This is a genomic window from Streptomyces sp. NPDC090798, assembly GCF_044768965.1.
In the GTDB taxonomy this organism is placed as follows: domain Bacteria; phylum Actinomycetota; class Actinomycetes; order Streptomycetales; family Streptomycetaceae; genus Streptomyces.
The window spans coordinates 355,986-410,881 of record NZ_JBIVXA010000006.1 but is presented as its reverse complement, the minus strand read 5'-3'; the positions used below and the strand labels follow the sequence as shown (position 1 = coordinate 410,881).

The window sequence follows — 54,896 nt, the reverse complement described above, 5'->3', positions numbered from 1 at the left end:
CGCGTACGACCCCTCGGGCGACGCGGGAAGCGGGCGCAAGTGGCCCTGGTCCAGGCCCGGCGGCAAGAGTGCGGGCGCCACGCCGAAGTCCCACGCCGACGAGTGAGGTTCTTGGGCCGAACCGGTCAGTCGGCGCGCGCTCGGGATGCGTCTCCCTGATCCTGCCGGTGCGAGGTGGAGGTACCACCTCGGCACCGGAGGTGATGACGTGTCAGGAAGGCTTGTGCGTCTGGCTTGTACGGCCGCGATGGCGTCGGGGGTGCTGCTGGCCTCCGCGCCGGCGGTGGTGGCCGCGCCGGACCCCGGGGGCGAAGCGCGTTCCGTGACTCAGCTGCTGACGGATCTTCAGCGGCTGTACCAGGACGCCGAACGCGCCACCGAGACGTACAACGCCACCGCGGAGAAGCTGAAGAAGCAGAAGGCCGAGGTCGCCCGGCTCGACCGGAACCTCGCCACGGCCCGCCTCTCGCTGCACGACAGCCGCGCGGCGGCGGGGCGGCTCGCCCGGCAGCAGTACCAGAACAGCGGCGAGATCTCGTCGTACGTACGGCTGCTGCTCGCCCGGGATCCGCAGCACGCCCTGGACGAGGGGCACGTGATCGGGCAGCTGGCGCGAGAGCGGGTCGAGACCGTCGACCGGCTGGAGGGGACGGAGCGCAGGACCGACGGTCTTGCACGGAAGGCGCGCAAGGCGCTCGACGGTCAACTCACCCTCGCCGAACGGCAGAAGAAAGAGCGCGACGAGGTACGGGGGCGGCTCAAGGAGGTCGAGGATCTGCTCGCCTCGCTCAGCTCCGGTCAGCTCGCCGAGCTCGCCCGGCTGGAGAAGTCGGGAGTCGCCGCGGCGCAGCAGAAGTTCGTGGCGTCGGGAGCGCTCAGCAGTGCGCGGCCGCCCACGCGGGAGGGCGAGAAGGCGGTGCGGTACGCCATGGAGCAGGTCGGGAAGCCGTACGTGTGGGGGGCCGAGGGCCCGGGGGCGTACGACTGCTCGGGGCTCACTTCGCAGGCCTGGGAGCACGCCGGGCGGCCCATCCCCCGCACCAGCCAGGAGCAATGGGCCCGGTTGCCCCACATTCCGCTGAGCGAGCTGCGCCCCGGGGATCTGGTGATCTACTTCCCCGAGGCCACCCATGTCGCCCTGTACCTGGGGGACGGCCTGGTCGTGCAGGCCCCGAGACCGGGGACCGACGTCAAGGTCTCCCCCATCGCCGCCAACCCGTTGCTCGGGGCCGTCCGCCCGGACCCGGACGGAAAGCCCCTGCAGCACTACACACCACTGAGGTTCGCGTCCCGTTAGGGGCGCGCCCCTGAGGGGCGCGGGGAACTGCGCGACCAGCCACGGACTCCCCGCACCCGGAGGGAGAGGCTCAGGCCCCCGTCACGGAAGCCAGGTACGCCTCCGTCTTCTCGGGCTCATAGAAGAAGTTCTCGAAGTCCGCCGGGTCGTTGAACCCATTGGCGAAACGATGCGCCACCGCCGGAAGCTGGCCGCCGGCCCCGATCAGGTTGAGGACGTGCTCCGGCGGCACGCCCAGCATGGCGTTCGTCCACTTCGTCACGTGCTGGGCCGTGTCCCAGTACCGGTCGAACGCGGACCGCATCCACGCCTCGTCGAACTCCTTGTCCTCGTGCTCGAGGATCGCGCCGAGGTACGCCGCCGCGCACTTGGAGGCGGAGTTGGAGCCCTGGCCGGTGATCGGGTCGTTGGCGACGACCACGTCGGCGACGCCCAGGACCAGGCCGCCGCCGGGGAGGCGGCCGATCGGGTTGCGGACGGTGGGCGCGTAGCGTCCGGACAGTGTTCCGTTCGCGTCGGTGAGTTCGACCTTGGTGGCGCGGGCGTACTCCCACGGCACGAACTTCTCCATGAGTTCCAGGGTCAGGGAGAGGTGTTCGGCGGGGTCCTTGATGCCGTTGAAGGCGTCGACCGGGCCGCCGGGTATGCCCTCCCAGAAGAGGATGTCCGCGCGGCCGGAGGTGGTGAGGGTCGGCATGACGAAGAGTTCGCCGACGCCGGGAACCAGGTTGCAGCGGACCGCGTCGTAGTCGGGGTGCTCGGGGCGCGGGCCCAGACCGTGGACGTAGGCGACGGCGAGGGCGCGCTGCGGCTGCGCGTACGGGGAACGGGCGGCGTCCCGGCCGAACATGGAGACCAGCTCGCCCTTGCCGGCCGACACCAGGACCAGGTCGTACGTACGGGCGAAGTAGTCCAGGTCGGAGACCGCGGCGCCGTGGATGACCAGCTGGCCGCCGCGCTGGGCGAAGGTCTCCATCCAGCCGGCCATCTTCACCCGCTGGTCGACGGACTGCGCGTAGCCGTCGAGCCGGCCCACCCAGTCGATCGCCCGCTGGGTCGGACCGGGGTCGTGCGAGCCGGGGGCGGCGACCGAGACGCCGAGTCCTTCGATCTTCGGGGCCTGGGACTCCCAGAAGTTCAGCTGGAGATCGCGCTCGTGCTGGAGTGCCGTATGGAACATGCACTGCGTCGACATGACGCGGCCGGTGCGGATCTCGTCCGCCGTCCGGTTCGACATCAGGGTGACCTCGTACCCGTGCGACTGGAGGCCGAGGGCAAGCTGGAGTCCGGACTGACCGGCTCCGACGACGAGTATCTTCCGCATGCGCGTCCTAACTCCGTGTACGTCTTATTCGGGGCTCACGTCGAGCGCGTGCCCCACCAGGGCGAGCAGGGTCTCGACGACCGAGATCCGGCGCCTGGCATCCATGATCATGACAGGTATGTGTGAAGGCACCGTGAGGGCCTCGCGCACGTCGTCGGCGTCGAACCGCTCGCTGCCGTCGAAGTGGTTGACCGCGACGACGTACGGCAGTCCGCAGCTCTCGAAGTAGTCGAGCGCCGGGAAGCAGTCCTTGAGCCGGCGGGTGTCGGCGAGGACCACGGCGCCGATCGCGCCGCGCACCAGGTCGTCCCACATGAACCAGAACCGCTGCTGGCCCGGCGTGCCGAAGAGGTACAGGACCAGGTCGTCGTCGAGTGTGATGCGGCCGAAGTCCATGGCCACGGTCGTGGTCAGTTTGTCCGGGGTGCCGGTGAGGTCGTCCGTCTCCTCGCTGGCCTGGGTCATCAGCGCCTCCGTCTGGAGGGGCGTGATCTCGGAGACCGCGGTCACCAGCGTGGTCTTGCCCACGCCGAAGCCGCCCGCCACCACGATCTTCGTCGCGATCGGGGCGCGGGTGCGGTCGGTCTGCCAGGCCTGGACGTTCTCGTCGGACTCGGGCAGCGGCACCGGGGCCAGAGGCATCGGAGCCGAGGCGGGGGAGGCCGTTCTCGGCGCGCCCTCAGAGACGACGGAGTCCATTCAGCACCCTTTCCAGCAGAGCGCGGTCCGGCTGTCCCGGGCCGTGACCTGTTCCGTACACACGGATCTTTCCCTGGTCCGCCAGGTCGCTCAGGAGGACGCGGACCACGCCCAGCGGCATCCTGAGCAGGGCGGCGATCTCGGCCACCGTACGCATCCGGCGGCAGAGTTCGACGATGGCCCGCATCTCGGGCATCACCCGGGTCGCCAGGGAGCCGTTGGTCAGCTCCTTGCGCTCTTCGGGAGCCTCGAGCGCCGCCACGAACGTCTCGACCAGCAGCACGTGCCCGAAACGGGTACGGCCGCCGGTGAGCGAGTACGGGCGCACGCGGGCCGGTTTGCGCTCCCCGCCACGTATGGGGAGCTTGGGCGCGGAGGAAGAACTCACTGGGCACTCCCCGTCGGCTTGGCTTCGAGTGACTGGCGTAGCTCGCTGCGGAGTTCGGGCGTCAGGACGTGTCCGGCGCGGCCGACGAACAGCGCCATGTGGTACGCCACCACGCTCATGTCGCAGTCCGGGGCGCCGTGCACCCCGAGCAGCGAACCGTCGCTGATCGACATGACGAACAGGCTGCCCTCGTCCATCGCGACCATCGTCTGTTTGACGCCGCCCGCGTCCATCAGCTTGGCGGCGCCGATGGTGAGGCTGCCGATGCCGGAGACGATGGTGGCGAGGTCGGCGGAGGATCCCTTGGGACCCGCGGGGCGCGCCTCCGCCCCGGTGCGGGCCTCCGCGTTCCTCCCGGGGTCGGAGGACAGCAGCAGCAGACCGTCGGAGGAGACGACCGCGACCGACTGGAGGCCTGGCACCTCCTCGACGAGGTTCGTCAGCAGCCAGTGCAGATTGCGGGCTTCGCTGCTCAGGCCGAAGGTACTGGGCGCGGTCAACTGCTTGCCTCCTCGACTGTGCCCCCCGATGCGTCTACTGCGTCCTGCTGTCGCACCGCGTCCTGCGCTCGGTCCTGCGCTTGGTCCTGCGCGGTGTTCCGTGCGGTGTGGTCCGGGGTGGGCGTCTGGGCCGTCTGTTCGGCGATCTCGGCCTCCACGTCGCGGCGGCCCTCCGTCGCGCCCCGGTGGAAGCCGCCGAGCCTGCGCCGCAGCGCCTCGGCGTCCACACTGCCGACGCGCGGCCGGGGAACCGGTGCGGGCGCCGAGATCTTCGGCGTCCGCTTGGGCAGTCCCTTGTCGGTGACCCGCTCCGGCTCCTCGTCCGACACACGTTCGTGGGAGTCGGGGCCGATGGCGTAGGGGTCGGGAGTGGTGGCATAGGGGTCGGTGGTGGCCCGCGCGGGGACGGCGACGTCCGGAGCGGGGGCCGTCCCCAACGCTGCGGGCTCGTCCGCCGGGGCCGCCGGTTCGTCCGGCGGGACCAGCGGTGCCAGCAGCTCCATGGTGGTCTCGGAGAGCGTCGGCTCGGGGGCGTACGCCGCCTCCTGCGCGGCGGCGTCCGCCCGTACGGCCTCCTGCGCGGCGGCGATCAGCGGGTCCTCGTCGCCGGCGGGAGCGGTGGGAGCGGCGGGGCTCGCCTGGCCTCGTGCCGTGAGGGCCGAACGGCCGTGCAGCACGTTCGAGTTGGCCTCCGCGTCGGCGCCCGGGAGGACGACCGAGGGGGCGGCACCGGCGACCGGGGAGGCCGAGGGGACCGTGACGGCGGGGGCGGTCGCGAACAGGGTCTTGGGGAGGACGACCACGGCCGCGGTGCCACCCTGCTTCTGCTCCCGCAGCTGTACGCGCACGCCGTGCCGGTGCGCGAGCCGGGCGACCACATACAAACCGAGTCCGAGTCCCTCGCCGCTCTCCTGGTCGTAGGCGTCCTGCGGATCGAACTCGGAGAGGCGGGCATTGAGCTGGGCCATCCGGTCGGCGGCCATGCCGATGCCCTCGTCCTGCACGGAGAGCATCACCTCGCCGTTCTCCAGCAGCCAGCCGGAGACCTCGACGGGCAGATCCGGCGGCGAGAACGAGGAGGCGTTCTCCAGGAGTTCGGCCACCAGGTGCGAGAGGTCGTCTGCGGCGAACCCGGCGAGGTGCGCGTGCGGCGGCAACACGGCGATACGGACGCGCTCGTACCGCTCGATCTCGCTGACCGCGGCCCGTACGACGTCGACCAGCGGGACGGGGCCCGCGTGGTGCTGGACGTGCTCGTGGCCGGCGAGGACGAGCAGGTTCTCGCTGTGGCGCCGCATGACGGTCGCGAAGTGGTCCAGCTTGAAGAGCGTGCCGAGGCGGTCCGGGTCCTGCTCGCGCTCCTCCAGACCCTCGATGACCCCGAGCTGCCGCTCGACCAGGCCGAGGGTGCGCAGCGCGAGGTTCACGAACGTGCCGTGGATGGTGCCGCGCACCTGCTCCAGGTGGGCCGCCGCGTCGGCGAGCTCCGCGCGCAGCCGGTCGCGCTCGTCGGCCATCAGCTGGCGCTGCCCGATGAGGTGCTTGCGGTCCGCTTCGAGGGTGGTCAGCCGTTCGTGGAGCGCGGCGGCGTGCGCGTGCAGAGCGTTGACGGAGCGGACCACCTGGGCGAACTCGTCGTCGCGGCCGGTGAACTTCACCGGCTCCTGCGCTCCCGGGTCCGCGGCGAGGCGGGCCGAGCCCAGGCGCAGCACGGCCAGCGGGCGGGTGAGCGTACGGGCCATGGCCATCGAGACGCCGACCGCGACCAGCAGCAGGGTGCCGATGAGGGCGATCCGGATTTCCAGCGCGGTGACGTCGTCGTCCCGCAGCCGCTCCAGGTCCTTGGTGCGGTGGTCGTTGAGCGAGGCCTCGGCGCCGCGCATCAGCTCGACGCGGGCGGAGAGCGCCGCGTCCACCTTGTTCGTGCTGGAGTCGAGCTCGGAGTCGGAGAGCGTCGGCTGGTCGGTGAGCTTGGTGAGGTACTTGTCCGCGGTCGTGACGTCGGGTCCGGTGACCGTGGAGTCGTACGAGTCCTTGGCGTCCTTGGGGGCCGTCTCGCGGAAGTCGGCGAGGCCCGCGTCCGAGCGGAGCCGGGCCTGCTGGGCGGCGGCGCTGAGCGCGTCGCGCTGCTTGGTGTCGGCCGGGGACGAGCTGCTGGTGGTGGACGCCAGGCCGGTGACGGGGTTGATGACCGTCCGGGTGGTGCGCGGGATGTTGAGGGCCGCGAGAAGCAGTCCGCGGGCGGCGGCGGACTGCTGGACCGCGGAGTCCAGCTCGGCGAGGGCGTGCGCGCCGGATCCCGCGCGGGGCGGCAGCTGCTCGGCCAGGTCCTCGGCGAGGGCGTGAAGTTCGGTGATGACCTCGGAGTACGCCTCGTGCGCTTCGAGAGCGGTGCTCTTGCCGGTGAGCGCCGCTCTGCGGGCGGTGCCGATGCCGTCCAGGTCCTTCAGGAGGACGGCGGGCGCGTCCTCGTCCGCCCGCACCTCGTCGACCTGCCGGTCGACCCGGGCGCTGCGCTGCTCGGAGGGCGCCTTGGACTTCGGCCGGCCCGCGGCGATGTACGAGGTGACCTCGTCGCGCTCGTCGGCCAGCGAGTGGGCGAGCGTCAGCGCCTGCTGGGTCCGCCCGGCGAGCGTCACCAGGTTCTGGGAGTCGTTCAGCTGCTCGGAGGCCGCGAGGACCGTGGGGGCTCCGGCGCCGGCGATGGCGGCCGCGACGACCGCCACGGCGACGATCAGCCGATTGCGCACGTGAGCGGAGCGACCCTTGCCCGCGGGGGGCTGCCCCGCGGCAGCCGGCGTGCGCTCCGCGCCCCCGTCGGAGGCCGACTGCTTGCCTGTGCGCCGAGACCGCATCTTCTGCACCGGTGCTCGCATTCCTGACTCGTGTACCCAAGGGCTCGGGTGACGTTCCGTCAACTGGGCGTCCGCCCTCCCCAAGCTCTCGACTTCGCTCGAGCAGGGGGTGTCCCATCGGCTCCCGACCCTCCCAGTGCCGGTGGGCAGTGGTCCCGCATCGTCCGGCCCGCCACCCGAAGGAGTGAACCCCGGACGGGAGTTGGCGGGCAAGTTCCTGTGGCGCGTGCGACCCCCTTGCGCGGCGGGCCGGTTGGACGTCTGCGGCGCGCTTTGGCAGTATTCGCCGCCACGCCTTGGCGGAGTCGATCATTCCATGCCAAACCCGGCGGCTGAGCTGCTGGTCCGCACCGGTCCTGCGACCGTTGCCAGCCTTTCGTGGACCTTGTGAAGGGCTCGTGCAGACTGGCCGAATGCGCATCGAACTCGTCTCCGAGCCGGGCGATCCGGCCCGCCCCAATGAGGACTTCGCATCGGTCGGCCTTCCGGCGTCAGGACAAGGGGGATCACTGGTCGTCCTCGACGGCGTGACTCCCCCGCCGGGCGACGACGGCTGTCTGCATTCCGTCCACTGGTTCTCCGCACGCCTCGGCGGAGCCCTGACCGAACTGTCCGTTTCCTGCCGGGATCTGACCTTGTCGGAGATCCTTTCCCGGTCCATCCGGCGCACTTCCGAGGCCCACTCCGACACCTGTGACCTTTCTCACCCGCGTACGCCCCAGGCAACCGTGGTCCTCGCCCGCTGGTCAGGCGACCTCGTCGAGTACCTGGTCCTCTCGGACTCGGCCCTCTTGCTGGAGTCCCCCGCGGGCGAGGTGACACCGGTCCTGGACGACCGCCTCACCCGCGTCCCCCGCGCCTCCCTCGCTTCGGACGCGATCGCCGACGCGACCGTGCGCAACAAGGAGGGGGGCTTCTTCACGGCCGCCGCCGATCCGTCGGTCGCGGCCCGGGCGGTGACGGGAACCGTGCCCCGGGCCGAGGTCCGTGCCCTGGGCGCCCTGACGGACGGCGCGACCCGCTGGGCGGAGAAGTTCGGGGAGGGCGACTGGGGCGGACTGTTCACCGTCGTCCGCAAGGAGGGCGCCCAGGCCCTCGTGGACCGCGTACGGACGCTGGAGCGGGCCGACGCCGAGGCGCGGACGCGGCTGGGGCGCAGCAAGACGCACGACGACGCGACGGTGGTGTTCGTGGAGTGGTGATGGTGATGGTGATGGTGAGTGGGGCGGATTGGAGTGTCACTTCTCCATGCCCCGGTTCAGCTGGTGGAGCAGCCGGGCCAGTTCGGCGACCTCGCGCGGGTCCCACCCCGCCAGTTCGCTGACGTACCGTGCCCGGCGCGCCTCCCGCACCGTACGGAACCGGTGCCGGCCCTCGTCCGTGAGGCGGACGAGCCAGGCACGCCCGTCGGCGGGGTCGGGCTCACGGGCGACCAGACCGAGCTCCTCCAGGGCGTGCAGCTGGCGGGACATGGTGGCCTTGCCGACCCCGATGTACGCGGCCAGCTCGGTGGCGCGCTGCCGGCCGCACTCGTCGAGGCGGAAGAGGAGCCCGTACGCGGAGGACTCCAGGTCGGGGTGGACCTCACGGGCCATCTCGCCGGAACTCGCCCGGGCACGCCGCAGCAGCACGGTCAGCTCCCGCTCCAGCGCGGGGAATTCCTGGTCCACGCCCGCCTCCTTCTACTTCTCCATGCCGAGGTTCAGCCGGTGCAGCAGCCGCGCCAGCTCCGCGACCTCGCGAGGATCCCAGTGGGCGAGTTCGCTCACATACCGGGCGCGCCTCGCCTCGCGCACCTGGCCGACCCGGCCGCGGCCCTCCTCGGTGAGGTGGACGAGCCAGGCACGGCCGTCGGCGGGGTCGGGCTCACGGGCGATCAGACCGAGCTCCTCCAGGGCGCGCAACTGGCGGGACATGGTGGCCTTGCCCACGCCGATGTAGCCGGCCAGTTCGGTGGCGCGCTGGCGGCCCCACTCGTCGAGGCGTACGAGAAGTCCGTACGCGGCGGACTCCAGGTCCGGATGGACCTCGCGGGCCATCTCGCCCTGGTTGGCGCGGGCACGGCGCAGGAACACGGTCAACTCGCGCTCCAGGGAGAGGAACTCCGGGTCCGCGCCGCCGTGCGCGGGAGGCTGGTCCACACCCCTGCCCGACCCGTCGGGGCCGGCCGGATGCCGCCCTCCGTTCCTGTCCTCGCGCACGTCTGCCCCTCACCCGGTTTCCCGACTCTGAAAGTTTCCGCCAAAGGTGGCCATAGCCACAGCTCCGTAAGTATTTCTCAGGCGTAGACCAACGGCAGCCCACGGCCCCTCTTCCCAGCACGTTCTCCCCGTGCGTAGCTTCGTGAACAGGCACCCAATGGCATGCCCACGCCGCCAGGTCGACGAGGACCTCACCCCCCACACACACGGCGCGCATGCCCGCACCACTCACGGCCCGCATGTCCGCACCATTCCCCCCACCTGGCTCCATCGAGCCCTTCGGAGGCACGTCATGCCCGTGCACAGATCCGGAACGCCCCACCGCCTGCGCCCGCTCGCGCTGGGAACCCTGCTCGCCGCCTTGTCCCTCCTCTGCGCCCCGCCCTCCTCCTCCGCCGCCGACACCCCCGCCCGGGGCTCCGCCCGCATGGGCATGGGCGTCCTCGCACACGACGGCCAGGCCGGCACGCCCAACACCGGTGACGCCACCCAGACCGAAGGCGTGGACGTCAGCGGCTACCAGGGCAACGTCGCCTGGTCGACCCTGTGGAGCAGCGGGGTCAAGTGGGCCTACACCAAGGCCACCGAGGGGACGTACTACACGAACCCCTATTTCGCCCAGCAGTACAACGGCTCGTACAACGTCGGCATGATCCGCGGCGCGTACCACTTCGCGACCCCCGACACGACGAGCGGTGCCACCCAGGCCAACTACTTCGTGGACCACGGCGGCGGCTGGTCCGGTGACGGCAGGACGCTGCCGGGCACGCTCGACATCGAGTGGAACCCGTACGGCGCCGCCTGCTACGGCAAGACGCAGAGCGCGATGGTCAGCTGGATCAGCAGTTTCCTCACCCAGTACAAGGCGCGCACCGGCCGGGACGCCGTGATCTACACGGCGACCAGCTGGTGGAGCGACTGCACCGGCAACTACGGCGGCTTCGCCTCCGCCAACCCCCTGTGGATCGCCCGTTACGCCGCCGACCCCGGCACGCTGCCGGCCGGCTGGGCGTACTACACGATGTGGCAGTACACCTCGTCCGGACCGACGGTCGGTGACCACGACAAGTTCAACGGCGGTCTGGACCGGGTGCAGGCACTGGCCAACGGCTGAGCGATGTCGGCTGAGCGATGTCGACTGACGGCTGAGCGATGTCGGCTGACAGCTGACGGCTGACGGCTGACGGCTGACAGATTTCAGCTGACAGATTTCAGATTTCAGACGACCGATGTCGGCCAACAGCTGACAGAACCGGCTGACGGCACGGCGAAGGCCCGGGCCTCCCTCACGGGACCCGGGCCTTCCCTTCCGGCAGCGTCCGTCACGCCGCTACCGGAACCTCCGGCGTCGCGCCGTTCATCGCCGGCGACAGCGCCAGTTCCAGGACCTGGCGGACGTCCGTGACGGCGTGGACGTCCAGCTTCTCCAGCACCTCGGCCGGAACGTCGTCCAGGTCGGCCTCGTTGCGCTTCGGGATGATGACCGTGGTGACACCCGCCCGGTGCGCGGCGAGCAGCTTCTGCTTCACCCCGCCGATGGGCAGGACACGGCCGGTCAGCGAGACCTCACCCGTCATCGCCACGTCCGTGCGGACCAGCCGGCCGGACAGGAGCGAGGCCAGCGCCGTCGTCATGGTGACGCCCGCGCTCGGACCGTCCTTGGGGACCGCGCCCGCCGGGAAGTGGATGTGCACGCCCCGGTCCTTCAGGTCGCCGACCGGCAGTTCCAGCTCGGCGCCGTGCGAGCGGAGGAAGGAGAGCGCGATCTGCGCCGACTCCTTCATCACGTCACCCAGCTGACCGGTCAGGGTCAGACCGGCCGCGCCCGTCTCCGGGTCGGCCAGCGACGCCTCCACGAAGAGGACGTCACCGCCCGCGCCCGTGACGGCCAGACCGGTGGCGACACCGGGCACCGCGGTGCGGCGCTCGGCCGGGTCCTGAGCGGACTCGGGCACGTGGTGCGGCCGTCCGATGAGCCCGCGCAGATCGGCGTCGGTCACCGTGAAGGGCAGCTCCCGCTCTCCGAGTTCGTGCTGCGCCGCGACCTTGCGGAGCAGGCGTGCGACGGCCCGCTCCAGGTTGCGTACGCCCGCTTCCCGGGTGTACTCTCCGGCGAGCCTGCGCAGCGCGCTCTCGTCGAGCGCGACCTCCTCCTTCTCCAGACCGGCCCGCTCCAGCTGACGCGGCAGCAGGTGGTCACGGGCGATGACGACCTTCTCGTCCTCGGTGTACCCGTCGAGCCGGACCAGCTCCATACGGTCGAGCAGCGCCTCCGGGATGGCTTCGAGCACGTTGGCCGTCGCCAGGAACACCACGTCGCTGAGGTCGAGCTCGACCTCCAGGTAGTGGTCCCGGAAGGTGTGGTTCTGGGCGGGGTCGAGGACTTCGAGCAGCGCCGCGGCGGGGTCGCCGCGGAAGTCGGAGCCGACCTTGTCGATCTCGTCCAGCAGGACCACCGGGTTCATGGACCCGGCCTCCTTGATGGCGCGGACGATACGGCCGGGCAGCGCGCCGACGTACGTACGCCGGTGGCCACGGATCTCGGCCTCGTCCCGTACACCGCCGAGCGCGACCCGGACGAACTTGCGGCCCATGGCGTGCGCGACGGACTCGCCGAGCGAGGTCTTGCCCACACCGGGCGGACCGACGAGCGCGAGCACGGCACCGCCGCGCCGCCCGCCGACGACGCCGAGACCACGCTCGGAACGCCGCTTGCGCACGGCCAGGTACTCGGTGATGCGCTCCTTCACGTCTTCCAGACCGGCGTGCTCGGCGTCCAGGATGCTCTTGGCGCCCTGGATGTCGTACTCGTCCTCGGTGCGCTCGTTCCACGGCAGTTCCAGGACGGTGTCGAGCCAGGTCCGGATCCAGCTGCCTTCGGGCGACTGGTCGCTGGACCGCTCCAGCTTGTCGACTTCCTTGAGCGCGGCCTCACGGACGTTCTCGGGGAGGTCGGCGGCCTCGACGCGGGTCCGGTAGTCGTCGGACTCCTCGCCCTCCTTGGCGTCGCCGTTCAGCTCGCGCAGCTCCTTGCGGACGGCCTCGAGCTGGCGCCGCAGCAGGAACTCGCGCTGCTGCTTGTCGACGCCCTCCTGGACGTCCTTCGCGATGGACTCGGCGACATCCTGCTCGGCGAGGTGTTCACGCAGGTGCTCGGTGGCGAGCTTCAGCCGGGCGACCGGGTCGGCGGTCTCCAGCAGCGTGACCTTCTGCTCGGTGCTCAGGAACGGGGAGTAACCGGAATTGTCGGCAAGGGCGGACACGTCGTCGATGGCCTGCACGCGGTCCACGACCTGCCAGGCGCCGCGCTTGCGCAGCCAGCTGGTGGCGAGGGCCTTGTACTCCTTGACCAGTTCGGCGACATGGCCGGGCAGCGGGTCGGGCACGGTCTCGTCGACCCGGGTGCCCTCGACCCACAGTGCGGCACCAGGACCGGTCGTCCCGGCGCCGATCTTCACGCGCCCACGGCCGCGGATCAGCGCGCCCGGGTCGCCGTCGGCCAGTCGGCCGACCTGCTCGACGGTGCCGAGCACGCCCGTGCTCGGGTACGCCCCGTCGATGCGTGGCACCAGCAGCACCTTCGGCTTGCCGGGCTCCGACCGCGCGGCGGCCTGGGCGGCCTCCACCGCGGCGCGTACATCGGCGTCGTTCAGGTCCAGCGGAACCACCATCCCGGGCAGCACGACCTCGTCGTCGAGCGGCAACACGGGCAGGGTGAGCGGTGTGGACGTCGAAGCCATTATCTCTCCCTAGGCAGTCAAGTTGAGCTATGCCGACTCAATGCACATGAGCCCCGGATTGTTCCCCGAGGTCTGTTCGCTGTGAGCGATCGCTCTCTCGACTCCGCGCCACGGAGACATCCGCGCAGGTCAATGACGTACGCGCCACGCTTCCACCGCAGCCGCGGCACACGGTTGTGGATCAAGCCACGGAACCGCGGCGCACGCCTGTGGTGCGCTCAACGCCGTCGGGCCGCCACACCTTCCCGTGCGGACGCACCCGTCGGTTCATGTCGGGTCGATACACGAGTGGCCACGGCCCGCTCCTGGCCGAGCACGGCCGGCTGCGCAAGCCGGTGCCGTACCGGCCGAGACTGGAGGTGCCGTTCCACCTGTCGTGGCCGGGCAGGGACGGCTCGTGGTCGGCAGGGACGGCCGGCCTGCGGGGTGAACCGCGGCGAGGTCCTCTTCCCCGAGCACTACGACCTGCGCGCCGCCACCCGCCCCGGACGACCTGCCCCGGTGTCGGGCGTCTGAGCGGTGGGTACGGCGGTGGGGGCGCCGGGGCTGGAGGCCGCCGCCGTACGGGCGCGGCGCCAGCGCCGGACCAGCGGCCAGGTCGACACCCCGATCGCCAGGGACATCAGATGCCCCCAGTCCGTCATCGGGTCGGCGAATTCGAGCAGGTCCCCGACGACCATCGAGCCGAAGGCGACCAGCAACGGCCAGCGCAGCCAGGGCCTCAGCAGCCCGGCGAGCGCGCCGACGCTCGTGGCGACGCCGAAGCTGATCCCGTAGTCGAGGCGGTGCAAGGAGGTGTCGGGAAGGTCTCCCGCCAGCACGGAAAGGCCGACGGGCACCTCGGTGGCCAGGGTGGCCACGACATGCCCGAGCAGGAAGACTCCGGCGGCCCGCAGGCCGCCTATCCGCCGCTCCAGCGCGGTCAGCACCAGCACGAACCCGATGGCGTACGGCGAGGCGATCCCGCCCGCCATCCACAGCGCGCTGGCCAGCAGCACCAGCACCGGTTCGCGTATGAGGTGCGCGACGTCGGTGCTGGACCCCTGCTGCAAGGCGTGCACGAGGGAGGGGTCCGCGTAGTCGGTGACCATCGCGGTGACGGTGAGCACGGCCGCGTACCCGAAGGTGAACGGCGTTCCGGTGGGGGTGGGCAGCAGCCGCCAGGGACGGAGCGTCCGGAGCCGGGCGAGGGCGCGGGAGACGGGGGGAGCGGACGGGGCGGGAGGGGCGAGTACAGAAGGTGTCGTCGCCGGGCGGGGGGCGGGCGGCACGGCCGTGGCGCCGCGTTGTCGCGGCACCCCGACCAGCAGAACCGTGCCCGTCTGTGGGTCCTTGCGCGCGGCATCGGCCGAGGGGGCCGTCGGGGCCGTGGTCGTCGCCACTGCCGTCGCCGTCGCGGTCGTGCTCCGGTTCAAGGTGAGGGGCTCCTTCCGTCCCGCCCCACCCTTGGGGGCTCGCGGCGCCGCTGTCTATGACCGACGCCACGTGGGAGGCGATTCATAGCAACCTGATAAGCGCATACGGCGTCCTCGGTCGCCGTGTCCGCACGCGCGTCCGTAGTCAGTCCGTATGCGCGTCCGACGGCAGCCCCGTGCCCGAGACGGTGATCGAGCGCAGCAGCCGGTCGAGGTAGGCCCGCATCCGGGCGGCCATGTCGACGCCCGTGGGGTCGAGGGCCCACTGCAACTGGATGCCGTCCATGACGGCGGCGAATTCCTCGGCGAGCGCCTCGCAGTCGGTGTCGGGCTTCAGTTCGCCGCTCGCGACCGCCTCGCGCAGCGCGCCCGCGCTGACCTCGACGAGATCGGCGTAGCGCTTCACGAAGAACGCGTGGGCGGGGTGGCCGGGATCGCCCGCCTCGGCGAGCAGGACGTTGAACATCTTGGTGCGTCCCGGGCGCCGGCTGTTGTAGTCGGCGAGTCCCACCAGCGCGGCGAAGAACTCGGCGGCCGAGTGCGCCTCGACGGCGAAGAACCGTTCGACGTCGTGCTCCTCGCTGCGCCGCAGTACGCAGACGAGCAGGTCCTCCTTGCTGCGGAAGTGGTGCAGCAGGCCGCCCTGGGTGATGCCGACGTCCTTGGCGATCCGGGCGAGCGAGGAGGCGTGGAAGCCCCACTGGGCGAAGTGTTCGACGGCGACGTCGAGGATGCGCAGCCGGCGTTCGTCCCCGACGGCGTATGTGCCCCGGACGGCCCCCGGAACCTTCCGCTCCGCCCCCACGCTCTCCTCCGACCTCCGGTTTCGGACCATGCCCGTCACCATAGCCGCCGCACAGGCAGCCGCTCAGGCCGTCCCAGACCGTCGGTTACACGAGTCAACTCGCCTCGCTTTCAAGCCACGTGCAGCGTGATTCTGGCCACATGAGCAAAACCTAGTAGCCACTCGGTTTTGATGTTTCCCTGTGGTCGCCGGCGTGGCAAGGAAGCCGCGCCTCGTCCCCATGGAGAGCAGCCATGGCCGTCACTCCCGACGCCTCGCTCGGTGCCCGCTCGCCCGAGCCACCGCACGACGCGCCTTCCGCCCAGGCCCCCGCGAACGCCCCCGCCAAGCTCGTCCTCGGACTCGCCCTCGCCCAGTTCGGCGCCTATCTCGCCGTCCTCACCCCGGTCATGGTCACCCTCGCCCTGCGGGTCAGCCAGATCGTCCCGGAGGGCGACCGCGGCGCCGCCCTCGGCCAGGTGCTCTCCGTCGGCGCCCTGCTCGCGATGGTCGGCAACCCGGTCTTCGGCGCCCTGTCCGACCGCACCACCAGCCGCTTCGGCCGCCGCCGCCCCTGGCTGGTCGGCGGCATGACCGCGGGCCTCGCCGGGCTCATGGTCGTCGCCCTCGGCGGCGACGTGCTGACGCTGATGCTCGGCTGGGCCCTCGCACAGCTCGGCATCAACGCCGCCCTGTCCGCGCTGACCTCCTGCGTCCCCGACCTGGTCCCGCCGCACCAGCAGGCCCGGGTCTCCGGCATCGTCGGCATGACGACGTCGCTCTCGATGATCGCGGGCTCGGTCCTGGCCAATGTCTTCAGCGGTTCGATGGCGCTGGCGTTCCTCGTCCCCGGTGTCATCGGGCTCGCCGCGATCGGCTATCTGGTCGCGGTGATGAAGGACCGCCCTGCCCGCGCCGGCGCCTTCGAGCCGTACAGTCTCCGCGAGTTCCTGCGCAGCTTCTGGGTCGACCCGCGCAGGCACCCCGACTTCGCCTGGAACTTCGCGGGCCGCTTCCTGGTCTTCACCGGCGCCTCCTGCGTCACCAGCTACCAGGTCTACTTCCTGATGGACCGCCTCGGCTACAGCGACGACACCGTCTCCGGCAAGGTCCTCGTCGGCACCCTCGCCTTGGTCGTCGCGACCGTGACCGGCTCGCTGCTCGGCGGCCAGCTCTCCGACCGTTCGGGCCGCCGCAAGCCGTACGTCCTCGGCTCCTCGCTCGTCATGGCCCTCAGCCTGGCGCTGCTCGCCGCCGCGCAGTCCTTCGGGATGTACGTCGTCGCCGTGATCGTCTTCGGCCTCGGCGAGGGCCTCTATCTCTCCGTCGACATGGCGCTCGCCGCCGCGGTGCTGCCCAACCCCGACGAGTCCGCCAAGGACATGGGCGTCCTCAACATCGGCAACGCCCTGCCCCAGTCCCTCGTCCCGATCGTCGCCCCCGCGCTCCTCGCGATCGGCGGCGGCGGCAACTACGGGGCGCTGTTCCTCTTCGGCGCCGTCGCCGCCGTACTGGGCGCCCTCGCCGTCCAGTTCATCCGCTCCGTCAAGTGACCTCCTTCAAAGAGCCCCCTTCTTGAAGAAGCCCTTGAAGAAGCCCGTCAAACAGCCGCCTTAAGTAAGAAGGAAGCAGGGAAACCGGGATGCCCCCAGGGAAGACCACCCCCACCTACCGCGATCCGCACCGCCCCGTCGACGAGCGCGTCGAGGACCTGCTCTCCCGCATGACGCTGGAGGAGAAGGCGGGTCAGCTGTTCCACTCCATGCTCTCCATGAACGCGGACGGCACCTTCGCCACCGAAGGACCCTTCGTGCACGCCCCCGCCCCCGAGCTGATCGAGGGCAGGGGACTGACCCACTTCAACCTCATCGGCCAGTACGGCGTGCGCGAGACGGCCCAGTGGGTCAACCGGGTCCAGGAGCTGGCCGCGGGCACCCGTCTGGGCATCCCGGTCACCCTCTCCACCGACCCGCGCCACGCGTTCACCGACAACCCGGGCGCCTCCTTCAACGCCGGCGCCTTCTCGGCCTGGCCCGAACCCCTGGGGCTGGCCGCGATCGGCGACCCGGCGCTGGTGGAGCGCTTCGGGGACACCGTCCGCCGCGAGTACCTGGCGGTGGGCTTCCGCGTCGCGCTGCACCCGCAGATCGACCTGGCCACCGAGCCGCGCTGGTCGCGCCAGAGCGGCACGTTCGGTTCCAGCGCGGAGCTGACGAGCGAGCTCGTACGGGCGTATGTCCGCGGTCTTCAGGGGACGAGGCTCGGACCGGACTCCGTCGCCGCCATGGTCAAGCACTTCCCCGGCGGCGGACCGCAGAAGGACGGCGAGGACCCGCACTTCGCGCACGGCAAGGAGCAGATCTACCCGGGCGGCATGCGTGAGTACCACCTCCAGCCCTTCAAGGCGGCCGTGGAGGCGGGCTGTTCCCAGGTGATGCCGTACTACGGACAGCCGATCGGCACCGACTGGGAGGAGGTCGGCTTCGGCTTCAACCGCGATGTCCTCACCGGCCTCCTGCGCGAACGCCTCGGCTTCGACGGCATCGTCTGCACCGACTGGGGCCTGCTCAGCGACGCGCCCGTGCTCGGCGAACTGTTCCCCGCGCGGGCCTGGGGCGCCGAGCACCTGACCGTCGCCGAACGCGCGGCGAAGGCGCTGGACGCGGGCAGCGACCAGTTCGGCGGCGAGCAGTGCCCCGAGGTGATCGTGGAACTGGTCCGCTCGGGCCGCGTCACGGAGGAACGCGTCGACGAATCCGTACGTCGACTCCTGCGCGAGAAATTCACACTCGGCCTCTTCGAGCATCCCTACGTGGACCCCGACCGGGCGGAGGAGACCGTCGGGGCGGGCGAGTTCACCGCGCTCGGCGAGGCCGCCCAGCGCCGCTCGCTGACCGTCCTGACCAATCAGGGGCTGCTGCCCCTCGAGGGCCGCCCGAACCTGTACGTGCGGGGGATCGCCGAGCAAGTGGCCGCCGCGTACGGCAACGTCGTCCCCGATACCGTCGACGCGGACCTCGCGGTGCTGCGACTGCGCACGCCCCACGAGAAGCGCCCCGGTCTCTTCGAGTCCTTCTTCCACTCGGGGTCGCTGGCCTTTCCGGAGGACGAGCTCAAGGAGATCCTTCGGCTGCTGGACGCGGTGCCCACGCTGGTGTGCGTCAACCTCGAACGGCCCGCCGTCCTCCCCGAGATCGCCGCGAGGGCGGCCGCGCTGGTCGCCGACTACGGCGCGAGCGACGCGGCACTCCTGGACGTCGCCTTCGGACGGGCGCGGGCCCAGGGGCGACTGCCGTTCGAACTGCCGCGCTCCATGGCGGCGGTGGAGGCGTCACGGCCGGACGTCCCCGACGACACCGAAGACCCCGTGTTCCCCTACGGGCACGGACTGAACCTCCGACCTGCGGAGGGTTAATTCGGCTGCCCATCCTGGTGAAAGTGCCAGGATGGGAGCCATGACTGCCTCGTACGACGTCCCTGTAGTCATCGATCGCCGGGAAGGCCCCTACGGCGAGGTCGTGTTGCGGCGCCACGGCGCGCTGCTGCAGATCATCGCCAACGGGTGCTTCCTGATGGACACCTCCGACGGCCGCTCGGAACGGCTGCTCGTCGACGCCGCGCTGGACGCCCTGGACGGGCGGGCGGAGCCGAAGGTGCTGATCGGGGGGCTCGGTGTCGGGTTCTCTCTGGCACACGCCGCCGCCGACCCGCGCTGGGGGCGCATCACCGTCGTCGAGCGCGAAGGGGCCATCATCGACTGGCACCGTCACGGACCGCTGGCCGAACTCTCCGCGACGGCGCTCGCCGACCCCCGGACCGAGATCGTGAGAGCCGACCTGCTCGCTCACGTCAATGAGACTTCCGACACGTACGACGCGCTGTGCCTCGACATCGACAACGGGCCCGACTGGACCGTCACCGAGGACAACGACGGGCTGTACGGACCGGGTGGACTGGCAAGCTGCGCAAGGGCGTTGAAGCCGGGCGGGGTACTCGCCGTGTGGTCGGCCCAGCCCTCTCCGGAATTTGAAGGAACGCTGCGGAATGCCGGATTCCGCCAGGTGCGTACCGAAGAGATCCCGGTTGCCCGGGGCGTTCCGGACGTCGTCCACCTCGCGGTCGGGCCTGGATAGCCGAGCGAAGGTGACTGCCCGTACCCTGCTTGCCTGGCGCAGATCATTCAAGCGTCAAGCGCAGTCATGGGATCACCCCACGGATTCCGGAAAGCACACCTCAGGGGCGGGCGATGGAGCAGACACACACCTCGCACAACGGCACGGCGGCCACGCCGGGCGCTCAGCGCCGGGTGCTGGTGGTCGAGGACGACCCGACGATCGTCGACGCCATCGCGGCCCGCCTGCGAGCCGAGGGATTCCTCGTGCAAACCGCGGGCGACGGACCGGCCGCCGTCGACACAGCAGAGGCCTGGCAGCCCGACCTGCTGATCCTCGACATCATGCTGCCCGGCTTCGACGGCCTGGAGGTCTGCCGGCGCGTGCAGGCCCAGCGCCCGGTGCCGGTGCTGATGCTCACCGCGCGCGACGACGAGACCGACATGCTGGTCGGGCTCGGCGTCGGCGCCGACGACTACATGACCAAGCCGTTCTCGATGCGCGAGCTGGCCGCGCGCGTGCACGTCCTGCTGCGCCGGGTCGAGCGGGCCGTGGTGGCCGCCTCGACACCGCGCAGCGGGATCCTGCGCCTCGGCGAGCTGGAGATCGACCACGCACAGCGCCGGGTACGGGTGCGCTCGGAGGACGTGCACCTCACGCCCACCGAATTCGACCTCCTGGTGTGCCTCGCCAACACTCCGCGCGCGGTACTCTCCCGCGAGCAGTTGCTGGCCGAGGTCTGGGACTGGGCGGACGCCTCGGGCACACGGACCGTGGACAGCCACATCAAGGCGCTGCGCCGGAAGATCGGTGCCGAGCGGATCCGTACCGTCCACGGTGTGGGTTACGCGCTGGAGACCCCGACTCCCTGAGCCGGGTCTCCGCAGGGACCAGGAACCTCATGTAGGGGGCTGATGTCATGAGCGGGCTCGGTGAATCGGGCAGAACCACGGGCGTCGTGAGCGGTCCCGGCGAGCCGGGCCGCGGCGAGGGGTCCTGGGGCTCCGTACGCCCCTTCTCGATCAAGACCAAGCTGGGCGCGCTGGTCGTCATCTCCGTGCTCATCACCACGGGTCTGTCGATGATCGCGGTGCACACCAAGACGGAGCTCCGCTTCATCACGGTCTTCTCGATGATCGCCACACTGCTGATAACGCAGTTCGTGGCCCATTCGCTCACCGCGCCGCTGGACGAGATGAACACGGTCGCCCGCTCCATCTCGCACGGCGACTACACCCGCCGGGTGCGTGACGACCGGCGGGACGAGCTGGGCGACCTGGCCCAGACGATCAACCTCATGGCCGACGAGCTGGAGGCCCAGGACCGCCAGCGCAAGGAACTCGTGGCGAATGTCTCGCACGAGCTGCGCACCCCCATCGCGGGCCTGCGCGCGGTCCTGGAGAACGTCGTGGACGGCGTCTCCGCCGCCGACCCCGAAACGATGCGCACGGCCCTGAAGCAGACGGAGCGGCTGGGCAGGCTGGTCGAGACGCTGCTGGACCTCTCCAGGCTGGACAACGGCGTCGTACCCCTGCGCAGGCGCCGTTTCGAGGTGTGGCCGTACCTGTCCGGCGTGCTCAAGGAGGCCAACATGGTCGCCTCCGCGCGCGCGGGCATCGCCTCGGGCTCCGGCAGTCACACCCGCACCGACGTCCATCTGCACCTCGACGTGTCCCCGCCGGAGCTGACCGCGCACGCGGACCCGGAGCGGATCCACCAGGTCGTGGCGAACCTCATCGACAACGCGGTCAAGCACAGCCCGCCGCACGGCCGGGTGACGGTCAGGGCGCGGCGCGGCGACTACCCGGAGTCACTCGCCCTGGAGGTCCTGGACGAGGGCCCCGGCATTCCGCAGTCGGAGTGGCACCGGGTCTTCGAGCGCTTCAACCGTGGTGGGGTCCCCTCGCCGCACGGCCCGGGCAGCGACGGCGGTACGGGCCTCGGGCTCGCCATCGCCCGCTGGGCGGTCGATCTGCACGGCGGCCGGATCGGCGTGGCCGAATCCCAGCGGGGCTGCCGGATCCAGGTCACCCTTCCAGGGCTTCCTTCTCTGCCAAGTTGACGTAAAGTTCGAACCGGAGCCACAAGATCCATCGTCGTCCCGTGCTCGTGGACACGTGTGATCAGGCACAGGGCCGTGTGAGTCGTACCGCGACCCCGAATCGACGTACCCATTCCGGACCGAAACCCCGCTTGTTTCCCGCCATTTCCCTCCCCGAAACACGCTTTCCGATGTGACTTACACGACGTTGGACCGGCCCGGCCTGACCTTCTCGGCCAGGGGGGCGTAGCCTTGATTCCCGCTGTCCATCACCTTGTGAAGCGGAAGAGGGCGGTTGCCGCCGTGTCGCCACAGTCCCCCAGTAACTCGAGCATCTCGACCGATGACCAAGCCGCCGGGAAGAACCCCGCGGCCGCCTTCGGTGCGAACGAGTGGCTCGTCGACGAGATCTATCAGCAGTACCTCCAGGACCCGAATTCGGTAGACCGAGCCTGGTGGGACTTCTTCGCCGACTACAAGCCGGGGGCCCCTGCCGCCTCGGCTTCGGCGGGTACTGCGGCCGCGGGGGCCGCAGGGACCACCACGCCGTCAGCAACGCCTCAGGCCGCGCCTGCCGCTCCGGCAGCCCCTGCCGCGCCCTCGGCGCCCGCGGCCCCGGCCCAGGCCGCTCCCGCGGCTCCTGCGCCCGTCCAGGCCGCCGCTCCGGTGGCGCCGAAGCCCGCTGCCGCCGCCCCGGCCCCCGTGAAGGCCGCTCCGGCCGCCGCGAAGCCGAAGGCCGAGCCCGCGACCGAGGGCCCCGAAGGTCCCGAGTACGTGACGCTGCGTGGTCCCGCCGGTGCCGTCGCGAAGAACATGAACGCCTCCCTGGAGCTGCCCACGGCCACGTCCGTGCGCGCGGTCCCGGTGAAGCTGCTCTTCGACAACCGCATCGTCATCAACAACCACCTGAAGCGCGCCCGGGGCGGGAAGATCTCCTTCACCCACCTCATCGGCTACGCGATGGTGCAGGCCATCAAGGCCATGCCGTCGATGAACTGGCACTACGCGGAGAAGGACGGGAAGCCGACCCTCGTCAAGCCCCCGCACGTCAACTTCGGCCTCGCCATCGACCTGGTGAAGCCGAACGGCGACCGCCAGCTCGTCGTCGCCGGCATCAAGAAGGCCGAGACGCTGAACTTCTTCGAGTTCTGGCAGGCCTACGAGGACATCGTCCGCCGCGCCCGCGACGGCAAGCTGACGATGGACGACTTCACCGGTGTCACGGTCTCCCTGACCAACCCCGGCGGCCTCGGCACCGTCCACTCCGTCCCGCGTCTGATGCCCGGCCAGTCGGTCATCATGGGCGTCGGCTCCATGGACTACCCGGCGGAGTTCCAGGGCACCTCCCAGGACACCCTGAACAAGCTCGGCATCTCGAAGGTCATGACGCTCACGTCGACCTACGACCACCGGGTGATCCAGGGCGCCGCCTCCGGCGAGTTCCTCCGCATCGTCGCCAACCTCCTCCTCGGCGAGAACGGCTTCTTCGACGAGATCTTCGAGGCGCTGCGCATCCCCTACGAGCCGGTCCGCTGGCTCAAGGACATCGACGCCAGCCACGACGACGACGTCACGAAGGCCGCCCGCGTCTTCGAGCTGATCCACTCCTACCGGGTCCGCGGCCACGTCATGGCCGACACCGACCCGCTGGAGTACCGCCAGCGCAAGCACCCCGACCTCGACATCACCGAGCACGGCCTCACCCTGTGGGACCTGGAGCGCGAGTTCGCGGTCGGCGGCTTCTCCGGCAAGTCGATGATGAAGCTGCGCGACATCCTGGGCGTGCTGCGCGACTCGTACTGCCGCACCACCGGCATCGAGTTCATGCACATCCAGGACCCGAAGCAGCGCAAGTGGATCCAGGACCGCGTCGAGCGCCCGCACTCCAAGCCGGAGCGCGAGGAGCAGCTGCGCATCCTGCGCCGCCTGAACGCGGCGGAGGCCTTCGAGACCTTCCTGCAGACGAAGTACGTCGGCCAGAAGCGCTTCTCCCTGGAGGGCGGCGAGTCCGTCATCCCGCTCCTCGACGCCGTCATCGACAGCGCCGCGGAGTCCCGCCTGGACGAGGTCGTCATCGGCATGGCCCACCGTGGCCGCCTGAACGTCCTCGCCAACATCGTCGGCAAGTCGTACGCGCAGATCTTCCGCGAGTTCGAGGGCAACCTCGACCCGAAGTCGATGCACGGCTCCGGCGACGTGAAGTACCACCTGGGCGCCGAGGGCACCTTCACGGGCCTGGACGGCGAGCAGATCAAGGTCTCGCTGGCCGCGAACCCCTCCCACCTGGAGACGGTCGACCCGGTCATCGAGGGCATCGCCCGCGCCAAGCAGGACATCATCAACAAGGGCGGCACGGACTTCACGGTCCTGCCGGTCGCCCTGCACGGTGACGCGGCCTTCGCGGGCCAGGGTGTGGTCGCCGAGACGCTGAACATGTCGCAGCTGCGCGGCTACCGCACCGGCGGCACGGTCCACATCGTCATCAACAACCAGGTCGGTTTCACCGCCGCCCCGGAGTCGTCGCGCTCCTCCATGTACGCCACCGACGTGGCCCGCATGATCGAGGCGCCGATCTTCCACGTGAACGGCGACGACCCCGAGGCCGTCGTCCGCGTCGCTCGTCTGGCCTTCGAGTTCCGCCAGGCGTTCAACAAGGACGTCGTGATCGACCTCATCTGCTACCGCCGTCGCGGTCACAACGAGTCGGACAACCCGGCGTTCACGCAGCCGCTGATGTACGACCTGATCGACAAGAAGCGCTCGGTGCGCAAGCTCTACACCGAGTCCCTGATCGGCCGCGGCGACATCACCCTCGAAGAGGCCGAGCAGGCGCTGCAGGACTTCCAGGGCCAGCTGGAGAAGGTCTTCACCGAGGTCCGCGAGGCCGTCTCGCAGGGGGCCGAGGTGCAGATCTCGGACCCGCAGGCGCAGTTCCCGGTGGCCGTGCAGACCGCGGTCTCCCAGGAGGTCGTGAAGCGGATCGCCGAGTCCCAGGTCAACATCCCCGACAACGTCACCGTCCACCCGCGTCTGCTGCCGCAGCTGCAGCGCCGGGCGGCGATGATCGAGGACGGCACGATCGACTGGGGCATGGGCGAGACCCTCGCCATCGGCTCCCTCCTCCTGGAGGGCACCCCGGTCCGGCTGTCGGGCCAGGACTCCCGCCGCGGCACCTTCGGCCAGCGCCACGCGGTCCTGATCGACCGGGTCACGGGCGAGGACTTCACCCCGCTCCAGTACCTCTCCGACGACCAGGCCCGCTACAACGTCTACGACTCCCTGCTCTCCGAGTACGCGGTCATGGGCTTCGAGTACGGCTACTCGCTGGCCCGCCCGGACGCCCTCGTGATGTGGGAGGCGCAGTTCGGCGACTTCGTCAACGGCGCGCAGACGGTCGTCGACGAGTACATCTCGGCCGCGGAGCAGAAGTGGGGCCAGACGTCCGGCGTCACCCTCCTTCTCCCCCACGGCTACGAGGGCCAGGGCCCGGACCACTCCTCGGCCCGCATCGAGCGTTTCCTCCAGCTGTGCGCGCAGAACAACATGACGGTCGCCCAGCCGACGCTCCCGTCGAACTACTTCCACCTCCTGCGGTGGCAGGTGCACAACCCGCACCACAAGCCGCTGGTGGTCTTCACCCCGAAGTCGATGCTGCGCCTCAAGGCCGCCGCGTCGAAGGTGGAGGAGTTCACCACGGGCGCCTTCCGCCCCGTCATCGGCGACGAATCGGTCGACGCCGCGGCGGTCCGCAAGGTCGTCTTCTGCGCCGGCAAGCTGTACTACGACCTCGAGGCCGAGCGGCAGAAGCGCGGCGTCACGGACACGGCGATCATCCGCATCGAGCGCCTGTACCCCCTCGCGGGTGCCGAGCTCCAGGCGGAGATCGCCAAGTACCCGAACGCCGAGAAGTACCTGTGGGCCCAGGAGGAGCCGGCGAACCAGGGCGCGTGGCCCTTCATCGCCCTCAACCTGATCGACCACCTCGACCTGGCCGTCGGCGCCGACATCCCGGGCGCCGAGCGGCTGCGCCGCATCTCCCGCCCGGCCGGCTCGTCCCCGGCCGTGGGCTCGGCGAAGCGGCACCAGGCCGAGCAGGAGCAGCTGGTGCGTGAGGTGTTCGAGGCGTAGCCCCCGACCCGCTCAAGTCCGGTGAAGGGCCCGGCCTCCGAGAACACCGGAGGCCGGGCCCTTCCCTGTGCCACCGTTCCGGCGGTGATACGGCGTCCGAGGCCCTCCGGGCGCCCCCTGGGCCCACTTATCCTTTTCTCAGCGTTCCCCTTCACTTTCAGCGACGGAGCACCATCCATGTACTTCACCGACCGTGGCATCGAGGAACTGGAGAAGCGGCGCGGCGAGGAGGAGGTCACCTTCGAGTGGCTCGCCGAGCAGCTGCGTACGTTCGTCGACCTCAATCCGGACTTCGAGGTGCCGGTGGAGCGGCTGGCGACGTGGCTGGCGCGGCTGGACGACGAGGACGACGAGGAGTAGGCCCCCGACGTCGGGGGCGGGTGGGCGTCAGTCGAAGGCGTGCAGCCGGTCGTACGCGAGGCCGAGCGCCCCGTGGAGCATCAGGAGCGTCCCCGCGACGATCCAGCCGGCACTGCGGCGCCGTACGCCCCACACGGTGAGCGGCAGCCCGGTGGCCAGTTGCCCGGCCGCGAGGACACGGGCCCGGCGCCCGCGCAGCCAGGAACCCGCACCGGCGCCTTCCACCGCCTCCAGCTCCGCCCGGGCCGCCGCCCGCCACCCGTTCCACTCGATCTGCTCGGCACCGGGCTGGATCCTGGCCACCTCGAGGAGCCGGTCGGCCGGCTCCCCGGGACCGAGCCCGGCCGGCAGCAGCACCCCCGCGCGCGTGAGGACGGCGAGCAGTCCCCGCAGGCGCGCGCGGGCGTCCGCCCCGGACACCGGCCTGGTCAGCGGGTCGAGCGCCGGCATGTCGAGGACCGGGTCGAGGCCGAGCCGCGCGGCGAAGGTGCGCATCGCCTCGTCCTCACCGACCGGGGTGCCGTTCGCCAGCCATTCGTAGCCCACACTGCGCCGGAAGCCCGCCGCGAGGGTGAGCCCGCTGCGGTCCGCGTCCCACCACAGGGCCAGTACGGGCCAGGGGGCGCTGACGGCCAGGGCGGTGGCCCATCCGGTGACCACGCGGTCGACGGGCTCGGCGCCGTGCAGCCAGGGCTCCCCCTCGGGAACGAGCACGCTCCACTCGGGGCCCGCCCCGGTGAGCAGCATCCGCTCCCGCAACAGCTGGGCGGCCAGGCCGACGGACTCGTGCCCTGCCCGGCAGAGCAGCAGCGCGCCGGCGGCCTTGGCCTGGGACGAGTCGGGCGTCGTGGACATGGGCACACCGTAGATCGACGACGACTGGAATGACCCGTTTTGCCCGTCAAGTCCCCATCACTCACCCGCAAGCCCCGATCGCGAGGGCCCCACTTCCCCCGAACGAGTGCCTTGACTTTCCGCATCCGCGATATATCGTGAATGACGGAAGACGCGATATGGCGCGTCGAGTCCAGATTACGTCGAGTCCAGACCGCGCGCGGTCTGGTCGGGTCGTTGGGAGGTCTGCACCATGTCCGAGTGGTCCGTCGCAGAGCCGGGGAAGCTCACCTTCGACGACCCCGTGACGGCACTTCATGTGCGCGTCGTCAACGGAACGGTGAACGTCGTGGGGACCGACGAGGGTTCCGCCCGCCTGGAAGTCTCCGAGCTGGAGGGCCCGCCACTGCTCGTGACCCAGCAGGACGGCACGCTCACCGTGGCGTATGAGGACCTGCCCTGGAAGGGCTTCCTCAAGTGGCTCGACCGCAAGGGCTGGCGCCGCAGCGCCGTCGTCACGCTGGCCGTCCCGGTCGGCACCCCCGTCGAGGTGGGCGTCGTCGGCGCCGCCGCCGTGGTCTCCGGAATGGAGAACCGGGTGGCGGTCAAGGGCGTCACGGGCGACACGACCCTCGTACGGATCGCCGGCCCCGTCCGCGTGGAGACCGTCTCCGGGAGCCTGGAAGCCCAGGCCGTCACCGGCGACCTCCGCTTCAACTCCGTCTCGGGCGACCTGACCGTGGTCGAGGCCTCGGGATGCTCCGTGCGCGCCGAATCGGTGAGCGGCTCGATGATCGTGGACCTCGACCCCAGGGGCACCCCCACCGACGTCCAGCTGTCGAACGTCTCGGGGGAGATCGCCATCCGCCTCCCGCACCCCGCGGACGCCGAGGTGGAGGCCAACACCGCCAGCGGTACGGTCTCCAGCGCCTTCGAGGACCTCCGGGTCAGCGGCCAGTGGGGCGCCAAGAAGATCACCGGCCGACTGGGCGCGGGCAACGGCAAGTTGAAGGCGATGACCGTCTCCGGCTCCATCGCCATGCTCCGCAGGCCGACGACGGAGGACGAGCCCCACGAGGACGGGTCGTCCACTTCCCCGGAGACCCCGACCGACAAGAAGGTGCTCTGACATGCCTCCCGTCTTCGCCCACGGCCGCCTGCGTCTCTACCTGCTGAAGCTGCTGGACGAGGCCCCCCGCCACGGGTACGAGGTGATCCGGCTCCTGGAGGAGCGCTTCCAGGGGCTGTACGCACCCTCGGCAGGCACCGTCTACCCCCGGCTGGCGAAGCTGGAGGCGGAAGGGCTGGTCACCCACACCACCGAGGGCGGCCGCAAGGTGTACGCGATCACGGACGCGGGCCGCGCCGAACTGGCCGACCGCAGCGGCGAACTGGCCGACCTCGAGCTGGAGATCCGCGAGTCGGTCGCTGAGCTCGCCGCGGAGATCCGCGCCGATGTGCGGGGCGCGGCGGGCGATCTGCGCCGAGAGATGCGCGCGGCGGCCACCGAGGCGCGGCGCGGTGGCAAGAGCGGCACCGGCGCCGGAGAACACGAAGGGCCCGCGGGCGATTTTGGAGACTTCGGGGACTCCCGCGACAAGGAGTCGTGGCAGGTCGCGAAGGAGGAGATGCGGCGGGTCAAGCAGGAGTGGAAGGAACAGAACCGGCGCGCGAAGGACGAGAGCCGCCGGGCCCGCGACGAGGCGCAGCGCGCGCGGCGCCAGGCCAAGGAGGCGCAGGACGAGATGCAGCGCATGGCCAAGCGGGTCCAGGAGCAGGTCCAGGACCGCTTCGCGCGCGGCGACTGGCCGAACGGGGTCCGTGAGGGTCTGAGCGAACTGGCCAAGGAGTTCGGCGACTTCGGGAAGACCTTCGGCAAGGACTTCGGCAAGGACTTCGGCTTCGGCCGCGCGGGTACGGCGGCCACCGGGTCGGCGAAGCCCGAGTACGCCGAGTACACGGACACTCCGGAGGACTTCCCCGCCGACTACGCACCCTCCTGGGCCCACGAGGGCTCCACCGGCGACCCCGCCCGTGACCTCGAACGCCTCCTGGACCGCTTCCGCGACGACATCCGCGACGCGGCCCGCGACCACGGCGTGACGGAGGACCAACTCCGCGCGGCCCGCCGTCACTTGTCGACGGCGGCGGCGCACATCGGGGCCGCGTTGCGCACGCCGAAGAGCTGACGCCCAGCGTCGCCCGGGGCGCTCCGAGGACCGAGCGGATCCCCTGGGCTCCGGCCGGGGGATCCCGGAGAGGCCCCCGGCTCCGACCGCTCACCCCGCCTTGGCCTCCCCGCCGCCGTACAGCACGCGCGTGACCGCCTCATAGGTGACCCCGTGGTCGGCTAGCACCTCCGCCGGCACACTGGGCCGAGCGGTCAGAGCCATCAGCAGATGCTCGTCGCCGATGCGCCGGTCATGACGGGCGAGCGCCGCACGAAGGGACCGCGTCAGCACGTCCTTGGCCCCCGGGGCGAACGGCCGGCGCCTGGACCGTCGGCCGCCGCCACCCCCGTTCCCCGACCCCAGCGCCCCGGCCCCGTGGGCTTCCTCCACCCGGGAGACGATCTCCGAGAGGTCGATCCCGAGCCCGGACAGCGCCTCCGTCTCGGCGCGGGAGAACCCGCCCCGCCGGCGCGCCTGGGCAAGCGCCCGTTCCATCGAGTCGCGACGACCGGCCGCCCCCAGCGAGGCCAGCGCGAACGAGCCACGGCTGCCCTCCCGGTCGAGGAGGGCGAGAAGCATGTGCTCCTCGTCCACCGCTTCGGCACCCGTGCGTTCGGCGTGTCCGACCGCTCCCTCGACCACGGCCCGGGCGTCCTTCGTGAACCGCTCGAACATCACTGCCTCCCGTACTTCTTGTGCACGGCCTGCCTGCTCACTCCGAGTTCCGCGGCGATCTCCTGCCACGACCAGCCCTGATTGCGGGCACTGCGCACCTGCACCGCTTCCAACTGCTCCAGCAGCCTCCGCAGCGCGGAGACCGCCCGCAGTCCGATCCGCGGATCGCGGTCACCCGCACGCTCGGCGAGATCCGTTGCTTCGGTCATACTGTCAATTTAAGTTGACAGCAGGCCTGGTTGTCAACCCCAGTTGACAACCAGGTATGCGAAACGGCGGGCCCGAAACCTTCCGAGCCCGCCGCGAGTGCCCCGCTCCTCGGCCCGAACGGCCAAGAAATCCTCAATCCCTCACCCTCATCCTCATCCCACCGTGAGAACGATCTTCCCGAACTGATCGCCCGCCTCCAGCCGCTCGAACCCTTCCCGGGCCCGGTCCAGCGGAAGCACCTCATCGATGACAGGTCGCACACCCGTGGCGGCGCAGAAGGACAGCAGATCCTCCAACTCGTCCCTGGTGCCCATCGTGGAGCCGACGATCTTGAGCTCAAGGAAGAAGACGCGGGTGAGCTCGGCGTGCGAGGGGCGGTCGCCGCTCGTCGCGCCCGAGATGACCAGCGTGCCGCCGGGCCGCAGCGACTTGATGCTGTGCGACCAGGTGGCCGCGCCGACCGTCTCGATGACCGCGTCCACGCGCTGCGGCAGCCGTGCGCCGGACTCCAGGGCCTCCACGGCCCCCAGTTCGACCGCCCGCTTGCGCTTGGCCTCGTCGCGGCTGGTGGCGAAGACTCGGAGACCGGCGGCCTTGCCGAGCACGATCGCGGCGGTCGCCACGCCGCCGCCGGCGCCCTGGACGAGCACGGAGTCACCGGGCCGTACACCGGCGTTGGTGAACAGCATGCGGTACGCCGTCAGCCATGCGGTCGGCAGACAGGCGGCCTCCTCGAAGGAGAGTTCCTTGGGCTTGGGGATGACGTTCCACGTGGGGACGGAGACCTGTTCCGCGAAGGTGCCCTGGTAGCGCTCGGTGAGGATGGAACGGGGCTCCTTCGGGCCGACCCCGTGCCCCGTCTGTCCGATGACCGAGTGCAGCACGACTTCGTTGCCGTCCTCGTCGACGCCGGCCGCGTCGCATCCGAGGATCATCGGCAGCTTGTCCTCGGAGAGGCCGACGCCGCGCAGGGACCAGAGGTCATGGTGGTTCAGGGACGCGGCCCTGACGTTCACGGTGGTCCAGCCCGGCCTCTGCTCGGGGGCCGGGCGCTCCCCCAACTCCAGGCCGGTGAGCGGCTGATCACGGTCAATGCGGGCGGCGTAGGCAGCGAACATGACCTTGACGATAGGCTCCGCCCCCGCCCGGCGGAACCACGTCCCCCTGTGACACACGTCCCGCCACCCTCACGCCCCACGTCACACCGGGCCGCCCCACCCACGACCGGAAGCGACCACCGGCCTCCCGCCCGGGACTCCGCCCCGAATCCCCGTCCATCCGAGTCCGTTCAACTGCGGGCGGCGGGGGCGGGTCGCGCAGGTCCCCGCGCCCCTAAAGACTCCAGCCCGTACGACGCTTGCGGACAAAGCCGCCCACGGCCGAACCGGGGGACCAGAGGGGCAACCCTGCGCAGGGCCCAGGGGGCGAAGCCCTCCGGGGGGCGAGAGCGGAGCCCCCCGATAGGCCCAGGGGCGAAGCCCTGCGGGGGGCGAGAGCGGAGCCCCGCGAAGGCCCAGGGGCGAAGCCCTGCGGGGGCGAGAGCGGAGCCCCACGAAGGCCCAGGGGCGCAGCACCTCGCGGGTGACGGGGCCGCAGCCTTCGCAGGGGCTGACGGGGCCGCAGCCCCGAGAGGGTGGCGAGGGCGCAGCCCCTGGCGGGCCCCAGAGGCTGCGGCCTCGGGGCGGGCCCCAGGGGCACAGCCCCACCAGGCCCTGAGGCGCAGCCCTCCTCCCCCTCCTCCCCCTCTCCTCCCCACCCCCCGCGGACCCCCGCCCGGGGTCCAGGGGCGGAGCCCCGGCGGGGTCGAAGGGGCGGAGCCCCTGGGGATGGGATGGGTAGGGGCGGCGGGGGCGAAGAAACGTACCTGTAAGGACCAACCCAGGACAGAAAACAGGGCCCCGCCGGGAGCAACCCGGCAAGGCCCTGGAATCACGCGGCCGCGTCAGCGGCGGGCAACACCCTCAGCCCGAGCAGCCGCAGCCACCGCCGCGGTAACCGCAGGAGCCACCCGCTCATCGAACGGCGACGGAATCACATAGTCCGCGGCAAGGTCGTCCCCGACGACCGCAGCCAACGCCTCCGCCGCCGCGATCTTCATCCCCTCGGTGATCCGAGACGCCCGCACCTGCAACGCCCCCGCGAAGATCCCGGGAAACGCCAGCACGTTGTTGATCTGGTTCGGGAAGTCCGACCGCCCGGTGGCGACCACGGCCGCGTACTTGTGGGCGATCTCGGGGTGCACCTCGGGATTCGGGTTGGCCATGGCGAAGACGAAGGCCCCCTCGGCCATCGACGCCACCGCCGGCTCCGGCACCGTACCCCCGGACACGCCGATGAAGACGTCCGCACCCGCGAGCGCCGACTCCAGCGACCCCGTGAGCCCCGCCTTGTTGGTGATCCCGGCGAGCTCCCGCTTGACGTCGGTCAGATCCTCCCGGTCCGCGGAGACGATGCCCTTGCGGTCCGCGACCGCGACGTCACCGATCCCCGCCTCCAGCAGGAACTTGGCGATGGCGACCCCGGCCGCCCCCGCCCCCGAGATCACCGCACGCAGATCACCCAGCGTCCGCCCGGTCAGCTTCGCGGCATTCCGCAGCGCCGCCAGCGTCACGATCGCGGTCCCGTGCTGGTCGTCGTGGAAGACGGGAATGTCCAGCCGCTCCTGGAGCTTGCGCTCGATCTCGAAGCACCGCGGCGCCGAGATGTCCTCCAGGTTGACGCCCCCGAACGAGGGAGCGAGCCGGACCACGGTCTCCACGATCTCGTCGACGCCCGTGCAGTCCAGCGCGATCGGCACGGCATCCACCCCGCCGAACTGCTTGAACAGGATGGCCTTGCCCTCCATCACGGGAAGGGAGGCCTCCGGGCCGATGTCACCGAGTCCCAGCACCGCCGTGCCGTCTGTCACCACAGCGACGACGGAGGACTTCCACGTGTAGTCATGGACGAGCTCGGGCTGCTCGGCGATGGCGCTGCACACCTTCGCCACGCCGGGCGTATACGCCAGGGACAGGTCGTCCTTGTCACGGACGGGCACGGTGGCCTGCACGGCCATCTTGCCGCCACGGTGCAGCGCAAAGGCAGGGTCGAAGTCGAGGGAGTCGACGGAACCGTCGGAACCGACGGTGTCGAGGGAACCGGCGGAATTGACCGGCTCCACGTCGCCTTCAAGACCCGTACTGCTGTCGCTGCGAGGATTGACGATCTCCGCTGCCACTTTGTTTTACCCCTTAAGTCTTCATTGTTTGAGGGTGACCACTCCTGGTTGAGGGGTGGGCGGGCACCGCGTAACCCTGCCGCCGTGGTGGTGCGTACGGGCGGATACGCGACGGGCGCGCCGCACACGCGCCCTGAGCCCCGGATGAGGGGTGTAGAGAACCTTCTTACCGGACGGACCAGGTCGGCGACGAGTCCATACCGCGAAGCTCACACGCCGGTGACATGACTCATACCTGGATATGAGGACAAGTCCAGGACATGACCTCAAGACACTACAAGTGCGGAGTCGTGGCGGCCCGCATCATGAGATGTGCCGAAGATCTTCCGGCCGGAAGGAGGGATTCCCGCACAAGGTCCGGCCCTGATGGGACCGTCCGTGGTGGTTCGGGGGTCACCCGTTATCCGATTTTGACATAGCGAGTCCCCTGAAGCGCGCAGTCCGAATGGCAAGATGCCGTCATCACACGAGGTCGCGACACCCAAAGGTGTGTGTTCTCGTCGACCCATCGGCAACTCCCTCATCCGCCGGAGGCACCCACCATGACCGCAAGCACCACCCGTCGTACGACCGCCGCGCAGTCCCGGATAGCAGCGGTCGGTGCGATCGCGGTCGCCGGGGCCCTGGTTCTCACCGGCTGCGGTGACCAGACCAAGAAGGACTCCAACAGCTCCTCCTCGAGCGCCGCCTCAGCTCCGCTGGCCTCCAAGCTGCCCGCGTCGATCCGTGACGCGGGTGTCATCAAGGTCGGCTCGGACATCGCGTACGCGCCCGTCGAGTTCAAGGACAGCTCCGGCAAGACCGTGGGTATCGACCCCGACCTGGCGGACGCGATGGGCAAGCAGCTCGGAGTGAAGTTCGAGTTCCAGAACGGCACCTTCGACACCCTGATCACGGGTCTGCGCTCCAAGCGGTACGACATAGCGATGTCCGCCATGACGGACACCAAGGACCGCCAGGAGGGCATCGACGCCGACACGGGCAAGAAGGTCGGCGAGGGCGTCGACTTCGTCGACTACTTCACCGCGGGTGTCTCGATCTACACGCCCAAGGGCAAGACCCAGAACATCAAGACCTGGTCCGACCTGTGCGGCAAGAAGATCGTGGTGCAGCGCGGCACGGTCTCGGAGGACATGGCCAAGGCCGAGTCCAAGAAGTGCACCGGCGGCAAGAAGATCGCCATCGAGTCGTACGACAACGACCAGCAGGCCCAGACCCGGCTGCGCGGCGGTGGCGCCGACGCCGGCTCCTCCGACTTCCCGGTCGCCGCGTACGCGGTGAAGACCTCGGGCGGCGGCAAGGACTTCGAGCTGGTCGGCGAGCAGGTCGAGGCGGCGCCGTACGGCATCGCGGTCGCCAAGTCCAACACCCAGCTGCGGGACGCCCTGCAGGCCGCGCTGGACGCCATCATCAAGAACGGCGAGTACGACAAGGTCATCGCGAAGTGGGGCGTCGAGGCCGGTGCCGTCAAGACGGCCGCAGTCAACGGCGGCAAGTGACCGCGGAACCGAGCGGGCACTGAAAGGCAACAACACCCGTGACTGTTGACATCGACAAGACAGCGGACCCGGAGGACACTCCCCCGGCCGGACCGGAAGCCATAAAGGCGATCCCCGTCCGGCACTACGGGCGGTACGTCTCCGCGGTCATCGCGATCGCGCTCCTGGTCTCCGTGATCTACGCGTTCTCCCAGGGCAAGATCAACTGGGGAGCGATCCCCGACTACTTCTTCGACGACCGCATCATCAACGGCGTCCTCAAGACGCTGCTGCTGACGGTCCTCTCGATGCTGATCGGCGTCGTCGGAGGCGTGCTCCTCGCCGTCATGCGGCTGTCGAAGAACCCGGTGACCTCGTCCATCGCCTGGTTCTACATCTGGTTCTTCCGCGGCACGCCCGTCCTGGTGCAACTGGTGGTCTGGTTCAACCTGGGCCTGGTCTTCACGTACATCAACCTCGGTCCGATCTACAAGGACTACTGGTCCAGCTTCATGACGCCGCTGCTGACGGCGCTGCTGGGTCTGGGCCTGAACGAGGCCGCGTACATGGCCGAGATCTGCCGGGCCGGTCTCCTCTCCGTCGACGAGGGCCAGACCGAGGCTTCGCACGCCCTGGGCATGAGCCACAGCAAGACCCTGCGCCGGATCGTGATCCCGCAGGCGATGCGCGTGATCGTGCCCCCCACGGGCAACGAGGTCATCAACATGCTGAAGACGACCTCGCTGGTCGCCGTGATTCAGTACTCCGAGCTGTTCCGCGTCGCCCAGGACATCGGCCAGACCTCCGGTGCCCCGGCCGAGATGCTGTTCCTCGCGGCCGCCTGGTACCTGCTGCTGACCTCGGTGTTCAGCGTCGGCCAGTACTACCTGGAGCGGTACTACGCCCGGGGCTCCAGCCGCACGCTCCCGGACACGCCATTCCAGAAGATCAAGGCGAACATGCTCTCCCTCTCAAGCTGGAGGCGCTGACCATGACCACCAGCACAGCAATGGTCAAGTCCGAGGGCGTCCACAAGTCCTTCGGCCCCGTCGAGGTCCTCAAGGGCATCGACCTGGAGGTGAAGTCCGGCGAGGTGTTCTGCCTCATCGGCCCCTCCGGCTCCGGCAAGTCGACCTTCCTGAGGTGCATCAACCACCTGGAGAAGATCAACGCCGGCCGGCTGTACGTCGACGGGGAGCTGGTCGGCTACCGCCAGAAGGGCGACAAGCTGTACGAGCTCAAGGACAGCGAGGTCGCGCTGAAGCGCCGGGACATCGGCATGGTCTTCCAGCGCTTCAACCTGTTCCCGCACATGACGGCTCTGGAGAACGTCATGGAGGCGCCGGTCCAGGTCAAGGGTGCCAGCAGGGCCCAGGCACGGGAGCGGGCGGGCCAGCTCCTGGAGCGCGTGGGTCTGGCCGACAAGGCGAAGAACTACCCCTCGCAGCTCTCCGGCGGTCAGCAGCAGCGTGTCGCCATCGCCCGCGCGCTGGCGATGGACCCGAAGCTGATGCTCTTCGACGAGCCGACCTCGGCGCTCGACCCGGAGCTGGTCGGTGACGTCCTCGACGTCATGCGCGACCTCGCCGAGTCGGGTATGACGATGATCGTCGTCACCCACGAGATGGGCTTCGCCCGCGAGGTGGGCGACTCGCTGGTCTTCATGGACGGCGGTGTGGTGGTCGAGTCCGGCCACCCGCGTGACGTACTGACGAACCCGCAGCACGAGCGGACGCAGTCGTTCCTGTCCAAGGTGCTCTGAGCCACGGACAGGTGCTCCGAGCCACGGATAAGAGAAGGGGCGGTACGGGATTCCCGTACCGCCCCTTCTTCGTTCACTCCGCGCCCTGATTCTTCGTTCGGACCACCGCCGCCTGCTTACTTCACTGCCAGCACCAGCGCGTCGGACGGCGACCGCCACACCGGCCGGGCCTCGGCGAAGCCCTTTTCGCGGAGCATGCGCGTGTGCCAGTCGGCGGACGGCATGTCGCCGTCGGCGTGCTCCCCGTAGATCTCGAACCGGCGGGCGGTCGGCGCGGCGAGGACGGGGTCCTGGGCCGCCAGCTCCCACCACGCGGCCCAGTCGAGTACCCCGCGCGCCCTGGCCTGGTCCATCCGGGCGTGTCGCTGGGCGCGCTCGGCCTCGTTGATCCGGGGCGTGGACTCGTCGATCATGTGGTCGGCGTTCATGAAGACGCCGCCGTCGCGGACGAGCTCCGCGACCTGACCGTAGAGGTCCGCGAGGGGTTCGCTGTGCAGCCAGTGGAGGGCGGTCGCGGTCAGGACTGCGTCGTACGAGTCGTACGGCAGCCGGGTCGCCCAGCGCGGGTCCTTGAGGTCGGCCGTGACGAAGGAGACCCTCTCGTCGCCCGCGAAGGTGCCCTCTGCGATGGTGAGCAGCGCCGGGTCGAGGTCGACGCCGGTGCTGGTGGCCTTCGGGAAGCGGTCGAGGAGCCGGGCCGTGATGGTGCCGGTGCCGCAGGCCAGGTCGAGGACGCGCGGCTCCGGGCCGACCAGGGCCTCGACCATGTCGAGCATCACCCGGAACCGCTCCTCACGGTCCGGCATGTACCACTCCTGTTGCCGGTCCCAGCTCTCCTGCCAGGCGTGCCAGTCGGTTCCGTTGCCGTGGATCTCGTCGCTGTCGATTCCGGTGGAAACGGTCATCGAAGTCTCTTCTCCGTTCGTCTTCACTCGCCCCCGTAATACCCTGGAAGCGCAATCAGCCGTTACCTGGCCGCACGCACGACGATAGAGCGCCTCCGTAAGGACTACAAGTGGAACTGGCCTATTACTCGGACTACGCGGTACGCCTCGTCAACACCGAGGAGCCGACCCGGGGCAAGGACTCGCTCACCTCGGTCGAGGCGGTCCGGGACCTCTTCGAAGGGAACTCCTCCGCGGCCCGCCGCGCCACCGACGCGGACGTCACCCGCTTCCGGTCGGTCCGCGCCCGGCTGCGCGCCGTCTTCGAGGCGGCCGACGGCGGCGACGAGACCCTGTCCGTGGACCTGCTGAACTCACTCCTCCTGGAGTTCCCCGTCAGCCCGCAGATCTCCGGGCACGACTACCGGGACGACGACGGGCGCCCGCTGTGGCACATGCACCTGGCGGACCACCCGTCGAACGCGACCGCGGGCTACGCGGCGATCGCCGCCATGGGACTCGCCTTCCACCTCACCGCGTACGGCGTGGACCGCCTCGGCCTCTGCGAGGCGGCACCCTGCCGCAACGCGTACCTGGACACGTCGACGAACCGCTCCCGGCGCTACTGCTCGGACCGCTGCGCGACCCGCGCCAACGTGGCCGCCTACCGGGCCCGCAAACGCCTGGAGGCCGACCGGTCGCAGAGCACCGGCCTGGCGGCGCCGAGCGCCCAGCGGACGAGTGCGAACGGCGAGCGCTGACCCGGCAGGTGGGGCCGGTAGCGGAAACGCACCTTTCCGAGGACGAGGTCCTCGGGCACGGTCCCGTAGTCGGTGCTGTCCCCACCCGCGTAGGCGTTGTCCCCGAGCACCCACCAACCCCCCTCGCGCCGCTCCGCGATCCGCTTCACGACCAGCAGGTCCTGCTGGAACGGATGGCGCAGCACGACCACGTCACCGGGCCCGACCCGGGCCCCGTACTGCACGACGAGCCGATCTCCGTGCTGAAGCGTGGGCACCATGGAGGGCCCCGTCACCTCGGCCGCCCCGAACGGCAGCACGGCCCTCCCACGCTCGGTCTCCTGCGACAGCTCCGGCATCACCGGCACCTCCCCGGTCCATCCTCCACCAGTCCCAGTCTCACCCTGGACTTTTGTCCTAAGCCCATGGGGGCACTCGAGAAAAGACGTCTCCCACGGAGTAATGTCCCACCTGAGAAGACGATCACGAGGAAGGACAGCTCAATGCTCTCCCGCCTGTTTGCCCCCAAGGTCAAGGTCAGCGCGCACTGCGACCTGCCCTGCGGTGTGTACGACCCGGCCCAGGCCCGCATCGAGGCGGAGTCGGTGAAGGCCGTCCAGGAAAAGATGGCCGGCAACGACGACCCGCACTTCCAGGCCCGCGCCACCGTCATCAAGGAGCAGCGCGCCGAGCTCGCGAAGCACCACGTGTCGGTGCTCTGGAGCGACTACTTCAAGCCCCCGCACTTCGAGAAGTACCCGGAGCTGCACCAGCTGGTCAACGACACCCTGAAGGCCCTCTCGGCCGCCAAGGCGTCCACGGACCCGGCCACGGGCCAGAAGGCGCTGGACTACATCGCCCAGATCGACAAGATCTTCTGGGAGACCAAGAAGGCCTGACCTCTGGTCATACGGCTCGACCCGCGACCTGTTCGGTTTCTCCGGTCGCGCGGTCACTCTGCCCGCACCCGGCCCGCGGGACGCCGAACACGGCGTCCATGACGGTCCGGGTGCGGTCTTCTTCGCCAGGCCACAGGTGGGCGTAGATCCGCGGCGTGATGACGGCGGATGCGTGGCCGAGAACCAACTGAACCTGCTTGACGCTCGCTCCGCCGGCGATGAGGGCGGAGGCGAAGAAGTGGCGCAGGTCGTGGGTCACCATGTGCGGCAGCTCGACGGGCTTGCGGTCCTCGCGCTCGGCCGCCTCGTTCTCCGCCTTCTGCGGCTCCTTACGAGCGCAGTTCCATTCGGTCTTCCAGCGGCGGTAGTTGAGGGGCTCGCCCTCCTCCATCATGAACAGCCACTCCCTGGAGGGGCGTGCGGCGAGGTGCGTGAGGAGCGCGTCAGTGACGACCTCACCGACCGGGACGGCACGCCGGGACTTGGCGGTCTTGGGCGGCCCGATCAGGCAGGACTGGAGACGCTGGCGCTCGACAGGGATCGTGCCGCTCTTGAAGTCGACGTCCGAGAGCTTGAGGCCGAGCAACTCGCCTATGTGCAAGCCTGATCCGGCGAGCGTGACGATGGCCGCGCGGATGTACGGCGGCATCGCCCAGATGCGGTGCCGGCCCAGGGCCAAGGTCTCGGCGGTCGGTCCGCCGCGCCGGGTGAGGGCGTCGGGGGTGCCGTACTGCTCCGGGAAGACACGGAGGCGTACGGGGTCGGGGGTGTCAAGGGTGCCGTGCCCGCTGGCGAGGTCGAGCAGGCCGGGGCCGGTGAAGGCGCTGGCGAAGTCCAGCAGCCGCCAGCCGTGTTGGCCGATGTGGAGGCTGGTGGGGTGGAACTCGGAGTGCACCCAGCCGAACGGAGCCACGGTCGTACCAGCCGAGCGCGCCTCGGCGGCCTGGGTCATCCGGTCGAGCGCGTCCTCGACGTCGTCCGCGTCCTGCCACCGCTCGGCCATGCGGAGCCGGGCGAGGTGCTCCAGGGCCCGGCTCGGCAACGTGCGGAGGCGGGCCTGGTCAAGGACGGGCAGGGCGGCAGCCGTACGAGTGCCGTGCAGGACCACGGCCGCGGCGACGCCGTCGAGATCGTCGGCGTCACGAACAGCGAGGCCGAGGTCCTCCACGAGCATGCCGAGCCAACCGTCCAGGACGGCGGAGGAATGGACCAGCGGGACGGGAACGCCGAACGTGTGTGCCAGACGGAGGGGCTGGACATGGACCACACGCGTGCCTCCTCCCGCGCGGCGGTGGTCCGTCCGGCCATGCTGAGCAGGTCGTCGAGGAGTCCGGCGCTGGGATTCGCGGTCACGTGGGGGCGTTCCGGGGGCGGACGGCGCTGGGCATCGCCGGATGCACGGCCTCGCCCTCACGGGGTGGCTCTCTCCCCCCATACGAGACCGGAGAGGCCCCATGGGAGGCGGCTCCCCACCTGCCGGCTCGGAGAGTGCTCAGTCGATACAGAACTCGTTGCCCTCGATGTCCAGCATCGGGATGCACGACTCGTTTTCCTCATCGGCATACAGTGTTTGCACGTGGGTCGCACCGAGCGCGACCAGTCGTGCGCACTCAGCTTCGAGTGTGGCGAGGCGCTCGTCCCCCACGAGCCCGGTGCCGGCCCGGACGTCGAGATGCACCCGATTCTTAACGATCTTGCCCTCGGGGACGCGCTGGAAGTACAGGCGCGGGCCCACGCCTGAGGGATCACTGCAGGCAAACCATGATCCTTGCTCCTCAGGAGGCAGGGTGCGGTTGAAATCGTCCCAGGTGGTGAACCCCTCCGGTGGCGGCGGTACGACGTACCCCAACACTTCACACCAGAAGCGAGCGAGGCGCTCAGGTTCTGCGCAGTCAAAGGTGACTTGGAATTTCTTGATCGCCGACATCGGCGCACCGTACCGCGGACCAGGGGGACCCTGCCGCTCATTTCCCCAAGCGGATCCGCTCGTCACCCGTCGCATCCTGGGCCGCCTTGGACACCAAGTGATCAAACCGGACAGCCCACGAGAGAGACGCGGCCGTGGCGGCGGGGCGGCAATAAATGAAGCCACAGACGTCCAAGACCGTCACGAAGACGGCACCATCTTGAAGCGGCTGGTCAGAAGCCTGGTCTCCGCTGGACGGAGACCTGTCAGCCAAACTTCATCCGGATACGGCGACCACGTGCTTGCCGACGGCGCCGCCGCGTTCGAAGGCCTGGTGCGCCGCGGCGATGTCCGCGAGGGGGTAGACGCTGTTCACCACCGGGCGCAGCGCTCCCGAGGTGACGTGGTCGGCCAGGGCGCGCAGCACGGTGGCGTCGGGGTTGGCGCTGAAGGTGCGGACGCGGCGGGCGCCGTACACGCTGGATGCCGCGATCGCGGCCAGGGCGGGGGCCGACAGTCCGACGGTGACCATCCGGCCGCCCTTGGCCAACCGGTTCCGGTAGCAGTTCAGTTCCGTGCCGACCGTGTCGACGATGACGTCGAAGGGGCCGATCCGGTCCGAGGTGGTGGAGCCGTGGTCGAGGACCTCGTCGGCGCCGAGGTCGGTGAGGGCGGAGGTGTGACGGGCGCGGGCCAGTGCGGTCACGTGGCAGCCCAGGGCGTGGGCGAGTTGGACGGCGGCCGTGCCGACGCCGCCCGCCGCGCCGCGGACCAGGACCCTCTCTCCGGGTGCGAGGCGTACGGTGTCGCGCACCGCGATCAGCGCCGTCGCACCGGCGACGACCAGGGAGGCCGCGCCGGCCGCGGAGAGCGTCGCCGGGGCGGGCGCGAGCCGGTCCGCGGGGACGACGACGTACTCGGCCGCCCCGCCGACGGTGTGCCGCTGCCGGGGGTGGACCGTGCCCCACACCCGGTCCCCGACCCGGTGGCCCGCCACGCCGGCACCGGTCGCGGCGACGGTGCCCGCGAAGTCCAGGCCCACTCCGAGCGGGAACCTGCGTCCCGACACGATCTTCAACTCCCCGGCGCGGACCATCACATCGTGGCCGTTCACGCTGGACGCCTCGACGCGGACCTGCACTTCACCCGCACCAGGGGCGGGCCGGTCGACGTCGTCGACCCGCAGCACGTCCGCCGCGTCGCCGTAACTCGTGATCTGAGCGGCCTTCATGGCGCTGTTCCCTTCCGCGGTCGGCTGTTGCGGTTCCGATCCTGGTACCGGGCCGCGGCATCACGGTCGTCCGCCTTTTCCCGGGTCCGGTCTTCCTGGGTCCGGCGGACCCACCCTCGCGGGCCGCGCCGCGGGCATACTGGGCGCCGTGACTGACGAACCCGTCGCGGTGGGCGACGATCCCCGGCGCGAACTCGGGGAGTTCCTCCGGACTCGCCGCACCCGGCTGCGGCCCCAGGACGTCGGTCTGGAACCCGGCCCGCGGCGACGCGTCGCCGGACTGCGGCGCGAGGAACTGGCCCTGCTGGCCGGGGTCAGCTCGGACTACTACCAGCGCATGGAGCAGGGCCGCGACGTACGCCCCTCCGAGCAGGTCCTCGACGCCCTCGCGCGCGCCCTCAGCTTCTCCGCCGAGGAGACCCGGCATCTGCACAGCCTCGCCGCCGCCGCGCGCACGCCCGCCAGGCCTCCGCGCCACCACGCGGCGGAGGAGGTGCCGCCCACCACTCTGCGGCTGCTGCGCACGATCACCTCACCCTCCGTGGTCGTCGGCCGTTTCCTGGACGTACTGGCGTGGAACCCGCTCGCCGGTGCCCTGCTCGGCGAGTTCACCCAGCGCCCACGGAGCGAACGCAATCTGCTGTCGCTGCTGCTGCACCCGGAGGCCGACCGGACGTGCCCGGAGCGGGCCGCCACCGTCGCCGAGCTGGTCGCGATGCTGCGGACGCAGGTCGCGGCCGAGCCGGGGCATCCGCGCGCCGTCGAGCTGGTCGGTGAACTCGCCGTCCGCAGCGACGAGTTCGCGAGCCTGTGGGCGCGTCACGACGTGGCGGAGACCACCCGCGGCCGGATGCGCGTCCAACACCCGCTGGTCGGGGAGCTGAACCTGGACTGGGACGCGTACCCGATGCCGGGCACCACCGGCCCCGTACTCATCGCCTTCACCGCCGAGGAGGGCGGGCCCGACGCCGAGCGCCTCCAGCTGCTCGCCGGCCTGCTCGTCGCCCCCGGCCCGGCGACCGCGCCCCGCCCGCGGCCCTGACCCACCAGCCCGTGTCAGTGGGCCGTGCCATCCTGAAGAAATGACTCTGGAGGATCTGGTCCGGCTGCGCCGGGCACGCGACCGGATGGACCGCGAGTACGCGGAGCCGCTGGACGTCGCGGCGCTCGCGCGCACCGCGCTGATGTCACCCGGACACTTCCAGCGGAGCTTCCGGGCGGCGTACGGGGAGACGCCGTACAGCTATCTCATGACCCGCCGAATAGAGCGGGCCAAGGCCCTGCTGCGGCGCGGCGACCTGACGGTCACAGAGGTCTGCCTCGCCGTGGGCTGTACGTCGCTCGGTTCGTTCAGCTCCCGCTTCACGGAGCTGGTCGGCGAGACCCCGAGCGCGTACCGTGCCCGGCCGCACGACCACGGCGCCCCGATCCCGCCGTGCGTGGCCCAGCGCCTGACCCGCCCGACCCGCCACCGCAACCCGGAAGCGGAACCGGGTACACGCCTCTAGGGCCGAAGGCCGGGGAGAGGGAATGTGACGACAGGGCCTAGCGTGGGGCCATGGACCTGAAACTCTCGCAGTGCTTCATCGCCGTGGACGACCATGACAAAGCGCTCGCCTTCTACCGGGACGTCCTCGGCCTGGAGGTCCGGGGTGACGTCGCCTTCGAGGGGATGCGCTGGGTGACGGTCGGCTCCCCGCTCCAGCCGGACGTCCAGATCGTGCTGGAGCCCCCCGCCGCGAGCCCGGACATCTCCCCCGCCGACAAACAGGCCATGGCCGAGCTCCTCGCCAAGGGCGTCCTGCGCGGTGTCATCTTCTCCACCGCAGACTGCGACGCCCTCTACGAACGCGTCCGCGCCTCCGGCGCCGACGTCCTCCAGGAGCCGATGGACCAGCCGTACGGCGTCCGTGACTGCGCCTTCCGCGACCCGGCGGGCAACCTCCTCCGCTTCACCGAACGCCCCGATGCCTGACCCCGGCCACCCCCGCATCGGCCGGCGGAGGGAGACTACGTCTATGTGTTCCATGGGAGCGGGTCGCCCATGGAACGGAACGTCTGAAGTCCCGTAGTCCGAGGAGTCATCGATGCCGTCCGCGCGCCCCCGCGTCCTCTACGTCAGTGACCTGGCCTACCCGGCCAAGGGGCGGCGGTACTGCGACGAGGACATCTTCCTCACCTCCCGGCTGCGCGAGGAGTTCGACCTCGCCGTGTGCCACCCCCTGGACGCGGCCGCGCTGATGACCGGCTTCGACGCCGTGGTCGTGCGCAACAGCGGGCCCGTGCTGCACTACCAGGCGGAGTACGACGCGTTCCGGAAGCAGGCGGTCACGGAAGGTGTCCGCGTGTACAACCAGCTGTCCGGCAAGGGGGACATGGCGGGAAAGGGGTACCTGCTGGACCTCACCGCGGCGGGGTTCCCGGTCATCCCGACCATCGACCGCGCGGGCGACCTCGACCGGCTGCCGGACGTCGACACCTACGTGGTGAAGCCCAAGCTGGGAGCGGACTCCATCGGCCTGGAGTTCGTACCGCGCGACCGGCTGCCCGAACTGTCGTACGACAACATCCTCGTCCAGCCACGCATCGACTTCCGCTACGAGGTGTCCTTCTACTTCGTCGACCACACCTTCCAGTACGCCCTGTACGCCCCCCGCCCGGACGAGCGCTGGGCCCTGGAACCGTATGAGCCGACCGCGCGGGACCGGGAGTTCGCGCAGCGGTTCGTCGACTGGAACGACATCGCGTACGGCATCCAGCGCGTCGACGCCTGCCGGGCCCCCGACGGCGAGCTGCTCCTCGTGGAGCTGGAGGACCTGAACCCCTATCTGTCCCTGGACGTCCTCTCCCCCGACGCACGGGACGCCTTCGTCTCACGGATGAAAACATCGTTGCGCGGGCTGATCGGGCAGGCGACGGTACGAGCCGCACACGGCGTCTGAGAGGGAGCGGGAAACGACCCATGGCCGACCCCATTCGATGGACCTACGCCTTCGTCGACCGGCCCATGAAGGACTTCGATCGCGCCTGCGGCTTCTGGACCGCGATCACGGCGACGAAGCTGTCCCAACCGCGCGGTGAGCAGGGCGAGTTCGTGACCCTGCTGCCCGACGGTACCGACGCCTGCGTCAAGGCGCAGGGCGTCGACGCGGGCGACGGCGGCGCCCATCTCGACCTCGCCGTCGAGGACGTACCGGCGCTGGCGGAGTCGGCCCGGCAGCTCGGCGCCGAGATCGTCGCCACCGAAGAGGACCTGGTCGTCCTGCGCTCCCCCGGGGGTCAGCCGTTCTGCGCGGTCCGTTGGCACGGCGAGTCGGCTCGGCCTGTGGTCGTCCCCGGACCCACCGGCGCCACCAGCCGCCTCGACCAGGTGTGCCTCGACGTGGCGCCCACCCGCTTCGAGGCCGAAGTCGCCTTCTGGAGCGCCCTGACCGGATGGGAGTCGCACCCCGGCGCGCTCCCGGAGTTCCACCTGCTCAAGCCACCCGTCGGGCTCCCCTTCCGCATCCTCCTGCAACGCCTCGACACCGCCCGCCCCGCCTCCGCCCACCTCGACATCGCCTGCTCGGACATCGAGGCGGTACGCGCCCACCACGAGCGGCTCGGTGCCCTGCTCGTCGGTCACGGCGCCCGCTGGGCCGTCATGCGGGACCCGGTCGGCGGCACGTACTGCCTGACCGGCCGGGACCCGGCGACGGGCGGCCTCCCGGCCCCGGCCTGATCCTGAGGACGGCGCTACACGGACCCCCACACCTCCACGTCCACCACGGCCGCCACCGGAATCGGCCCGTAGATGTGCGGGAACTCCTCGCCCCCGGGCTTGAGCGCCTCGTAGCGCAGCGGCACGTCCAGCCGTTCGGGATCGATGACCAGGAGTACCAGCTCGTCGGGGCCGTCGTAGCCGCCGTACAGGCAGGAGGCGACCGCGGGTACCTGGTGCCGCAGCGAGCAGTGGATGAAGCCCTCCTCCTGGAGGGTGCGGCCGCGGGTGGACATCTCGTACGCGCCGGACGCGCGGGCCGCGTCCCACAGGGAGCGCTCGGTGAGGTGCAACAAGGGTTCGGACATGCGGCCACGCTACGACCTCGGCCGGGCCGTCCTCGTTTCCAGGTGGCGCCGCGCCTCGTCGTGGACCGCGGCGATCGCGGCGCGCGAGGTCCGTACCCCGCACCCGCGCCTTAGATGTCTCCGGCGCCGTCGAGGACGGGGCGGATGACCACCGGGTAGTTCGTGGCGCCCTCGGGACCGGGGCAGCGGGTGACGCGCTCGGTGATCTCCCGGTTCGGCCGGCCCCTGGCCGTCGATGAGCTCACCGGTTTTCGAGAGGTCGTCGTTGATCGCGCCCATGTACGCGTGCGCGCGTCAGGACTTTTCCGCGACGGACTCCCCGGGATGCTCCCGGGGCTCGCCGGTGTCCCTGCCGGGTTCGGATCCGGTCCCGGGTACGGACCGGGACCCCGCGCCGCCTCCGGACGCGGCTCCGACTCGGGCCCCGGGCTCACCGACGTACGCCTCGCACGCGGGGTTGTGGCAGGGGCCGGGACCCCATACGGGAACGAACGCGCCCAGCGTCTTGTGGCGCCGCACGACGGTGGTGACCGCCTGCCGGCAGGCGGGACAGACATGCTCATCGGTGCCCATGCATTCAGGGTAGGGCGGGAGAGGCTTCGGCGCTTCCTGCTGTACATCCGCACGAAGACGCCGACGAGACCGTCGCGGTGCTCTGCCTCGCCGTGCTCGGGCTGCTCCTGGAGCACCTGACACTGCCCGGAGTACCGGACGGCGTGCTCCCCGGCGTCGCCGTACCCGACGAGCTGCTCGAACGGATCGTGGCGACGATCGTCCCGGAGAGCTCCGGCCAGGTGCGCTGGGAGGTGAGCCCCGGCCCGATCAGGCCCCTCGGCCGGGCTGCGGCTCGCGCCACATCGGCCACATCCGCGGTCCGTCCGGCAGGTCGAGGGGGCGCCCGGTGAGGCCGAAGCCGAGACGCTCGTAGAGCCGGCGGCTGTCGGCGTTGCTCGCCTCCAGATAGGCGGGCAGGCCCTCGCGGTCGCAGCGGTCGAGGACCGACCGGACGAGCGCGGTGCCGAGGCCCTCGCCCTGGCGTTCCGGTGCCACGCCGATCATCCACAGGTACTCGTGGGCGCGGCCCGCGGGGTGGATCCCGGCCGTCAGGCGGCCGATCAGTTCGACCCGCTCGTTGTCCGGGTCGACGGCCTCACGCAGCCGTACGGGACCGTCGTCCTCGTCGTCGGCGTGGCCGGCGTCGGCGGGCACGGACAGCCACAGCGCGCACGCCGAGCCGTCCTCCAAGACGTCGACGCGGCCCTCGGCGAGCACGACGTCGGTGAACATCCCCATCAGCCCGGGGTGCCTGGCGCGGCGGTGTGCCGCGTCCGGAAAGACCCAGACACTCACCGGGTCGTCCTGGAACGCCTCGTCGAGCAGCCGGGTGACCAGCTGCCGATCACCCTCGTCCGCCGTCCGGATCACCACGCCCATGTCCCACCCTCTCGCCTCAACCGCCGCTGATCGTACGGCTGTTGCAGCCTAGGGCCTGTCGTCGGGCCTGTCGGGCCTGGCCGGGTCCGAGAGGGACGGGCCCCGCGCACCGTGGGGATGCGCGGGACCCGTTCCGGCCGGAGCCCGGTGCCGTACGGAGGTCAGGTGCCGTACGGTCCCGGAGGCCCCGGGGTCTTCAACCGCCCTTCTGAAGGGTCGAACGGGTCATCTGAAGGGTCGAGCGGGTCAGTTGCTGCGCCGCGTCACGAACTCCGCGAGCGCGAGGAGGCCACCCGCCGCCTCCGGGTCGGGGATCGCCCGGGACAGCTCGTGCATCGCCCGGGACATCCGGTCGGCCGCCTGGAGCTGCGCCCAGTCACGGCCGCCCGCCCGCTCGACGGCCAGCACCGTGCGCTCCAGACCCCCTTCCTCGTAGGGAGCTCCGTACAGCTCGGCGAGTTCCGTCGCCGCCGGGGTGCCGGAGGCGAGCGCGGCGACCACGGGCAGGGACTTCTTGCGGGCGATGAGGTCCGCCCCGGCCGGCTTGCCGGTGCGGCTCGGGTCCCCCCAGATCCCGATCACGTCATCGATCAGCTGGAAGGCGAGCCCGGCCTCCCGGCCGAACGCGTCCAGCGCGTCGACGTCCTCCTCGTCCGCCCCCGCGTACAGCCCGCCGAGCGCGCACGCGCAGCCGAGCAGCGCGCCGGTCTTGGCCTCGGCCATGGCGAGCACTTCGTCGAGGGTGACCTCGGCGGGTCCGCGCTTCTCCATGGCCGTGTCCGCGTGCTGCCCCTCGCACAGCTCGACGACGCAGGACGCGAGCCGGGCGGCGGCGGCCCGGGACGCCTGGTGCGAGTCCTCGGCGAGCAGCCGCTGGGCGAGCGCCTGCATGGCGTCCCCGGCGAGGATCGCGTCGGCGTCGCCGAACACGGTCCACGCGGTGGGGCGGTGTCTGCGGGTGGTGTCCCGGTCCATGACGTCGTCGTGCAGCAGCGTGAAGTTGTGGATCAACTCCACGGCGGCCGCCGCCCGCACGGCGGCCGTGTGCTGACCGCCGAGCGCTCCCGTGGCGGTGAGCACCAGGGCCGGGCGGATCGCCTTGCCCGCGTTGCCCGCCGCCGGGGTGCCGTCCGCGTGCTCCCAGCCGAAGTGGTAGAGCGCGATCCTGCGCATCGAACCCGGCAGCGAGTCGATGGCCCTGCGCAGCTCGGGGTCGACGGACGCCCGGGCGTGCTCCAGGATGGCCGCCGCCTCCTGTCCGTCCAGCGGGCCGGGCGCGACCTGCCGTTCCATGGGCCTCCCGTCCGCGGAACCGCCGTCCGAGGGACCGCCGTCCATGGGCTTGCCGATGGGGCCCCGCCTGTCCGGGGTCGCGGCCGGACTCCGCCTCGTCCCCGGTGTTCCCGCCCGATCGGGCGGGAACACGGCGGCCGGCGTCGGGAAGGTCACCGCCAGCGGCCGATCTCGACGTTCTCCAGGATGCCGAGGGCGTCCGGCACGAGAACCGCCGCCGAGTAGTACGCCGTCACCAGGTAGGAGATGATCGCCTGTTCGTTGATGCCCATGAAGCGCACCGACAGGCTCGGCTCGATCTCGTCCGGGATGCCCGCCTGCTGGAGACCGATGACGCCCTGCTCGGCCTCGCCGGTACGCATGGCGATGATCGAGGTCGTACGGGTGTCGCTGACGGGGATCTTGTTGCACGGGAACAGCGGCACACCGCGCCAGGTCGGGATGCGGTTGCCCGCGATCTCGATGCTCTCGGGGACCAGTCCGCGCTTGTTGCACTCGCGGCCGAAAGCGGAGATCGCGCGCGGGTGGGCGAGGAACAGCTTGGTGCCACGCCGGCGGCTGAGCAGCTCGTCCAGGTCGTCGGGGCTGGGCACGCCGTCGTGCGGCTGCAGCCGCTGGTCGTACTCGCAGTTGTTGAGCAGTCCGAACTCCCGGTTGTTGATGAGCTCGTGCTCCTGGCGCTCCTTCAACGCCTCGACGGTGAGGCGGAGCTGCTGCTCCGTCTGGTTCATCGGCTGGTTGTAGAGATCGGCCACGCGCGTGTGCAGGCGCAGCACGGTCTGGGCGATGCTCAGTTCGTACTCGCGCGGCGCGGCCTCGTAGTCCACGAAGGTGCCGGGGATGTCCTGCTCCCCGGTGTGGCCGGCCGCGAGGTCGATCTCCTTCTCGCCGTACTTGTTGGTGCGCTGCTCCGGAATCGCGCGCAGCTCCGTGAGGTGCTCGCGCAGGGAGTCGGAGCGCTCGGCGACCTGCTCGAGGTCCTGGCGGGGCAGCGCGAGCACGGTGACCGCGGTGACGGCGCGGGCCGTGTACTCCCAGATGGCGTCCGGGTCGATGAGCGCCTGCTCGCCGAAGTACGCGCCGTCGGCGAGGACTCCGAGGACCGCGTCGTCGCCGTACGGGCCGGTGCCGATCTTCTCCACCTTGCCGTGCGCGAGCAGGAACACCTCGTCGGACGGACTGCCGAACGAGGCGAGCACTTCGCCCGGTGCGAACTCCCGCTGCTGGCACCGCTGGGCGAGCTCGCCGAGCACCTCCTGATCCTCGAACGAGCGGAGCACGGACAGCTCGCCGAGCTCCGCGGGGATGACCTGCACACGGTCACCGGTCTTCACGAACGTCACGCGGCCGTCGCCCACGGAGTAACTGAGCCGCCGGTTCACGCGGTACGTGCCACCCTGCACGTTCACCCACGGAAGCATGCGCAGCAGCCACCGTGAGCTGATCTCCTGCATCTGGGGTGCGGACTTGGTGGTGGTGGCCAGGTTCCGCGCGGCCGATGTGCCGAGACTCTGCTGCGGCTTGCCCTGACCCGCACGGACCTCTTCGCCTACCGACATGAAAATTGCCCTCCCGGTCGTGCACTGATCTGCGCCGACCAGCCTTCCATCACGGAGCGTGCCGGTGCTATTACACGAATGAGGGGGAATGGATCACGGAGGATTGGGCAGAGGGTCCGCTTTTGTCGATCGATCGAGCAGCCGCAGCCGTCCTCCCCGAACGGCCCGAGCCGTCGTGCTCGAACAGCGGCAGCCGTCGCCGTCGAACAGTGCGGACTCGTTGCGAGCGGGAACTCCGAGATCAGGCCAACCGTTTGACGCGGTGACGGACGACGGCAGGACGACGACAGGAGACGGCAATGGCAGGCTTCCTGGACCGCGCCAAGGAACAGGCGCAGCGAGGGCTCACGCAGGGCAAGCAGAAGCTCGACGAAGTGCAGGCGCAGCGTGCGGGCGGCGACCTCCTGAAGAGACTGGGCGCGGCGTACTACGCGGAGCGGCGCGGCAGCGGCTCCCCCGAGGCCACCCAGCAAGCCCTGCAGGCACTGGAGAGCCACATCGCTACGAACGGGGACGCGTTCCTGCGCTCCTGACGCGCCTGGCGGACGCACCGTGAACGCGCTGGTCGGACGCGCTCGCGTCCATGACCGGATCGACTCGCACGCCGTACGAACGGCTGGGCCGGAGCCCCGGGTTCCGGGTAGAAGCTGCGGTACGAGACGGCCGCGACCGGTGGCCGCCGCGCAGCGCGAAGGAGGCGGTCATGGCCCCACCCATGTCCGCGGGCGGTTTCCTGAACCAGCTCAGGGAGGAAGGCGTCACCGTCGTCGAGGTCGGCGACTGGGAGCATCACAACCGCAATCACAAGGGGCCCTGGGGTCCGGTGTACGGCGTGATGATCCACCACTCGGTGACCTCGGGCAGCGAGCACACCGTCGAAATGTGCCGTGCGGGCCGCCCGAACCTGCCCGGTCCGCTGTGCCACGGCGTCATCACCAAGGACGGTGTCCTGCACCTCGTGGGCTACGGGCGGGCCAACCACGCGGGCCTGGGCGACGACGACGTGCTGCGCGCCGTGATCGCGGAGAAGGCGCTCCCGCCGGACAACGAGGCGAACACCGACGGCAACCGCCACTTCTACGGCTTCGAGTGCGAGAACCTCGGCGACGGAAAGGATCCATGGCCCGAGGTGCAGCTGGAGGCCATCGAGAAGGTCGCGGCCGCGATCTGCCGCCACCACGGCTGGACGGAGCGTTCGCTCATCGGCCACCTGGAGTGGCAGCCGGGCAAGGTCGACCCGCGCGGCTTCACGATGGCCTCGATGAGAGAGCGCGTCCGCGACCGCCTCAAGTGACGGACGAACGCGGGGCGGCCGCCCGCATACCGGACAGGTGTCCGACAATGGTGGGGTGCCCAGCCCCGCAACCCCGGACGGCCCGAACACCCCGGCCGCTCCGGACGTCCCCGAAGCGCTCGACCCGACCGGTCTGCGGCCGCGGCTGCCCTCGCCGCTGTGCCAGGTCGCGGACGAGCGCTTCGCGCGCCATGGAGTGCGGCTGCTGCTGAAGCGGGACGATCTGATCCACCCGGAGCTGATCGGCAACAAGTGGCGCAAGCTCGCCCCGAACCTCAGCGCGGCGGCGGGCCGCACGATGGTCACCTTCGGCGGCGCGTACTCCAACCATCTGCGCGCCACCGCCGCCGCCGGCCGCCTGCTCGGGCTGACGACCGTGGGGGTGGTCCGCGGCCAGGAGCTGGCCGACCGCCCCCTCAACCCCTCACTGACCCGCTGCGCGGCCGACGGCATGCGACTGCACTTCGTCGACAGATCGACGTACCGCCGCAAGAGCGAACCGGAGACGCTGGCCGCCCTGCTGCGCTCGGTGGACGCCGAGGACGCGTACGTCGTCCCCGAGGGCGGCAGCAACTCCCTTGCCGTACGCGGCTGCCGGCAACTCGGCGCGGAGCTGCGGGGCCACGGCGGTGTCGACGTGGCCGCCCTGGCCTGCGGTACCGGCGGCACCCTCGCCGGCCTGGCCGCCGGCCTCGCCCCCGACCAGCGGGCCCTGGGGATCCCCGTCCTCAAGGGCGGCTTCCTGGGGGGCGACATAAGCGCTCTCCAGGAGTCCGCCTTCGGCGGCCGGCGCGGCACCTGGTCCCTCGACGACCGCTTCCACTTCGGCGGCTACGCCCGCACCACACCCGAACTCGACACCTTCGCCGCGGACTTCGAACAACGCCACGGCCTGCTCGTGGAACGTCTCTATGTCGCCAAGATGCTCTACGGACTTGTCACCCTGGTGGAGGAGGGGGCGTTCGCACGGGGGACGACGGTGGCGGCGGTGATCACGGGGGCACCGTTCTGAGCCCTCGTACGGCACTGAGCGCCCGTACGGCACCGAGCGTCCGTACCCGTACGGCGCCTCACGCCGCCTCCCGATAGGCCGCCGCCTCCTCCAGGTCGAGCCTGCGCAGGAGCGTGCGGAGCATCTCGTCGTCGATGTAGCGGTGGTCGCGGAGTTTCACGAACATCTCGCGTTCGGCGCTGATCATCTCGCGGGACAGGCGGCGGTAGGTGTCGTCGGCGGTCTCCCCGGTCACCGGGTTGACCGCGCCGAGCCGTTCCCAGACGGCGTTGCGGCGGCGTTCCAGGACCGAGCGGAGCCGGTCGGCGAGCGGCGGGGGCAGGGCGTTGCGTTCGTCGGCGAGAAGCGCGTCGAGGCGCTCCTCGGCGACCCGGGACGCCTGCGCCTGGGCGTTCGCCTCGGCGAGGGTCTCGGCCTGGACGTCGCGCCCTGGCAGCTTCAGCAGGCGGACGAGAGGGGGCAGCGTCAGTCCCTGGACGACCAGGGTCCCGATCACGGTGGTGAAGGTGAGGAAGAGGAGGAGGTTGCGATCGGGGAAGGAGGCACCACCGTGCACGGTGAGCGGGATGGAGAAGGCGATGGCGAGCGAGACCACCCCGCGCATTCCGGCCCAGCCGATGATGAACGGGCCCTTCCAGGTGAGGGACCCCTCGCGCTCCCGGATGCGCGCCGACAGGAACCGGGGCAGGAAGGTGGCGGGATAGACCCACACGAACCGGGTGACGACCACGACCAGGAAGACGGCCACCGCGTACCAGGCGGCCTGGGCTCCCTGGTACTGGCCGAGGCCCTTGAGGACGACCGGCAGTTGCAGTCCGATCAGGGCGAACACCGCCGACTCCAGGACGAACGCGACCATCTTCCACACCGCCTCCTCCTGGAGCCGGGTCGCGAAGTCCACCTCCCAGGCACGGTGCCCGAGGTAGAGCGCGACGACGACCACCGCGAGCACTCCGGAGGCGTGCACCTGCTCGGCGATCCCGTACGCGACGAAGGGGATCAACAAGGAGAGGGTGTTCTGGAGAAGTGCCTCCTTCAGGTGCGTGCGCAGCCAGTGGATCGGCACCATCAGGACGAGACCGACGACCACACCCCCGACCGCCGCGAGCAGGAACTCGCGGACACCGCCCGCCCAGGTCGCGCCCGCGCCGACCGCGGCGGCGAGGGCCACCTTGTAGGCGGTGATCGCGGTCGCGTCGTTCACCAGGGACTCGCCCTGAAGGATCGTGGTGATCCGCGAGGGCAGCCCCACCCGGCGCGCCACCGCCGTGGCCGCCACCGCGTCCGGCGGGGCCACCACCGCCCCGAAGACCAGCGCCGCGGGCAGCGGCAGGCTCGGCACGATCAGATAGGCGGCCCAGCCGACCGCCAGCGTCGCGAAGAGCACGTACCCCACCGACAGCAGCGCGATGGGCCGCGTATGCGCCCGCAGATCGAGGTACGAGCTGTCGCTGGCCGCCGTGTACAGCAGCGGGGGCAGCACCAGTGGGAGCACGATCGCCGGGTCGAGTTCGTATCCGGGCACTCCAGGGACGTACGAGACGGCCAGGCCCGCCGCGACGAGCAACAGCGGCGCCGGCACCGGGGTGCGACGGGCGAATCCGGCGACCGCGGCGCTCCCCGCGACCAGCAACAGCAGTGGCAATACGTGCATCGTCTTCCGCCCGCCCTCGTTTTCGCGCGACATCCCGCACGCCCGACGTAACCTGGCAATCATGAAACAGTGCACGCACGCCGACGAGCTGCAGCACCCCGAACCCGGGCCGCTGAGCGAGACCTGCCTGGAATGCCAGGCCGCCGGTACACATCCGGTGCAGTTGCGGCTGTGTCTGAGCTGTGGGCACCTCGGCTGCTGCGACTCCTCGCCGCTGCGGCACGCGACGGAGCATTTCAAGGAGACCGGACATCCCGTGATGCGTACCTTCGAGCCCGGTGAGAGCTGGCGCTGGTGCTTCGTCGACCACGTACTGGCGTGACCCACGGCCCGGACGGTTCGACCGTCTGACGCCTGGGTACGTCAACCCGGCGCGCGCTCTTCCTATTTGGGCCCGCAGACCCCTAGCCACTGTCCGTACTCATAGGCTTACTATGAGTGACAGCAAGGGACGGGGTCCCCAGGACAGGAAACTTGGGAGCGCGGTAGCGTCACCGCTGAACCACCTAGCGCGTTACCCCGGGGGGCGACCCTCGGCCCCCGAAAAGAGCTCGAAAGAGCTTGTACCACCTTGGAGGTGAGGGTGTCCCAGATCGCAGGCGAGCCCGCGACGAAGGACTTCGTGGAAGTCCGGCTGCCGGCCGCGGGTGCCTACCTGTCGGTGCTGCGTACGGCTACGGCCGGTCTCGCGGCCCGTTTGGACTTCACCCTCGACGAGATCGAGGACCTCC

General features: G+C 70.6%; 55 protein-coding genes and 1 pseudogene (2 of these 56 cut by a window edge). 29 read left to right on the top strand and 27 right to left on the bottom strand.

The annotated features are described in order from the left end of the window. Positions 1 to 106, top strand: the final stretch of a protein-coding gene (locus ACIQTP_RS16560; RefSeq protein WP_403400373.1) for a hypothetical protein. Its footprint begins 203 nt before the window's first position; the window shows 106 of its 309 coding nt (coding positions 204-309); its start codon lies off the left edge, out of view; its stop codon occupies positions 104 to 106. A gap of 102 nt (positions 107 to 208) precedes the next feature. Further along, positions 209 to 1,297, top strand: coding sequence for an NlpC/P60 family protein (locus tag ACIQTP_RS16555; protein ID WP_403400371.1), 1,089 nt, complete (start codon positions 209 to 211; stop codon positions 1,295 to 1,297). Positions 1,298 to 1,367: 70 nt separating this feature from the next. Here ACIQTP_RS16555 and ACIQTP_RS16550 read toward each other — a convergent pair whose 3' ends face one another. Genes ACIQTP_RS16550 through ACIQTP_RS16530 form a run of 5 tightly spaced genes read right to left on the bottom strand, consistent with a single transcriptional unit; the run spans position 1,368 to position 7,084 of the window. Then, positions 1,368 to 2,621, bottom strand: coding sequence for a styrene monooxygenase/indole monooxygenase family protein (locus ACIQTP_RS16550; RefSeq protein ID WP_403400369.1), 1,254 nt, complete (start codon positions 2,619 to 2,621; stop codon positions 1,368 to 1,370). Between the two features lie 24 nt (positions 2,622 to 2,645). Continuing rightward, a complete protein-coding gene (locus ACIQTP_RS16545; protein ID WP_402035717.1) occupies positions 2,646 to 3,320 on the bottom strand; it encodes a GTP-binding protein in 675 nt (224 codons plus the stop codon). Then, the gene (locus ACIQTP_RS16540) at positions 3,301 to 3,708 is read right to left on the bottom strand and encodes a DUF742 domain-containing protein (protein WP_319746333.1); all 408 of its coding nucleotides are present in this window, start codon (positions 3,706 to 3,708) and stop codon (positions 3,301 to 3,303) included. The genes ACIQTP_RS16545 and ACIQTP_RS16540 overlap by 20 nt, the downstream gene beginning before the upstream one ends. Beyond that, positions 3,705 to 4,208 (bottom strand): roadblock/LC7 domain-containing protein, encoded by a 504-nt coding sequence (locus ACIQTP_RS16535; protein WP_403400367.1) that lies wholly within the window; start codon positions 4,206 to 4,208, stop codon positions 3,705 to 3,707. Before ACIQTP_RS16535 ends, ACIQTP_RS16540 begins: the two co-directional genes overlap by 4 nt. Further along, a complete protein-coding gene (locus ACIQTP_RS16530) occupies positions 4,205 to 7,084 on the bottom strand; it encodes a nitrate- and nitrite sensing domain-containing protein (RefSeq protein WP_403400364.1) in 2,880 nt (959 codons plus the stop codon). Before ACIQTP_RS16530 ends, ACIQTP_RS16535 begins: the two co-directional genes overlap by 4 nt. Positions 7,085 to 7,476: 392 nt before the next feature. On the opposite strand from ACIQTP_RS16530, the gene ACIQTP_RS16525 reads away from it, so the two are divergent. Beyond that, the gene (locus ACIQTP_RS16525) at positions 7,477 to 8,265 is read left to right on the top strand and encodes a hypothetical protein (RefSeq protein ID WP_403400362.1); all 789 of its coding nucleotides are present in this window, start codon (positions 7,477 to 7,479) and stop codon (positions 8,263 to 8,265) included. Between the two features lie 36 nt (positions 8,266 to 8,301). Here the strand turns inward: ACIQTP_RS16525 and ACIQTP_RS16520 are convergent, their stop codons facing one another. Then, positions 8,302 to 8,733: a MarR family winged helix-turn-helix transcriptional regulator gene (locus tag ACIQTP_RS16520; RefSeq protein WP_402035710.1), complete on the bottom strand. Its 432-nt coding sequence runs from the start codon at positions 8,731 to 8,733 to the stop codon at positions 8,302 to 8,304. Between the two features lie 12 nt (positions 8,734 to 8,745). Then, a complete protein-coding gene (locus ACIQTP_RS16515; RefSeq protein ID WP_403400360.1) occupies positions 8,746 to 9,264 on the bottom strand; it encodes a MarR family winged helix-turn-helix transcriptional regulator in 519 nt (172 codons plus the stop codon). 292 nt (positions 9,265 to 9,556) lie between these two features. Here ACIQTP_RS16515 and ACIQTP_RS16510 point away from each other — a divergent pair, with 292 nt between their 5' ends. Next, complete coding sequence (locus ACIQTP_RS16510) at positions 9,557 to 10,378, top strand: lysozyme (protein WP_403400359.1); 822 nt, start codon at positions 9,557 to 9,559, stop codon at positions 10,376 to 10,378. A 208-nt stretch (positions 10,379 to 10,586) separates the two neighbouring features. On the opposite strand, the gene lon is transcribed toward ACIQTP_RS16510, so the two are convergent. The 3 genes from lon to ACIQTP_RS16495 form a co-directional block, all read right to left on the bottom strand. Continuing rightward, positions 10,587 to 13,004, bottom strand: a complete 2,418-nt coding sequence (lon, locus tag ACIQTP_RS16505) for an endopeptidase La (protein WP_403400357.1) — start codon at positions 13,002 to 13,004, stop codon at positions 10,587 to 10,589. A 458-nt stretch (positions 13,005 to 13,462) separates the two neighbouring features. Further along, complete coding sequence (locus tag ACIQTP_RS16500) at positions 13,463 to 14,419, bottom strand: rhomboid-like protein (protein WP_403400355.1); 957 nt, start codon at positions 14,417 to 14,419, stop codon at positions 13,463 to 13,465. A gap of 145 nt (positions 14,420 to 14,564) precedes the next feature. After that, complete coding sequence (locus ACIQTP_RS16495) at positions 14,565 to 15,254, bottom strand: TetR/AcrR family transcriptional regulator (RefSeq protein WP_402035698.1); 690 nt, start codon at positions 15,252 to 15,254, stop codon at positions 14,565 to 14,567. Between the two features lie 203 nt (positions 15,255 to 15,457). Here ACIQTP_RS16495 and ACIQTP_RS16490 point away from each other — a divergent pair, with 203 nt between their 5' ends. From ACIQTP_RS16490 to ACIQTP_RS16460, 7 genes are all read left to right on the top strand, one after another. Continuing rightward, positions 15,458 to 16,756 carry an MFS transporter gene (locus ACIQTP_RS16490; RefSeq protein WP_403400354.1) on the top strand — a complete coding sequence of 433 codons (1,299 nt, stop codon included), beginning with the start codon at positions 15,458 to 15,460 and terminating at the stop codon, positions 16,754 to 16,756. An 89-nt stretch (positions 16,757 to 16,845) separates the two neighbouring features. Then, positions 16,846 to 18,618, top strand: coding sequence for a glycoside hydrolase family 3 protein (locus ACIQTP_RS16485; RefSeq protein WP_403400351.1), 1,773 nt, complete (start codon positions 16,846 to 16,848; stop codon positions 18,616 to 18,618). A gap of 40 nt (positions 18,619 to 18,658) precedes the next feature. Continuing rightward, positions 18,659 to 19,336, top strand: a complete 678-nt coding sequence (locus ACIQTP_RS16480; RefSeq protein WP_403400349.1) for a spermidine synthase — start codon at positions 18,659 to 18,661, stop codon at positions 19,334 to 19,336. A gap of 113 nt (positions 19,337 to 19,449) precedes the next feature. Next, on the top strand, positions 19,450 to 20,187 hold the full coding sequence (locus ACIQTP_RS16475) for a response regulator transcription factor (RefSeq protein WP_054236710.1): 738 nt from the start codon (positions 19,450 to 19,452) through the stop codon (positions 20,185 to 20,187). A gap of 47 nt (positions 20,188 to 20,234) precedes the next feature. Next, a complete protein-coding gene (locus ACIQTP_RS16470; protein ID WP_403400347.1) occupies positions 20,235 to 21,377 on the top strand; it encodes an ATP-binding protein in 1,143 nt (380 codons plus the stop codon). Positions 21,378 to 21,659: 282 nt separating this feature from the next. Next, positions 21,660 to 25,484 (top strand): multifunctional oxoglutarate decarboxylase/oxoglutarate dehydrogenase thiamine pyrophosphate-binding subunit/dihydrolipoyllysine-residue succinyltransferase subunit, encoded by a 3,825-nt coding sequence (locus ACIQTP_RS16465; protein ID WP_403400345.1) that lies wholly within the window; start codon positions 21,660 to 21,662, stop codon positions 25,482 to 25,484. 177 nt (positions 25,485 to 25,661) lie between these two features. After that, a complete protein-coding gene (locus tag ACIQTP_RS16460) occupies positions 25,662 to 25,844 on the top strand; it encodes a DUF6104 family protein (RefSeq protein WP_005312030.1) in 183 nt (60 codons plus the stop codon). A 27-nt stretch (positions 25,845 to 25,871) separates the two neighbouring features. On the opposite strand, the gene ACIQTP_RS16455 is transcribed toward ACIQTP_RS16460, so the two are convergent. Next, the gene (locus ACIQTP_RS16455; RefSeq protein WP_403400343.1) at positions 25,872 to 26,699 is read right to left on the bottom strand and encodes a hypothetical protein; all 828 of its coding nucleotides are present in this window, start codon (positions 26,697 to 26,699) and stop codon (positions 25,872 to 25,874) included. A gap of 232 nt (positions 26,700 to 26,931) precedes the next feature. Here ACIQTP_RS16455 and ACIQTP_RS16450 point away from each other — a divergent pair, with 232 nt between their 5' ends. After that, the gene (locus tag ACIQTP_RS16450; RefSeq protein ID WP_403400340.1) at positions 26,932 to 27,807 is read left to right on the top strand and encodes a DUF4097 family beta strand repeat-containing protein; all 876 of its coding nucleotides are present in this window, start codon (positions 26,932 to 26,934) and stop codon (positions 27,805 to 27,807) included. 1 nt (position 27,808) lies between these two features. After that, positions 27,809 to 28,867 carry a helix-turn-helix transcriptional regulator gene (locus ACIQTP_RS16445; protein ID WP_403400338.1) on the top strand — a complete coding sequence of 353 codons (1,059 nt, stop codon included), beginning with the start codon at positions 27,809 to 27,811 and terminating at the stop codon, positions 28,865 to 28,867. Between the two features lie 90 nt (positions 28,868 to 28,957). Here the strand turns inward: ACIQTP_RS16445 and ACIQTP_RS16440 are convergent, their stop codons facing one another. From ACIQTP_RS16440 to ACIQTP_RS16425, 4 genes are all read right to left on the bottom strand, one after another. Next, positions 28,958 to 29,524 (bottom strand): Clp protease N-terminal domain-containing protein, encoded by a 567-nt coding sequence (locus tag ACIQTP_RS16440; RefSeq protein ID WP_403400336.1) that lies wholly within the window; start codon positions 29,522 to 29,524, stop codon positions 28,958 to 28,960. Continuing rightward, a complete protein-coding gene (locus ACIQTP_RS16435) occupies positions 29,524 to 29,733 on the bottom strand; it encodes a helix-turn-helix domain-containing protein (RefSeq protein WP_010984411.1) in 210 nt (69 codons plus the stop codon). The genes ACIQTP_RS16440 and ACIQTP_RS16435 overlap by 1 nt, the downstream gene beginning before the upstream one ends. Before the next feature lie 153 nt (positions 29,734 to 29,886). Then, complete coding sequence (locus ACIQTP_RS16430; RefSeq protein ID WP_403400334.1) at positions 29,887 to 30,852, bottom strand: zinc-binding dehydrogenase; 966 nt, start codon at positions 30,850 to 30,852, stop codon at positions 29,887 to 29,889. A gap of 824 nt (positions 30,853 to 31,676) precedes the next feature. Continuing rightward, entirely contained in the window at positions 31,677 to 32,951 is a 1,275-nt protein-coding gene (locus ACIQTP_RS16425) for an NADP-dependent malic enzyme (RefSeq protein ID WP_403400332.1), read from the bottom strand. 542 nt (positions 32,952 to 33,493) lie between these two features. Between ACIQTP_RS16425 and ACIQTP_RS16420 the strand changes: the two genes are divergently transcribed. The 3 genes from ACIQTP_RS16420 to ACIQTP_RS16410 are packed head-to-tail and all read left to right on the top strand — an operon-like array spanning position 33,494 to position 36,191. After that, positions 33,494 to 34,450 (top strand): ABC transporter substrate-binding protein, encoded by a 957-nt coding sequence (locus tag ACIQTP_RS16420; RefSeq protein WP_403400330.1) that lies wholly within the window; start codon positions 33,494 to 33,496, stop codon positions 34,448 to 34,450. A 38-nt stretch (positions 34,451 to 34,488) separates the two neighbouring features. Then, positions 34,489 to 35,418 (top strand): amino acid ABC transporter permease, encoded by a 930-nt coding sequence (locus ACIQTP_RS16415; protein ID WP_402035672.1) that lies wholly within the window; start codon positions 34,489 to 34,491, stop codon positions 35,416 to 35,418. Between the two features lie 20 nt (positions 35,419 to 35,438). Further along, the gene (locus tag ACIQTP_RS16410; protein ID WP_402036059.1) at positions 35,439 to 36,191 is read left to right on the top strand and encodes an amino acid ABC transporter ATP-binding protein; all 753 of its coding nucleotides are present in this window, start codon (positions 35,439 to 35,441) and stop codon (positions 36,189 to 36,191) included. Positions 36,192 to 36,307: 116 nt separating this feature from the next. Here ACIQTP_RS16410 and ACIQTP_RS16405 read toward each other — a convergent pair whose 3' ends face one another. Further along, a complete protein-coding gene (locus tag ACIQTP_RS16405) occupies positions 36,308 to 37,096 on the bottom strand; it encodes a class I SAM-dependent methyltransferase (protein WP_403400328.1) in 789 nt (262 codons plus the stop codon). 110 nt (positions 37,097 to 37,206) lie between these two features. Here ACIQTP_RS16405 and ACIQTP_RS16400 point away from each other — a divergent pair, with 110 nt between their 5' ends. Then, positions 37,207 to 37,836, top strand: a complete 630-nt coding sequence (locus ACIQTP_RS16400) for a CGNR zinc finger domain-containing protein (RefSeq protein WP_403400326.1) — start codon at positions 37,207 to 37,209, stop codon at positions 37,834 to 37,836. Here the strand turns inward: ACIQTP_RS16400 and sodX are convergent. Then, entirely contained in the window at positions 37,740 to 38,174 is a 435-nt protein-coding gene (gene sodX / locus ACIQTP_RS16395) for a nickel-type superoxide dismutase maturation protease (protein ID WP_403400324.1), read from the bottom strand. The two genes, ACIQTP_RS16400 and sodX, sit on opposite strands and share 97 nt — an antisense overlap. Positions 38,175 to 38,318: 144 nt before the next feature. Here sodX and sodN point away from each other — a divergent pair, with 144 nt between their 5' ends. Beyond that, positions 38,319 to 38,714, top strand: a complete 396-nt coding sequence (gene sodN, locus ACIQTP_RS16390) for a superoxide dismutase, Ni (protein WP_004983535.1) — start codon at positions 38,319 to 38,321, stop codon at positions 38,712 to 38,714. Between the two features lie 7 nt (positions 38,715 to 38,721). On the opposite strand, the gene ACIQTP_RS16385 is transcribed toward sodN, so the two are convergent. The 3 genes from ACIQTP_RS16385 to ACIQTP_RS16375 all read right to left on the bottom strand — a co-directional run bounded on the left by ACIQTP_RS16385 (position 38,722) and on the right by ACIQTP_RS16375 (position 41,851). Continuing rightward, complete coding sequence (locus ACIQTP_RS16385; protein ID WP_403400321.1) at positions 38,722 to 39,981, bottom strand: tyrosine-type recombinase/integrase; 1,260 nt, start codon at positions 39,979 to 39,981, stop codon at positions 38,722 to 38,724. A 225-nt stretch (positions 39,982 to 40,206) separates the two neighbouring features. Further along, positions 40,207 to 40,641 (bottom strand): VOC family protein, encoded by a 435-nt coding sequence (locus ACIQTP_RS16380; RefSeq protein WP_403400319.1) that lies wholly within the window; start codon positions 40,639 to 40,641, stop codon positions 40,207 to 40,209. 256 nt (positions 40,642 to 40,897) lie between these two features. Beyond that, positions 40,898 to 41,851: an NAD(P)-dependent alcohol dehydrogenase gene (locus ACIQTP_RS16375; RefSeq protein ID WP_403400317.1), complete on the bottom strand. Its 954-nt coding sequence runs from the start codon at positions 41,849 to 41,851 to the stop codon at positions 40,898 to 40,900. A 148-nt stretch (positions 41,852 to 41,999) separates the two neighbouring features. Between ACIQTP_RS16375 and ACIQTP_RS16370 the strand changes: the two genes are divergently transcribed. The 5 genes from ACIQTP_RS16370 (at position 42,000) to ACIQTP_RS16350 (ending at position 45,572) form a co-directional block, all read left to right on the top strand. Continuing rightward, on the top strand, positions 42,000 to 42,893 hold the full coding sequence (locus ACIQTP_RS16370) for a helix-turn-helix transcriptional regulator (protein ID WP_403400315.1): 894 nt from the start codon (positions 42,000 to 42,002) through the stop codon (positions 42,891 to 42,893). A gap of 40 nt (positions 42,894 to 42,933) precedes the next feature. Further along, the gene (locus tag ACIQTP_RS16365; RefSeq protein WP_054228117.1) at positions 42,934 to 43,359 is read left to right on the top strand and encodes a helix-turn-helix transcriptional regulator; all 426 of its coding nucleotides are present in this window, start codon (positions 42,934 to 42,936) and stop codon (positions 43,357 to 43,359) included. Positions 43,360 to 43,409: 50 nt separating this feature from the next. Next, entirely contained in the window at positions 43,410 to 43,826 is a 417-nt protein-coding gene (locus ACIQTP_RS16360) for a VOC family protein (protein ID WP_060898644.1), read from the top strand. Between the two features lie 112 nt (positions 43,827 to 43,938). Beyond that, positions 43,939 to 44,793, top strand: a complete 855-nt coding sequence (locus tag ACIQTP_RS16355; protein ID WP_403400312.1) for a hypothetical protein — start codon at positions 43,939 to 43,941, stop codon at positions 44,791 to 44,793. A 20-nt stretch (positions 44,794 to 44,813) separates the two neighbouring features. Further along, positions 44,814 to 45,572 (top strand): VOC family protein, encoded by a 759-nt coding sequence (locus tag ACIQTP_RS16350; RefSeq protein ID WP_403400310.1) that lies wholly within the window; start codon positions 44,814 to 44,816, stop codon positions 45,570 to 45,572. A gap of 14 nt (positions 45,573 to 45,586) precedes the next feature. Here the strand turns inward: ACIQTP_RS16350 and ACIQTP_RS16345 are convergent, their stop codons facing one another. From ACIQTP_RS16345 to ACIQTP_RS16335, 3 genes are all read right to left on the bottom strand, one after another. Beyond that, positions 45,587 to 45,919 (bottom strand): DUF952 domain-containing protein, encoded by a 333-nt coding sequence (locus ACIQTP_RS16345; RefSeq protein WP_403400308.1) that lies wholly within the window; start codon positions 45,917 to 45,919, stop codon positions 45,587 to 45,589. A gap of 110 nt (positions 45,920 to 46,029) precedes the next feature. Continuing rightward, positions 46,030 to 46,164 carry a hypothetical protein gene (locus tag ACIQTP_RS16340; RefSeq protein ID WP_403400484.1) on the bottom strand — a complete coding sequence of 45 codons (135 nt, stop codon included), beginning with the start codon at positions 46,162 to 46,164 and terminating at the stop codon, positions 46,030 to 46,032. A 49-nt stretch (positions 46,165 to 46,213) separates the two neighbouring features. Further along, positions 46,214 to 46,492 carry a hypothetical protein gene (locus ACIQTP_RS16335; protein WP_403400305.1) on the bottom strand — a complete coding sequence of 93 codons (279 nt, stop codon included), beginning with the start codon at positions 46,490 to 46,492 and terminating at the stop codon, positions 46,214 to 46,216. 62 nt (positions 46,493 to 46,554) lie between these two features. Between ACIQTP_RS16335 and ACIQTP_RS16330 the strand changes: the two are divergent. After that, positions 46,555 to 46,701 (top strand): annotated as a pseudogene (locus ACIQTP_RS16330) (TetR/AcrR family transcriptional regulator); the annotation flags it as partial. A gap of 40 nt (positions 46,702 to 46,741) precedes the next feature. On the opposite strand, the gene ACIQTP_RS16325 reads toward ACIQTP_RS16330, so the two are convergent. The 3 genes from ACIQTP_RS16325 to ACIQTP_RS16315 form a co-directional block, all read right to left on the bottom strand. After that, positions 46,742 to 47,353 (bottom strand): GNAT family N-acetyltransferase, encoded by a 612-nt coding sequence (locus ACIQTP_RS16325; RefSeq protein ID WP_403400303.1) that lies wholly within the window; start codon positions 47,351 to 47,353, stop codon positions 46,742 to 46,744. Between the two features lie 246 nt (positions 47,354 to 47,599). Next, positions 47,600 to 48,646, bottom strand: coding sequence for a family 2 encapsulin nanocompartment cargo protein polyprenyl transferase (locus tag ACIQTP_RS16320; protein ID WP_403400301.1), 1,047 nt, complete (start codon positions 48,644 to 48,646; stop codon positions 47,600 to 47,602). Positions 48,647 to 48,798: 152 nt separating this feature from the next. Beyond that, a complete protein-coding gene (locus tag ACIQTP_RS16315) occupies positions 48,799 to 50,205 on the bottom strand; it encodes a family 2B encapsulin nanocompartment shell protein (RefSeq protein ID WP_402035649.1) in 1,407 nt (468 codons plus the stop codon). A 299-nt stretch (positions 50,206 to 50,504) separates the two neighbouring features. Here ACIQTP_RS16315 and ACIQTP_RS16310 point away from each other — a divergent pair, with 299 nt between their 5' ends. The 3 genes from ACIQTP_RS16310 to ACIQTP_RS16300 all read left to right on the top strand — a co-directional run bounded on the left by ACIQTP_RS16310 (position 50,505) and on the right by ACIQTP_RS16300 (position 52,511). After that, positions 50,505 to 50,738, top strand: coding sequence for a hypothetical protein (locus ACIQTP_RS16310; RefSeq protein WP_403400299.1), 234 nt, complete (start codon positions 50,505 to 50,507; stop codon positions 50,736 to 50,738). 170 nt (positions 50,739 to 50,908) lie between these two features. Continuing rightward, positions 50,909 to 51,499 carry an N-acetylmuramoyl-L-alanine amidase gene (locus ACIQTP_RS16305; RefSeq protein ID WP_403400297.1) on the top strand — a complete coding sequence of 197 codons (591 nt, stop codon included), beginning with the start codon at positions 50,909 to 50,911 and terminating at the stop codon, positions 51,497 to 51,499. Between the two features lie 133 nt (positions 51,500 to 51,632). Then, entirely contained in the window at positions 51,633 to 52,511 is an 879-nt protein-coding gene (locus tag ACIQTP_RS16300; protein WP_403400473.1) for a 1-aminocyclopropane-1-carboxylate deaminase/D-cysteine desulfhydrase, read from the top strand. A 58-nt stretch (positions 52,512 to 52,569) separates the two neighbouring features. Here ACIQTP_RS16300 and ACIQTP_RS16295 read toward each other — a convergent pair whose 3' ends face one another. Continuing rightward, positions 52,570 to 54,165 carry a Na+/H+ antiporter gene (locus tag ACIQTP_RS16295; RefSeq protein WP_403400294.1) on the bottom strand — a complete coding sequence of 532 codons (1,596 nt, stop codon included), beginning with the start codon at positions 54,163 to 54,165 and terminating at the stop codon, positions 52,570 to 52,572. A gap of 61 nt (positions 54,166 to 54,226) precedes the next feature. Here ACIQTP_RS16295 and ACIQTP_RS16290 point away from each other — a divergent pair, with 61 nt between their 5' ends. Both ACIQTP_RS16290 and ACIQTP_RS16285 read left to right on the top strand, forming a co-directional pair. After that, positions 54,227 to 54,487 carry a UBP-type zinc finger domain-containing protein gene (locus ACIQTP_RS16290; RefSeq protein WP_402035640.1) on the top strand — a complete coding sequence of 87 codons (261 nt, stop codon included), beginning with the start codon at positions 54,227 to 54,229 and terminating at the stop codon, positions 54,485 to 54,487. Between the two features lie 261 nt (positions 54,488 to 54,748). After that, positions 54,749 to 54,896: the 5' portion of an anti-sigma regulatory factor gene (locus tag ACIQTP_RS16285; protein WP_054228129.1), read on the top strand. The gene runs 266 nt beyond the window's last position; 148 of the gene's 414 nt are visible here — the first part of the coding sequence; its start codon is at positions 54,749 to 54,751; the stop codon falls past the right edge of the window.

Excerpts from the sequence above, each read along its gene's own strand:
- ACIQTP_RS16550 (WP_403400369.1), bottom strand. The coding sequence starts at position 2,621 with ATGCGGAAGATACTCGTCGTCGGAGCCGGTCAGTCCGGACTCCAGCTT.
- ACIQTP_RS16545 (WP_402035717.1), bottom strand. The coding sequence starts at position 3,320 with ATGGACTCCGTCGTCTCTGAGGGCGCGCCGAGAACGGCCTCCCCCGCC.
- ACIQTP_RS16530 (WP_403400364.1), bottom strand. The coding sequence starts at position 7,084 with ATGCGAGCACCGGTGCAGAAGATGCGGTCTCGGCGCACAGGCAAGCAG.
- ACIQTP_RS16525 (WP_403400362.1), top strand. The coding sequence starts at position 7,477 with ATGCGCATCGAACTCGTCTCCGAGCCGGGCGATCCGGCCCGCCCCAAT.
- ACIQTP_RS16510 (WP_403400359.1), top strand. The coding sequence starts at position 9,557 with ATGCCCGTGCACAGATCCGGAACGCCCCACCGCCTGCGCCCGCTCGCG.
- lon (WP_403400357.1), bottom strand. The coding sequence starts at position 13,004 with ATGGCTTCGACGTCCACACCGCTCACCCTGCCCGTGTTGCCGCTCGAC.
- ACIQTP_RS16495 (WP_402035698.1), bottom strand. The coding sequence starts at position 15,254 with ATGGTCCGAAACCGGAGGTCGGAGGAGAGCGTGGGGGCGGAGCGGAAG.
- ACIQTP_RS16490 (WP_403400354.1), top strand. The coding sequence starts at position 15,458 with ATGGCCGTCACTCCCGACGCCTCGCTCGGTGCCCGCTCGCCCGAGCCA.
- ACIQTP_RS16485 (WP_403400351.1), top strand. The coding sequence starts at position 16,846 with ATGCCCCCAGGGAAGACCACCCCCACCTACCGCGATCCGCACCGCCCC.
- ACIQTP_RS16480 (WP_403400349.1), top strand. The coding sequence starts at position 18,659 with ATGACTGCCTCGTACGACGTCCCTGTAGTCATCGATCGCCGGGAAGGC.
- ACIQTP_RS16475 (WP_054236710.1), top strand. The coding sequence starts at position 19,450 with ATGGAGCAGACACACACCTCGCACAACGGCACGGCGGCCACGCCGGGC.
- ACIQTP_RS16470 (WP_403400347.1), top strand. The coding sequence starts at position 20,235 with ATGAGCGGGCTCGGTGAATCGGGCAGAACCACGGGCGTCGTGAGCGGT.
- ACIQTP_RS16460 (WP_005312030.1), top strand. The coding sequence starts at position 25,662 with ATGTACTTCACCGACCGTGGCATCGAGGAACTGGAGAAGCGGCGCGGC.
- ACIQTP_RS16455 (WP_403400343.1), bottom strand. The coding sequence starts at position 26,699 with ATGTCCACGACGCCCGACTCGTCCCAGGCCAAGGCCGCCGGCGCGCTG.
- ACIQTP_RS16450 (WP_403400340.1), top strand. The coding sequence starts at position 26,932 with ATGTCCGAGTGGTCCGTCGCAGAGCCGGGGAAGCTCACCTTCGACGAC.
- ACIQTP_RS16445 (WP_403400338.1), top strand. The coding sequence starts at position 27,809 with ATGCCTCCCGTCTTCGCCCACGGCCGCCTGCGTCTCTACCTGCTGAAG.
- ACIQTP_RS16440 (WP_403400336.1), bottom strand. The coding sequence starts at position 29,524 with ATGTTCGAGCGGTTCACGAAGGACGCCCGGGCCGTGGTCGAGGGAGCG.
- ACIQTP_RS16435 (WP_010984411.1), bottom strand. The coding sequence starts at position 29,733 with ATGACCGAAGCAACGGATCTCGCCGAGCGTGCGGGTGACCGCGATCCG.
- ACIQTP_RS16430 (WP_403400334.1), bottom strand. The coding sequence starts at position 30,852 with ATGTTCGCTGCCTACGCCGCCCGCATTGACCGTGATCAGCCGCTCACC.
- ACIQTP_RS16420 (WP_403400330.1), top strand. The coding sequence starts at position 33,494 with ATGACCGCAAGCACCACCCGTCGTACGACCGCCGCGCAGTCCCGGATA.
- ACIQTP_RS16410 (WP_402036059.1), top strand. The coding sequence starts at position 35,439 with ATGGTCAAGTCCGAGGGCGTCCACAAGTCCTTCGGCCCCGTCGAGGTC.
- ACIQTP_RS16405 (WP_403400328.1), bottom strand. The coding sequence starts at position 37,096 with ATGACCGTTTCCACCGGAATCGACAGCGACGAGATCCACGGCAACGGA.
- sodX (WP_403400324.1), bottom strand. The coding sequence starts at position 38,174 with ATGCCGGAGCTGTCGCAGGAGACCGAGCGTGGGAGGGCCGTGCTGCCG.
- sodN (WP_004983535.1), top strand. The coding sequence starts at position 38,319 with ATGCTCTCCCGCCTGTTTGCCCCCAAGGTCAAGGTCAGCGCGCACTGC.
- ACIQTP_RS16380 (WP_403400319.1), bottom strand. The coding sequence starts at position 40,641 with ATGTCGGCGATCAAGAAATTCCAAGTCACCTTTGACTGCGCAGAACCT.
- ACIQTP_RS16375 (WP_403400317.1), bottom strand. The coding sequence starts at position 41,851 with ATGAAGGCCGCTCAGATCACGAGTTACGGCGACGCGGCGGACGTGCTG.
- ACIQTP_RS16365 (WP_054228117.1), top strand. The coding sequence starts at position 42,934 with ATGACTCTGGAGGATCTGGTCCGGCTGCGCCGGGCACGCGACCGGATG.
- ACIQTP_RS16360 (WP_060898644.1), top strand. The coding sequence starts at position 43,410 with ATGGACCTGAAACTCTCGCAGTGCTTCATCGCCGTGGACGACCATGAC.
- ACIQTP_RS16355 (WP_403400312.1), top strand. The coding sequence starts at position 43,939 with ATGCCGTCCGCGCGCCCCCGCGTCCTCTACGTCAGTGACCTGGCCTAC.
- ACIQTP_RS16350 (WP_403400310.1), top strand. The coding sequence starts at position 44,814 with ATGGCCGACCCCATTCGATGGACCTACGCCTTCGTCGACCGGCCCATG.
- ACIQTP_RS16345 (WP_403400308.1), bottom strand. The coding sequence starts at position 45,919 with ATGTCCGAACCCTTGTTGCACCTCACCGAGCGCTCCCTGTGGGACGCG.
- ACIQTP_RS16335 (WP_403400305.1), bottom strand. The coding sequence starts at position 46,492 with ATGGGCACCGATGAGCATGTCTGTCCCGCCTGCCGGCAGGCGGTCACC.
- ACIQTP_RS16325 (WP_403400303.1), bottom strand. The coding sequence starts at position 47,353 with ATGGGCGTGGTGATCCGGACGGCGGACGAGGGTGATCGGCAGCTGGTC.
- ACIQTP_RS16320 (WP_403400301.1), bottom strand. The coding sequence starts at position 48,646 with ATGGAACGGCAGGTCGCGCCCGGCCCGCTGGACGGACAGGAGGCGGCG.
- ACIQTP_RS16315 (WP_402035649.1), bottom strand. The coding sequence starts at position 50,205 with ATGTCGGTAGGCGAAGAGGTCCGTGCGGGTCAGGGCAAGCCGCAGCAG.
- ACIQTP_RS16310 (WP_403400299.1), top strand. The coding sequence starts at position 50,505 with ATGGCAGGCTTCCTGGACCGCGCCAAGGAACAGGCGCAGCGAGGGCTC.
- ACIQTP_RS16305 (WP_403400297.1), top strand. The coding sequence starts at position 50,909 with ATGGCCCCACCCATGTCCGCGGGCGGTTTCCTGAACCAGCTCAGGGAG.
- ACIQTP_RS16295 (WP_403400294.1), bottom strand. The coding sequence starts at position 54,165 with ATGCACGTATTGCCACTGCTGTTGCTGGTCGCGGGGAGCGCCGCGGTC.
- ACIQTP_RS16290 (WP_402035640.1), top strand. The coding sequence starts at position 54,227 with ATGAAACAGTGCACGCACGCCGACGAGCTGCAGCACCCCGAACCCGGG.